The organism is Lentzea jiangxiensis (assembly GCF_900104175.1).
Taxonomy (GTDB): domain Bacteria; phylum Actinomycetota; class Actinomycetes; order Mycobacteriales; family Pseudonocardiaceae; genus Lentzea; species Lentzea jiangxiensis.
The window spans coordinates 57,672-115,342 of sequence record NZ_FNIX01000008.1 but is presented as its reverse complement, the minus strand read 5'-3'; the positions used below and the strand labels follow the sequence as shown (position 1 = coordinate 115,342).

The 57,671-nt window shown below is 71.0% G+C and carries 50 protein-coding genes (1 of these 50 only partly in view); 24 read left to right on the top strand and 26 right to left on the bottom strand.

The features are described from left to right. Positions 1–533 precede the first annotated feature (533 nt). Positions 534–692, top strand: a complete 159-nt coding sequence (locus BLQ91_RS41545; protein ID WP_176959895.1) for a hypothetical protein — start codon at positions 534–536, stop codon at positions 690–692. 358 nt (positions 693–1,050) lie between these two features. Further along, positions 1,051–2,751 (top strand): peptidase dimerization domain-containing protein, encoded by a 1,701-nt coding sequence (locus BLQ91_RS22240; protein WP_218130367.1) that lies wholly within the window; start codon positions 1,051–1,053, stop codon positions 2,749–2,751. 129 nt (positions 2,752–2,880) lie between these two features. Here the strand turns inward: BLQ91_RS22240 and BLQ91_RS22235 are convergent, their stop codons facing one another. Next, a complete protein-coding gene (locus BLQ91_RS22235) occupies positions 2,881–5,970 on the bottom strand; it encodes an AfsR/SARP family transcriptional regulator (RefSeq protein ID WP_090099381.1) in 3,090 nt (1,029 codons plus the stop codon). 85 nt (positions 5,971–6,055) lie between these two features. Beyond that, positions 6,056–6,268, bottom strand: a complete 213-nt coding sequence (locus BLQ91_RS22230) for a hypothetical protein (RefSeq protein WP_176959894.1) — start codon at positions 6,266–6,268, stop codon at positions 6,056–6,058. A gap of 464 nt (positions 6,269–6,732) precedes the next feature. Here BLQ91_RS22230 and BLQ91_RS22225 point away from each other — a divergent pair, with 464 nt between their 5' ends. The 3 genes from BLQ91_RS22225 (at position 6,733) to BLQ91_RS42160 (ending at position 8,406) form a co-directional block, all read left to right on the top strand. After that, on the top strand, positions 6,733–7,530 hold the full coding sequence (locus BLQ91_RS22225; RefSeq protein ID WP_245733735.1) for an ion transporter: 798 nt from the start codon (positions 6,733–6,735) through the stop codon (positions 7,528–7,530). Positions 7,531–7,603: 73 nt separating this feature from the next. Then, positions 7,604–8,140: a tetratricopeptide repeat protein gene (locus BLQ91_RS22220; protein ID WP_090099375.1), complete on the top strand. Its 537-nt coding sequence runs from the start codon at positions 7,604–7,606 to the stop codon at positions 8,138–8,140. Positions 8,141–8,253: 113 nt separating this feature from the next. Beyond that, on the top strand, positions 8,254–8,406 hold the full coding sequence (locus BLQ91_RS42160; protein WP_218130366.1) for a hypothetical protein: 153 nt from the start codon (positions 8,254–8,256) through the stop codon (positions 8,404–8,406). A gap of 133 nt (positions 8,407–8,539) precedes the next feature. Here BLQ91_RS42160 and BLQ91_RS22215 read toward each other — a convergent pair whose 3' ends face one another. Genes BLQ91_RS22215 through BLQ91_RS22205 form a run of 3 tightly spaced genes read right to left on the bottom strand, consistent with a single transcriptional unit; the run spans position 8,540 to position 10,650 of the window. Continuing rightward, the gene (locus BLQ91_RS22215; RefSeq protein WP_090099373.1) at positions 8,540–9,001 is read right to left on the bottom strand and encodes a nitroreductase/quinone reductase family protein; all 462 of its coding nucleotides are present in this window, start codon (positions 8,999–9,001) and stop codon (positions 8,540–8,542) included. 46 nt (positions 9,002–9,047) lie between these two features. Further along, the gene (locus BLQ91_RS22210; RefSeq protein WP_090099370.1) at positions 9,048–10,049 is read right to left on the bottom strand and encodes a zinc-binding alcohol dehydrogenase family protein; all 1,002 of its coding nucleotides are present in this window, start codon (positions 10,047–10,049) and stop codon (positions 9,048–9,050) included. Positions 10,050–10,053: 4 nt separating this feature from the next. Next, complete coding sequence (locus BLQ91_RS22205; RefSeq protein ID WP_090099368.1) at positions 10,054–10,650, bottom strand: NADPH-dependent F420 reductase; 597 nt, start codon at positions 10,648–10,650, stop codon at positions 10,054–10,056. Between the two features lie 146 nt (positions 10,651–10,796). Here BLQ91_RS22205 and BLQ91_RS22200 point away from each other — a divergent pair, with 146 nt between their 5' ends. After that, a complete protein-coding gene (locus tag BLQ91_RS22200) occupies positions 10,797–11,408 on the top strand; it encodes a TetR/AcrR family transcriptional regulator (protein WP_245733734.1) in 612 nt (203 codons plus the stop codon). A 403-nt stretch (positions 11,409–11,811) separates the two neighbouring features. On the opposite strand, the gene BLQ91_RS22195 is transcribed toward BLQ91_RS22200, so the two are convergent. Continuing rightward, complete coding sequence (locus BLQ91_RS22195; RefSeq protein WP_090099364.1) at positions 11,812–12,468, bottom strand: response regulator; 657 nt, start codon at positions 12,466–12,468, stop codon at positions 11,812–11,814. Next, the gene (locus BLQ91_RS22190) at positions 12,456–12,974 is read right to left on the bottom strand and encodes a sensor histidine kinase (protein WP_245733733.1); all 519 of its coding nucleotides are present in this window, start codon (positions 12,972–12,974) and stop codon (positions 12,456–12,458) included. The genes BLQ91_RS22195 and BLQ91_RS22190 overlap by 13 nt, the downstream gene beginning before the upstream one ends. 128 nt (positions 12,975–13,102) lie before the next feature. On the opposite strand from BLQ91_RS22190, the gene BLQ91_RS22185 reads away from it, so the two are divergent. Continuing rightward, positions 13,103–14,131 carry a serine hydrolase domain-containing protein gene (locus BLQ91_RS22185; RefSeq protein ID WP_090099586.1) on the top strand — a complete coding sequence of 343 codons (1,029 nt, stop codon included), beginning with the start codon at positions 13,103–13,105 and terminating at the stop codon, positions 14,129–14,131. Between the two features lie 197 nt (positions 14,132–14,328). Beyond that, a complete protein-coding gene (locus tag BLQ91_RS22180; RefSeq protein WP_218130365.1) occupies positions 14,329–15,480 on the top strand; it encodes a serine hydrolase domain-containing protein in 1,152 nt (383 codons plus the stop codon). A 21-nt stretch (positions 15,481–15,501) separates the two neighbouring features. Here BLQ91_RS22180 and BLQ91_RS22175 read toward each other — a convergent pair whose 3' ends face one another. Then, positions 15,502–15,849: a hypothetical protein gene (locus tag BLQ91_RS22175; protein WP_176959893.1), complete on the bottom strand. Its 348-nt coding sequence runs from the start codon at positions 15,847–15,849 to the stop codon at positions 15,502–15,504. A 42-nt stretch (positions 15,850–15,891) separates the two neighbouring features. Continuing rightward, the gene (locus BLQ91_RS22170; RefSeq protein ID WP_090099356.1) at positions 15,892–17,004 is read right to left on the bottom strand and encodes a quinone oxidoreductase family protein; all 1,113 of its coding nucleotides are present in this window, start codon (positions 17,002–17,004) and stop codon (positions 15,892–15,894) included. Between BLQ91_RS22170 and BLQ91_RS22165 the strand changes: the two genes are divergently transcribed. The 9 genes from BLQ91_RS22165 to BLQ91_RS22125 all read left to right on the top strand — a co-directional run bounded on the left by BLQ91_RS22165 (position 16,973) and on the right by BLQ91_RS22125 (position 28,141). After that, positions 16,973–17,899, top strand: a complete 927-nt coding sequence (locus BLQ91_RS22165; protein WP_090099354.1) for an AraC family transcriptional regulator — start codon at positions 16,973–16,975, stop codon at positions 17,897–17,899. The two genes, BLQ91_RS22170 and BLQ91_RS22165, sit on opposite strands and share 32 nt — an antisense overlap. Before the next feature lie 551 nt (positions 17,900–18,450). Continuing rightward, the gene (locus BLQ91_RS22160; RefSeq protein WP_143022757.1) at positions 18,451–21,234 is read left to right on the top strand and encodes an AIR synthase-related protein; all 2,784 of its coding nucleotides are present in this window, start codon (positions 18,451–18,453) and stop codon (positions 21,232–21,234) included. After that, complete coding sequence (locus tag BLQ91_RS22155) at positions 21,231–21,899, top strand: phosphoribosylformylglycinamidine synthase subunit PurQ (RefSeq protein WP_090099349.1); 669 nt, start codon at positions 21,231–21,233, stop codon at positions 21,897–21,899. Before BLQ91_RS22160 ends, BLQ91_RS22155 begins: the two co-directional genes overlap by 4 nt. An 81-nt stretch (positions 21,900–21,980) precedes the next feature. After that, positions 21,981–23,081, top strand: coding sequence for a serine hydrolase domain-containing protein (locus BLQ91_RS22150; protein WP_090099584.1), 1,101 nt, complete (start codon positions 21,981–21,983; stop codon positions 23,079–23,081). A gap of 106 nt (positions 23,082–23,187) precedes the next feature. Then, complete coding sequence (locus tag BLQ91_RS43800; RefSeq protein ID WP_176959892.1) at positions 23,188–23,331, top strand: hypothetical protein; 144 nt, start codon at positions 23,188–23,190, stop codon at positions 23,329–23,331. A gap of 1,005 nt (positions 23,332–24,336) precedes the next feature. Next, entirely contained in the window at positions 24,337–26,727 is a 2,391-nt protein-coding gene (locus BLQ91_RS22140; protein ID WP_245733732.1) for a sensor histidine kinase, read from the top strand. 25 nt (positions 26,728–26,752) lie between these two features. After that, the gene (locus BLQ91_RS22135) at positions 26,753–27,190 is read left to right on the top strand and encodes a roadblock/LC7 domain-containing protein (RefSeq protein WP_090099343.1); all 438 of its coding nucleotides are present in this window, start codon (positions 26,753–26,755) and stop codon (positions 27,188–27,190) included. Then, a complete protein-coding gene (locus tag BLQ91_RS22130; protein WP_090099341.1) occupies positions 27,187–27,567 on the top strand; it encodes a DUF742 domain-containing protein in 381 nt (126 codons plus the stop codon). Before BLQ91_RS22135 ends, BLQ91_RS22130 begins: the two co-directional genes overlap by 4 nt. Then, positions 27,548–28,141 (top strand): GTP-binding protein, encoded by a 594-nt coding sequence (locus tag BLQ91_RS22125; protein WP_090099339.1) that lies wholly within the window; start codon positions 27,548–27,550, stop codon positions 28,139–28,141. The genes BLQ91_RS22130 and BLQ91_RS22125 overlap by 20 nt, the downstream gene beginning before the upstream one ends. Positions 28,142–28,199: 58 nt before the next feature. On the opposite strand, the gene BLQ91_RS22120 is transcribed toward BLQ91_RS22125, so the two are convergent. The 5 genes from BLQ91_RS22120 to BLQ91_RS22100 all read right to left on the bottom strand — a co-directional run bounded on the left by BLQ91_RS22120 (position 28,200) and on the right by BLQ91_RS22100 (position 34,134). Continuing rightward, the gene (locus tag BLQ91_RS22120) at positions 28,200–29,561 is read right to left on the bottom strand and encodes a tryptophanase (protein WP_090099336.1); all 1,362 of its coding nucleotides are present in this window, start codon (positions 29,559–29,561) and stop codon (positions 28,200–28,202) included. Positions 29,562–29,572: 11 nt separating this feature from the next. Next, on the bottom strand, positions 29,573–30,550 hold the full coding sequence (locus BLQ91_RS22115) for a tryptophan dimethylallyltransferase family protein (protein ID WP_245733731.1): 978 nt from the start codon (positions 30,548–30,550) through the stop codon (positions 29,573–29,575). 490 nt (positions 30,551–31,040) lie between these two features. After that, positions 31,041–32,000, bottom strand: coding sequence for a lysyl oxidase family protein (locus tag BLQ91_RS22110; RefSeq protein WP_090099334.1), 960 nt, complete (start codon positions 31,998–32,000; stop codon positions 31,041–31,043). Next, complete coding sequence (locus tag BLQ91_RS22105; protein WP_090099332.1) at positions 31,976–33,310, bottom strand: NAD(P)/FAD-dependent oxidoreductase; 1,335 nt, start codon at positions 33,308–33,310, stop codon at positions 31,976–31,978. Before BLQ91_RS22105 ends, BLQ91_RS22110 begins: the two co-directional genes overlap by 25 nt. Beyond that, complete coding sequence (locus BLQ91_RS22100) at positions 33,310–34,134, bottom strand: glycosyltransferase (protein ID WP_245733730.1); 825 nt, start codon at positions 34,132–34,134, stop codon at positions 33,310–33,312. Before BLQ91_RS22100 ends, BLQ91_RS22105 begins: the two co-directional genes overlap by 1 nt. 360 nt (positions 34,135–34,494) lie before the next feature. Between BLQ91_RS22100 and BLQ91_RS22095 the strand changes: the two genes are divergently transcribed. Beyond that, complete coding sequence (locus BLQ91_RS22095) at positions 34,495–35,814, top strand: sugar transferase (protein WP_245733729.1); 1,320 nt, start codon at positions 34,495–34,497, stop codon at positions 35,812–35,814. A 47-nt stretch (positions 35,815–35,861) separates the two neighbouring features. Next, positions 35,862–37,034, top strand: coding sequence for a putative glycoside hydrolase family 15 protein (locus BLQ91_RS22090; protein ID WP_090099327.1), 1,173 nt, complete (start codon positions 35,862–35,864; stop codon positions 37,032–37,034). Here the strand turns inward: BLQ91_RS22090 and BLQ91_RS22085 are convergent. The 10 genes from BLQ91_RS22085 to BLQ91_RS22040 are packed head-to-tail and all read right to left on the bottom strand — an operon-like array spanning position 37,012 to position 47,247. Beyond that, positions 37,012–38,112, bottom strand: coding sequence for a glycosyltransferase family 4 protein (locus tag BLQ91_RS22085; RefSeq protein ID WP_090099326.1), 1,101 nt, complete (start codon positions 38,110–38,112; stop codon positions 37,012–37,014). The genes BLQ91_RS22090 and BLQ91_RS22085 overlap by 23 nt on opposite strands. Further along, complete coding sequence (locus BLQ91_RS22080) at positions 38,109–39,170, bottom strand: glycosyltransferase family 4 protein (RefSeq protein WP_090099325.1); 1,062 nt, start codon at positions 39,168–39,170, stop codon at positions 38,109–38,111. Before BLQ91_RS22080 ends, BLQ91_RS22085 begins: the two co-directional genes overlap by 4 nt. Then, positions 39,167–40,567 (bottom strand): oligosaccharide flippase family protein, encoded by a 1,401-nt coding sequence (locus BLQ91_RS22075; protein WP_090099324.1) that lies wholly within the window; start codon positions 40,565–40,567, stop codon positions 39,167–39,169. Before BLQ91_RS22075 ends, BLQ91_RS22080 begins: the two co-directional genes overlap by 4 nt. Next, positions 40,564–41,814 (bottom strand): glycosyltransferase family 87 protein, encoded by a 1,251-nt coding sequence (locus BLQ91_RS22070; RefSeq protein ID WP_090099323.1) that lies wholly within the window; start codon positions 41,812–41,814, stop codon positions 40,564–40,566. The genes BLQ91_RS22075 and BLQ91_RS22070 overlap by 4 nt, the downstream gene beginning before the upstream one ends. Continuing rightward, on the bottom strand, positions 41,811–42,449 hold the full coding sequence (locus BLQ91_RS22065) for a hypothetical protein (RefSeq protein WP_090099322.1): 639 nt from the start codon (positions 42,447–42,449) through the stop codon (positions 41,811–41,813). Before BLQ91_RS22065 ends, BLQ91_RS22070 begins: the two co-directional genes overlap by 4 nt. Next, complete coding sequence (locus BLQ91_RS22060) at positions 42,446–43,300, bottom strand: hypothetical protein (RefSeq protein WP_143022756.1); 855 nt, start codon at positions 43,298–43,300, stop codon at positions 42,446–42,448. Before BLQ91_RS22060 ends, BLQ91_RS22065 begins: the two co-directional genes overlap by 4 nt. Then, the gene (locus BLQ91_RS22055; RefSeq protein WP_090099580.1) at positions 43,297–44,331 is read right to left on the bottom strand and encodes a glycosyltransferase; all 1,035 of its coding nucleotides are present in this window, start codon (positions 44,329–44,331) and stop codon (positions 43,297–43,299) included. Before BLQ91_RS22055 ends, BLQ91_RS22060 begins: the two co-directional genes overlap by 4 nt. Then, positions 44,313–45,488 (bottom strand): O-antigen ligase family protein, encoded by a 1,176-nt coding sequence (locus BLQ91_RS22050; protein ID WP_245733728.1) that lies wholly within the window; start codon positions 45,486–45,488, stop codon positions 44,313–44,315. Before BLQ91_RS22050 ends, BLQ91_RS22055 begins: the two co-directional genes overlap by 19 nt. Continuing rightward, positions 45,479–46,423 (bottom strand): polysaccharide deacetylase family protein, encoded by a 945-nt coding sequence (locus BLQ91_RS22045; RefSeq protein WP_090099320.1) that lies wholly within the window; start codon positions 46,421–46,423, stop codon positions 45,479–45,481. The genes BLQ91_RS22050 and BLQ91_RS22045 overlap by 10 nt, the downstream gene beginning before the upstream one ends. Then, positions 46,420–47,247: a hypothetical protein gene (locus BLQ91_RS22040; protein WP_090099319.1), complete on the bottom strand. Its 828-nt coding sequence runs from the start codon at positions 47,245–47,247 to the stop codon at positions 46,420–46,422. Before BLQ91_RS22040 ends, BLQ91_RS22045 begins: the two co-directional genes overlap by 4 nt. Before the next feature lie 175 nt (positions 47,248–47,422). Here BLQ91_RS22040 and wecB point away from each other — a divergent pair, with 175 nt between their 5' ends. Next, positions 47,423–48,544, top strand: coding sequence for a non-hydrolyzing UDP-N-acetylglucosamine 2-epimerase (gene wecB / locus BLQ91_RS22035; protein ID WP_245733727.1), 1,122 nt, complete (start codon positions 47,423–47,425; stop codon positions 48,542–48,544). A gap of 79 nt (positions 48,545–48,623) precedes the next feature. Here the strand turns inward: wecB and BLQ91_RS22030 are convergent, their stop codons facing one another. After that, positions 48,624–49,508, bottom strand: a complete 885-nt coding sequence (locus BLQ91_RS22030; RefSeq protein ID WP_090099316.1) for a sporulation-delaying protein SdpB family protein — start codon at positions 49,506–49,508, stop codon at positions 48,624–48,626. Further along, complete coding sequence (locus BLQ91_RS22025) at positions 49,493–50,053, bottom strand: hypothetical protein (protein ID WP_090099314.1); 561 nt, start codon at positions 50,051–50,053, stop codon at positions 49,493–49,495. The genes BLQ91_RS22030 and BLQ91_RS22025 overlap by 16 nt, the downstream gene beginning before the upstream one ends. Positions 50,054–50,501: 448 nt before the next feature. Here BLQ91_RS22025 and BLQ91_RS22020 point away from each other — a divergent pair, with 448 nt between their 5' ends. The 4 genes from BLQ91_RS22020 to BLQ91_RS22005 form a co-directional block, all read left to right on the top strand. Then, positions 50,502–53,531: an AfsR/SARP family transcriptional regulator gene (locus BLQ91_RS22020; protein ID WP_090099312.1), complete on the top strand. Its 3,030-nt coding sequence runs from the start codon at positions 50,502–50,504 to the stop codon at positions 53,529–53,531. A 101-nt stretch (positions 53,532–53,632) separates the two neighbouring features. Then, a complete protein-coding gene (locus tag BLQ91_RS43375) occupies positions 53,633–56,629 on the top strand; it encodes a BTAD domain-containing putative transcriptional regulator (protein ID WP_090099310.1) in 2,997 nt (998 codons plus the stop codon). Positions 56,630–56,776: 147 nt separating this feature from the next. Next, positions 56,777–57,520, top strand: coding sequence for a thioesterase II family protein (locus BLQ91_RS22010; RefSeq protein WP_090099308.1), 744 nt, complete (start codon positions 56,777–56,779; stop codon positions 57,518–57,520). Further along, positions 57,517–57,671, top strand: partial view of a non-ribosomal peptide synthetase gene (locus BLQ91_RS22005; RefSeq protein ID WP_176959891.1) — the start only. It continues 3,004 nt past the right edge of the window; only the first 155 of its 3,159 coding nucleotides appear in the window; it begins with the start codon at positions 57,517–57,519; its stop codon lies beyond the right edge, outside the window. Before BLQ91_RS22010 ends, BLQ91_RS22005 begins: the two co-directional genes overlap by 4 nt.

The window sequence follows — 57,671 nt, the reverse complement described above, 5'->3', positions numbered from 1 at the left end:
CCGCGGCCGTCTCGCCGGGAAGAGGCCCGAAGTCGTGCCCGCGCGGCCACCGCGAAGCTGCTGTCCGGAAAGGACGATGTTCTGGTCTCCGTGCTCGTGGGGTGAGACGAACGCACTTCGGTGTCAGATGTCGGGGTACCAGGAGCAGGTGCGATGACAGCCGAGGAGCGATCGGGCTCGTATGGTCGGTGTGGGTGACATCGCAACCGGACCATGCGCATCCGCGGCCGGAATTCCTTGTCATCGGTCCGGTGTGGCGTCGGCTGGAATGAATCCCTGCGCTGATCCGTGTATCCGGCCGTTCACGAGGAGCGCGACAAACCGCGGGCCGGCATGTTCGCGTCCGCGGATGTCATTCCAGGACAGCAAGCTTGCCTCGGGGCGGACGTCTGTCAACCCGGCCTTGTCGAAGAGTGTCTCCGAAGGCAAGAGGTATGGCACTTGCGGGCATCCACCGGTTCGAAGCAGTCGATCTTCGAACCGTTCGGCGCGGGGGATCGTGTGTCGCCAGAAGCAAATCAGGGGAGGATTCCATGGAGTACATGCATGCCGTGACGCAACGTGGCACGGCCTCTTCGGTCTCGGCGGTCGACTCCGAAGAACTGACCATTCAGGACGTGTTGAACGGGAGGGCGACCTTTGACGAATACCACTCCTCGAAGGATGAACACCTCTCCCCGGAGGAGAGGTGAGGTCCGGGTTGCCGGGTGCGTCGTCCGACGACCGTGCCGGATCGCGATGCGTTGATCGTCCTGCCGGGCAGCAAGGCGTGGACGATCCGTTGCCGGTGGTGGGGAAAGAGGTGATCGACGAGCCTGGGGCGACTGGGAGGTGGCTGCTCGTTCGGAGCGCGCTGACGTGCGGGCGGTGCACACCGCCCAGCGTGGAAATCCACAGTGGATGTGGAACATCGCCACTGCCGGCGTCCGAGAACCGTGTGCCACCGAGTCGGCACCCGCTGCGGGCAGAGGTGCAGACTATCCGGTCAAAAGGTGCCCACAGGTCATGAAGCCGTGTCGTACCCGTGCCGACGACAGGTAGTCGTTCCTTGTGACGAACGAACAAGGGATCGGCCGCAGGCGCCTGCTCAAGATGTTCGGCCTGGGTGCGACGGCCACCACGGCGGACGTGCTGATGGCGGACCCCGTCCTCGCGGCGACTCTGGGGTATGACGAGCGCGCCGGCGTCTCGGCCTCGTCCTACCAGCCGCCGCGCGGTCTGGCCAAGAGCAGTCCGGCCAAGGACACGGCACTGGCCTGGATCAACGCGAACCGCTCGGTGGTCACCGGTCTGAACGACCGGGTCTGGCAGCTGGCGGAGCTGTCGCTGCGCGAGTGGAACTCCGCCCTGGCCACCGCGGACCTGCTGCGTGCCAACGGGTTCACCATCGAGTGGGGATCCGCCGGGTTCCCCGCGGCGTTCGTGGCCACGTACGGGTCAGGTGGGCCGGTGGTCGGGTTCAACGCCGAGTACGACGCTCTGCCCAACCTGTCCCAGAAGACGGGCGTCGCCCGGCATGACCCGCTGGTCTACAACTACGACGCTTACGGTCCTACCTACGGCCCAGGCCACGGCGACGCCCACAACGCTTTGGGAGCGGGTTCCACCGCGGCCGCGATCGCGGTGGCGCAGGCGATCCGATCGCATCGCCTGAAGGCGACCGTGAAGTTGTTCGGGTCGACGGGGGAGGAGCAGCTCGTAGGCAAGGCGTACGCGGTGAAGGCCGGTGTTTACGACGGCCTGGACGCCTTCCTCGACTGGCACCCCTTCACCACGACCACGCCCTTCTGGAACACGACGAGCGCACTGATGTCCGCCACCTTCACGTTCCTCGGTGCCTCAGGGCATGGTGGCGTGCCGTTGGGCAACCGCAGCGGTCTCGACGGCGCACTGCTGATGGCGACGATGTCGGAGTACCTGCGGGAGAAGAACGTCGCCCCTTCCGGGCGTTTCCACTACTCGATCATCAACGGAGGAGGCGCGCCCAACGTCACCCCGGACATGTGCTCCATCTGGTACTTCGTCCGCGAAGGCAGCCCTGAGCGCGCGAAGGTGCTGTACGACAAGATCGTGGAGTGCGCGAAGGCCGCCGCACAGGCCAGCCAAACCCGCCTGGTGCACCGCTTCCACTCCGGCACGTGGAACCTCCTCGCCAACAAGCGGGGCGCGGAACTGTTGTACGACAACATGCTCACGATCGGTCCGCCGGTGTTCACCGCCGAGGACCAGGCGCTGGCCAAAGCACTGCAGAAGTCGCTGGGCAGACCGGAAAGCGGTTTGCCGAGTGCGATCGCACCGCTGACGCCGCCCGCCGCCGGCTACACGGGCGGACTCGCCACCGACACCGCCGACGTCAGCTGGCAGACGCCGACAGCGGTGCTGCTGGCGACCACGTTCCCGCCGAACCTCCCCAACCACAACTGGAGCGTCACGGCGACCGCGGCGACGAACATCGCTCATGAGGGCCTGCTCGCCGCCGCTCGCTACCTGGCGGCGGGAGCGGTCGACCTGATCACGCAGCCCGCGCTGCTCGACGGGATGAAGCAGGAGTTCTTGGAGCGCAAGGAAGGCGTGACCTGGGCGAGCCTGATCCCGGACGGCCTCCAGCCGCCCCTGTACCAGCCGCCTGCCGACTTCCTGGCCAAGACGGGCCAGCACTGGCCACCTGCCGGTGTCACCTGGCCCGTGCCTCAGATCGTGGCAGCGGAGCAGCTCGGCACCACCGGACCGCCGATGCCGCCGGTGACGTGATTCGGATTTCGAGCGAGCAACTCGGCAGGCCCTCCGCCTCTGTCCCTCGAGGACAGCTGTCAGATCACGTCTCGGCGTGCCAACCTCCCGCACTGTGGAAGAAGCGGTCCGAGTCCAAGTCGTCAGTGATCACATGGTGTTCGTCCCGGCGGCGCGAGCCCCCGCCGCGGCGATGAGGTCGAGGTTTCCGCTGCGCAACTCCACGATCAACCGAAGACTTCCCCGGTACGTCATCGCGGCGGCCACCTCGTCAACGGCCCGAACGCTGTCCGCGAACCACTGGTGATCGAGTCGATCTTCCGCGAGAACGCTCTCGAACTTCGCGAACGCACTTCTCGCCAGTGCCTCGTTGGGGCGTTCGGGCAGCGTGGAGATGTGGTGTCTGAGAAGCAGTGAGTGAAAGCCGTTGAGTGCTTCTCGCTGTACCGTCAGTGCTCGATCGGTCTCGTCGGCCAGGTACAGCAAGCGGGCCAGCAGGAAGCTGTCCTGGACGAACTGCTCTTCGAGGTAGTAGGGGAACTGCGCCCAGTCGGCACCGGTCTTCTCCAGAGCCAGCTTCAGCGACAGCTCGCGCATTTCGGCTGCCTTGCGGTAGTCGGCCAGACCTTCGTGAGCCACCGCCAGGTGGTCGATGGTGTTGAACATCCTCATCGTCGAGCCGGATTCGTAGTCCGACTCCAGCGCTCCGCGGAGGGTCTCGACCACCTCGCTGTACCGCCCGGTCCTGCTGTACGCGTAGGCGATGAGGTCCCGCAGTTCGCCTTTCTGCGTCTGAGAAGCCGTGCCTCGGAACAGCTCGCGCGCTTGTTCGGCTTGTTCGAGTGCTGCGTCGACCCGATCGGTGTGGACGAGCCACTTGGCGATCTGCACGCGTGTGTAGCCCTCGGCTTGGCGGTCACCACATGTCCTGAAGGCTTGGACGGCGGTTTCGAGATGTGCTTCGGCCGTCTTCGTGTCGCCGAGCATCGCCGCGGCGCGAGCCAGGCAGCGGTGCGTGTAGCCGACCCCCAGGTGGTCGCCGGCCCGCGTCGCCCCGGCCAAGGCCACCTCGTTGATCGCTGTCATCTCTTTCCACAGAAGCGCTTCGTCGATGTAGTAGCGCATGTACCAGGCGAGTTGCCAGGAGCTCGACTCGACGCCCCACGTGTCGGCGAGGTCGAAGAGGGAGAGCAACGTGCTGTGCTCCGTCGCGAACATCCTGGAGGCGGACGGGAGATCGCCGACGGTGTGCGCGGTCACCCCTGGCGCGATCTGGGGGAGCTCCGGCAGGTCGTCAGTCGGCACCAGTTGCAGCGACGCGCTTCGCGTGAGGATGAGGTAGTGGTGCAGCAGGCGGTGGCATGCTGCACGCTGTTCGTCGGTGTCGACGGTTTCTGCCAGAACCTCCGCCGCGTACTCCCTCAGCAGGTCGTGCCAGCTGAAGCGGTGGGGCTGGTCCTCGTTGATCAGGCACAGCGTGCTCAGCTCGCGCAGCACCGCCCTGGCACGGGGCACTGGGACTCCGGTCAAGCTCGCCACCGCGGGAGTGGTCGTCCAGCTCAGCGGCACCAGCGCGAGCAGCGCGAACGTCCGCGCGGCTGCCGGGCTCAGCGCGCGGTAGGACCACGACAGCACCGAGCGCACATCGCTGTGCGGATCATCCGTGGCCAGGAAGTCCAGGCCGGGTTGGACGTCGTCGGTGAGCTGGGACGCGATGTCGGACAGCCTGAACTCGGGGTTGCTCGCGATCCGGGCGCTCGCGACGGCCAGAGCGAGCGGAAGGCGCGCGCACGCGCCGGCGATCGCCCGCACTGCCGAGGGTTCTCGTTGTACGCGCTGCCGGCCGAGACGGTGCGTCATCAACGCCACGGCTTCGTCCATGTCGAGCAGTCCGATCCTGACGGAGTGCGCTCCGGTCGATGCGACCAGCGAGGTCAGCTCCCTCCTGGTGGTGATCACCACCAGGCAACCGGGTGCCGCTGGGAGCAGGGGTGTCACCTGCTGGCTGTCCCTCGCGTTGTCCAGCACCAGGAGCGCGCGTCGTCCTGCCAGGACGCCGCGGTACATCGCGATCAGGCCATCGAGGTCGGAGGGCCTGTTCGCGGTGGACGGATCCAGTGCGTCGAGCAGCTTTCGCAGCACCTCGGCCGGTTCGCGGGCGGCGCCTTCGCCCTCGAAGCCGCGCAGGTTCACGAAGAACTGACCGTCCGGGAACGATGACGCGACCTGGTTGGCCCACTGGACCACGAACGTGGTCTTGCCGACCCCCGCGGTTCCGTGCACCACGACCGTCCTCGGGGCCGTCGCGTCGCCCAGAACCGAGCTCAGCTCGTCCAGCTCGGCTTCCCGCCCGGTGAACACCGCCAGCGACGCCGGCATCAGCGCTGGACGCGCCGACGGCACAGCGTGGTCGGCCGAAGCACCGGTATCGGATGACAGCGCCGGATCCGCGCGCAGCACCCTCGTGTGCAACTCGCGGAGCGCGGGACTCGGATCGACGCCGAGCTCCTCGCGCAACGTGGTGCGCAGCCTCTCGTACACGGTGAGTGCCTCGCTCGGCCTTCCCCCGTGGCACAACGCGCGCATCAGCAGTTCGTGCACGCGCTCCCGCAAGGGTTCCGCTTCCGCGACCGCCATCAGCTGGTCCAGGACGTCGACCCGTCCGCCCAACGCCAGCTGTTGCTCGGACATCAGCTCTACAGTCCGCACAGCGAGCTGACCGAGCCGACGGCGCTCCGTCTCAGCCCACTCGCCGGAGACCCCCCGCAGCGGTTCGTCCTTCAACTCGTCCATGGCCGCGTGCAACAGCACGACCGCTTGCCGGATGTCGTGGGTGGACACAGCCGTCTCCGCGGCGCGGACCGAACCGAGAAACCGGCTGAGGTCCAGCTGGTTGTCCGCGAGCACCAGCTGGTAACCGCTTCCGTCCGATCGAAGCACGGTCCGATCCGGGCGTGTGTCGTCGTCCAGGAGCTTGCGCAGCCGGTAGACGTACGTGCGCACGGTTCCCCTGGCCGTGGGGGGAGCGTCATCACCCCAGATCGCGCGGATGATCTCGGAAGCCTGGACCGGCCTTCCCTCCGCCAGCAGGAGGACGGCCAGGGTGAGCCGTTGCTGCGGCGACCCGAGGTCCAGCTCGGCGTCGTCTCGCCAGGCGCGGACCACCCCGAACACGGTGAACACCAGACCTGGCCGGAAAGCAGTGACCTCATCGGTGGAACGTCGGGCAAGGGGCCACATGCGTGCGATCGTAATGTGCGCGAAAAGCGTCGGCGAGGCGGAGCCGTCAACGGAAGAGGCCCAGGTGCGCCAGGCCGGTGCCTCGTCATTCCGACGGGAGAACCTCCTCCCTGACCTTGCGCTGGACGTAGTCGTCCATCGTCTTGCCGCCTGCTTTCCAGGTCGTCTCGGAGACGCCGCCGGACGGGTAGGCGAGGTTCCGCGCCGAGGAGTTGACGAGTCCACGGGCCGCGCCGGTGGCACCGCCCTGCAGAGCACGCTTCCAGATGGAGTCCGGTGACCCCTTGCCTTCACCCACGTCCACGGCTGCCTTTCCCGCGCCGCCCGCCGTTCCCTTTGGCGATTTCAACAGCGTCGCCGCTTCGACTTTCCCTCAGGCCGGACCTCCTCGCTGACGCACACGCTTCCGCCACGCAGCGGAAGCGGCCGCCTGGGAGTCAGACCCGGACGAGCTGGGCCAATGCGGTCTGACCCTGCTGTGCGGGACTCGCAATGGGGCGCTGCGCCCGGAAGTCAACACCCTGGTCCCTTCCAGGGGCGGGAAGTGCCCTGAACACGGCGCGTCCGCACATCGTGGTTCGTGTCGAACCGGGACCTCGGCAGAATGATCGACGTTGAGTCGTCGGATCCGGCGTTGACGCGGTGGGAGCGAACGACCTGGGACCGTTCGGTCACCTGGGCGTGGCGCTGATCCCTCTCGCGAACACGAAGAAGTAGTGGTAGCGGCACGACAAGATGTTGCCGCAGGCAAGGAGCGGGTCGGTGTTCCCCAATGCGAGGCTTCGCGCCCTGGTCACCGATCCGTGGTTCACCAAGGTGATCACCGCGCTGATCGTGGTCAACGCGCTCGTGCTCGGAGCGGAGACGTCACCGGAGCTGGTCGCTTCGTTCGGCCCTGTGCTGCACGTGGTCGACCGCGTGGCGCTGGTGGTGTTCGTCGTGGAGTTGATCCTCCGGTTCTGGGCGTACGGCACGAGCTTCTTCCGCGATCCGTGGAACTGGTTCGACACCGTGGTCGTCGCCATCACCCTGGTGCCCGCGGGGTCGGGTGCGTTCTCGGTGATGCGAGCGCTGAGGGTCATCCGGGTGCTGCGGCTCGTGTCCGTGGTGCCCAGCATGCGGCGCGTCGTGGCGGCGTTGCTGAGCGCGTTGCCCGGCATGGCTTCCATCACCGCGCTGCTCACGCTGGTGCTGTACGTGTCGGGGATCATCGCCACGAAGCTCTTCAGCGAGGTGGCGCCGAAGCACTTCGGGGACCTCGGCGACTCGCTGTTCACGCTGTTCCAGGTGATGACGGGTGACGCCTGGTCCGACGTCTCGCGCGCGGTGATGGAGCAACAGCCCTACGCGTGGGTGTTCTTCATCGGGTTCCTCGTCGTCACGTCCTTCACGGTGCTGAACCTGTTCATCGCCGTCGCGGTGAGTGCGATGGAGAACCAGGTGAGCGAAGAGCGCGAGGAGCGCGACCGCGAGGAGATGGAAGTGTCGATGGACGTCCTCGCCGAGATCCGCGTCCTCCGGGCGGAGTTGCAGGCCATGCGCGAGACGGCGGTCCGCTGAGGCCGCACAGGCCGCGCGTGCGCGTGCGATCTTCCAGGAGGTAGGTCCGCGCGCAGCCGAAGGCACGGTCCTGATGAACATCGCCCACGCGAAGATGAGGTCGGGGCGGTACCGGGAGGCGATCAGCGTCATCAAGAGCATCTCCGGCTTCGAGGACGCCGACACCCCGGTCTCCCAGATCGCCTTCCAGCTGGACGTGCTGAGCGACGCTCACGAGCGCCTCGGCGAGTACGACGAGTCAGTCGCCGTTCACGAGCGGGAGATCACGGTCCTGCGCGAGCAGGAGATCTTCGGTGGTGCCCACGCCGCCTTCCTCGACGAGACGATCAGCCTGTCGATGTTCACCCTCGCGCGGTCTCTCTTCCTCGCCGGTCGGCACGATCGCGCGGCTTCGGTTCAGCGGGACGCCTTCCTGCGGTTGCGTTCCTTCCTCGCGGCGCCGAAGTCCGGAAGCGACTTCTGGGCGCTGGAGAGCGGTCGTCTGGACCAGCTCCTGTGTTCCATCGACGTCCTGCTGGCCGACGGCCTGCCGGACGCGACGTGGTTCATGGAGGGCATCAGGGTCTTCGACGCCGTCACCACGGCGGCGCGCAGTCTTGACCACACGTAGGAACTCCGATGCGTACAGGTGTCCGCCGAGTGCGGGGGCTGCGGGGTCGGGGATCCTGCCGGGCGCGTCGATCGCCGTGGTGGGTCACCAACTGCACAGCAGGAGACGTGCCGTTGGTCATCATGTTGGTGGTGACGGTGATCTGGATCAGGCCCGGCTGCGCGTGGCCGCCGTACCGGTCCCGCCCGGCGGCGAAGAGCTTCGCGGCACCGATGCGGACGACGAGACGTGAGCTGGCCGCGGTGCTGGCGGGTGGGTGCTGGTGATCAACCTCGGTGGGCAGCTCGGCGTGGAGTTGCCGGGTGACGCCCCCTTGGCTCGGACGCACCGGATGGTCGTGCGGCGGCGGCCCCGTGGTGGGCGCCGGGGTGTGAGGCCAGGCGCCCGTGGCGGGTCCGGTCAGCTCTCGGTGGGTTCCAGCACGATCAGCGGCACCTCGCGGTTGCCGGCTTCGGCGGCGCGGGCGCGGAAGTCGGCGAAGAACGGGTAGAGCTCGTCGGTGTAGGCCAGCCAGCTCTCGCGCTCCGCGCCTTCGGTCACCCTGGCGGTCATCAGCCGGCGATCGGGACCGTCCTGCAGCTGCACCGTCGGGTGCGCCACGAGGTTGTGGAACCAGCCCGGGTTGCGGGCCTGGCCGCCGGCGGCCGCGCCGATGGCGTAGACGCCGTCGCGCTCGATGCGCATCAGGGCGACCTTGCGCAGCTTGCCCGAACGGGCGCCACGCATGGTCACCACGACCACCGGGCCACCTCCCATCGTCGCGCCTTCGCGGCCGTCGGTGCGCTCGTACAGCTCGACCTGGTCGCGGGTCGTCGCGTCGGCGCTGGGGACGTACTCGCCGTCGAGCAGATCCTTCGTCATCGCGGAGAACTTCCTTTCGTTGAGGCGTTGTCAAGCGTCGCCGGTCTCAGCCGGTCACCCGGATCACGGTCTTCCCGATGGTCCGGCCGCTCTCGGCGAGGGTGTGCGCCGTCTTCATGGTCTCGGCGGTCAGGCCGTCCAGCGTGGTGGTGACGATCGGGCGCAGCCGGCCCGCCGCGACGTCGTCCGCCGCCCTGGCGAGGATCCGGCCCTGGCTGGCGACGTCGCCGCCGGCCACGATCTTGCTGAACACCATTTCGCTGTGCAGGGACAACGACTTGTCCGTGAGCGCGCCCAGGTCGAGGGGACCGGCGAGGTCGATGGGGGCCAGGTGGCCGAAGGGGCGCAGCACCTCGACGATCGCCGCCAGGTGGCTGCTGGTGCCCGAGGTCGAGAACACCAGGTCGACGTGATCGACCCCCGCCGCGCGCAGCTGTCCGGCCAGGTCGCCGCGGTGGTCGACGACCAGGTCGGCGCCCATCGCCGTCGCCCACTTCCGCGACTCGGGCCGCGAGGCCGTGCTGATCACGAAGGCCGGTGTCCTGGCCTTGAGCAGTTGCGTGGCCATCGACCCGACGCCGCCCGCTCCGCCGAGGACGAGCACGCGGCCGACACCGGGCGGCAGGACGTCCTGGTCGCGGAACAGTGATTCCCAGGCCGTGAGGACACCGATGGGCAGCGAGGCGGCGTCGGTGAACGCGAGCCGGTCCGGGATCTTGGCCACCACCCGGTGGTCGACCGCGACGCGCTCGGCCCAGCTGCCGTCGCGGGTGAAGTCGCCGGTGCCCATCACCCGGTCCCCGGCCGCGAACCCGGTGGCGGCGGGCCCGGCCGCGGCGACGACCCCGGCGAACTCCCAGCCGAGCACGAGCCGTCCGCCGGGTTCGGCGCTGCGCGTTCGCCGGATCGCGGTCTCGCCCGGGTTGATGCCGATCGCACGGACTTCGACCAGCAGGTCACCGTCGCGTAGCCGAGGTTCGGCGACCTCGGTCAGGGTGATGGCGAACGCGTCGAGCTCGTGCGCTTTCTCGTAGGTGAGCGCTTTCACGGCTTCAGTCCTGCCTCAGGGCGTGCAACGCCGAGAGCGGGCCGCCGATCTGCATCAGGCGGCCGCCGTCGCGCAGCGTCCCGGCGTCGACCGGCGCGAATCCGATGGTGTCGGCGACGGCGTGGAAATCCGCCTTGGCGGCCTCGTCGTCACCGGCGTAGAACAGCAGCTGCCGCCCTTGCGCATGCCGGGGGTCTGCGGCGATGTACCGGGCGTGGAGGGTGTTGAAGGCCTTGACCACGCGCGCGCCCGGCGCACGACCGGCCACGAACTCGCTCGCCGTCTCCACCCCGAGGCCGGTGACGACCGGCTGCGCCGGCTCCAGGTTGTTGGTGGTGTCGACCAGGATGCGGCCGTCCCACTCGGGCAGTCCGGCCAGCGCGTCACCGACCTGCGGCCACCTCACGGCGAGGAAGACCATGTCGGTGGCGGCCGCTTCGGCGGTTGTTCCCGCGCTCGCGAGCGGCCCCAGCCAGGTCACGACGTCGAGCAGGGTGTCCGGGCCGCGGCTGTTGCTGAGCGTCACCTCGTGGCCGGCCGCCACGAGGTGACCGGCGATCGCCTGCGCGACCGTCCCGGCGCCGATGGTTCCGAAGTGCATGACCGTCCCTCCAGTCTTCGATGACGTCCGTCATCATAAATTATGATGGTAGGCGTCATCATTGACTGTCAAGCCGGACTCTTCCGTGGACGCCCGGTTTGATGATGGCTATCATCGGAAGTGATCTCGCCAGGAAGGTGGTCGGCGTGCCCCGCATCACGCAGGAGCAGAAGCGGCTCAATCGCGAGAAGATCGTCAACGCGGCCGGCGCGGGATTCCGGCTGCGCGGCATCGACGGCATCGGCATCGAGGAGCTGATGAAGTCGGCCGGCATGACGCACGGCGGTTTCTACAACCACTTCGCCTCGAAGGACGACCTCGCTCTCGAAGTCCTCCACCAGGGCTTCACCGACTCGCTCACGGCGCTCGGCGCCATCCGCGAAGCGCATCCCCGCTCGGCGCGCGCGGCCCTGCACGACATGGTCGACGAGTACGTCAACGCCGAGCACCGCGACCGTCCCGAGATCGGGTGCGCCTCGGCTGCCTTCGTCACCGACGCCAGCCGTCACGGCGCCGCCGCCCAGACCGAGTACCGGCGCGGACTCGACGGCTACTTCGCCGCCATCACGGACATGCTGCTCGACCGCGCACGCCAGTCCGGCACCGAACTCGGTCCCGCCGAGGCCCGCGAGCGCGCGGTGGCGATGTTCAGCCAGATGGTCGGCGCGCTGGTCCTCTCCCGGGCGGTCGCCGACGCCGCCCCCGACCTGTCGGACGAGGTGCTGGCAGTCAACCGGCGGCGGCTCAAGAAGCTGTGACCGCCCGGCGGCCGATGGGTCCCGCGACGTCTCGGTGAGGCAGGAGTCGACGAGAAGCTTCGCGGCGTCCGGCAGTGGACCGTCACGGCACAGGACCACAACCTGGAGTTGTTGCTCCGCGCGCCTCTTCCCGTCTCGTCGGCAAGGCTGCGGGTGAGCGGGTTCATGACGAAGGAGTTGGTCGCGTTCGCCGGCGTCGCCGATACCGCAGGCTTCCGAGTGGCAGGTACAGCAGGCCGCACCTCGAGGCCGGTGGTGCTCTCCGCCGCACGACGGCGCATTCCACATCCGGTCGGGAAGTCGTGAACGCCCGCCCAGGTCGCGACGGCACATGTGGACTGCCGAGCCGGTCACACCCACAGGTACCGCGTTGTGACCATCCGGCCCTTCGCACGCGGTCGCCCTACCGCGATCCGGTGCCCTCGAGGTAGCGCAGGACCGCGGTGACGCGCCGGTCGGTGCGGTTGTCGGGTGCGAGGTCGAGTTTGGCGAAGATGCTGCGGATGTGCTTGTGCACTCCGCCTTCGGTGACGGTGAGCCGTTCGGCGATGGCGGTGTTGCCGAGGCCTTCGGCCATGAGCGCGAGCACGTCCCGCTCCCGGGGGCTCAGCCGGCTGAGCGCATTGGTGTGCGGGTTGCGGGCCAGCAACTGGCCGACCACGTCGGGGTCCACGGCGGTGCCACCGCTCGCCACGCGGTGAAGGGCGCCCAGGAACTCGTCGACCCGCCCCACCCGCTCCTTCAACAGGTAGCCGAGCCGGTTGGCGCCGCCGGAGAGCAGTTCGGTGGCGAAGGTCTGTTCCACGTAGGCCGACAGCACGAGCACCGCGAGTCCTGGCCGCCGGCGGCGTGCCTCGACGGCGGCCAGAATTCCCTCGTCGGTGTGGGTGGGTGGCATCCGGACGTCGACGATGGCGACGTCCGGCTCGTGCTCGGCCACCGCTGCCAGGAACGATCCCGGGGTGTCCGCGGTGGCCACCACGTCGAGCGACTCGGCGCGCAGCAGCAACGCCAGACCCTCGCGCAGCAGCGGGTCGTCCTCGGCGATCACGATCCGCACGGCAGCCCCACTCGCATCGTCGTCGGCCCACCGGCCGGGCTGTCCAGGGTGAATCGCCCGTCGTACGCCTCGATCCGCCGGCGGATGCCGGTCAGCCCCGACCCGCGGCGCTCGTCCGCGCCACCCCGGCCGTCGTCGGCGATCCGCAGCAGCAGCCTGTCGTCCTTCCTGGACACCTCCACCACGGCGCTCGCGGCGCCGCTGTGCTTGGTCACGTTGGACAGGCCCTCGGCCACCACGAAGTACGCGGTGGCCTCGACGGAGGCGGCGCACCGGCCGGGGACGTCCACCGTCATCTCGCACGGCACTCCGCAGCTGCTCGCGAGGCCGGCCAGCGCGCCGGCGAGCCCGCGGTCGGCCAGCACCGGGGGCAGGATGCCGCGTGCCACGGCACGCAGCTCGGAGAGCGCCTGTTCGGCGGCGTCCTGCGCTCGGTCCAGTGCGGCGTGGGCCGCGGCGGGATTCCGGTCCACGGCCCGCCGCACGGCACCAAGCAGCACGTTCACCGCTACCAGCCGGTTCTGCGTGCCGTCGTGCAGTGACCGCTCGATGCGGCGCAGCTCTCACTCTCGTGTTCGTCGGCGCTGTCCCGGCTTCCCCCGCGGAGCCGCGCCGCGATGCGTTCCAGCAGGGCATGGACAAGCTCGTAGGTGTCGACCGGCACCCCGGAGCGCTGGGTGCTGTCCGGGACCGGAGTGGCCGGACCCGCCACTACACGGCCGGGGTCGGTGACTCGCGCACCGGCGACGAGGTGCCGGCGAACGGCAGGATCCGGATCGGCAGCGCGAGCAAGATGTTCGCCTCCGTGGTCGTGCTGCAGCTCGCCGGAGAGGGCAAGGTCGACCTCGACGCGTCGATCGAGAAGTACCTGCCGGGTCTGGTGCGGGCCAAGGGCGTGGACGCCACCAGGATCACGGTCCGCCAGCTGCTCCGGCACGACAGCGGCCTGCCCGACTACACCCGCCCGATGTTCGAGCCCTCGCGCGACTTCTTCCCGTACCGGCACGTCTACCTCGAACCCCGAGAACTGCTCGACCTGGCGAACGGCCAGAAGGACGGCGGGCCCGCCGGCGGCGGGTGGTCCTACAGCAACACGAACTACGTCCTGGCGGGACTGATTGCCCAACGGGTCACCGGACGCCCGTTCAACGAACTCGTGACCTCCGGGGTCATCGAGCGGATCGGTCTGCGCGACACGTATGCGCCCGAGGTCGGCGAACAGGACATCCGCGGCCGGCACCCCAAGGGCTACCAGCGCAACCACGCGACCGGCGAGCTGGTCGACTTCACGCGAATGGACCCGAGCTGGGGCTGGGCGGCCGGCCAGCTGATCTCCACGCCCCACGACCTCAACACCTTCCTGAGTGCGCTGCTGGGCGGAAAACTGCTCGATCCGGCGCATCTGGCCCAGATGCGCACCACCATCCCGACGCGTCCGGGATCGCGGACCGGCTACGGACTCGGTGTGTTCAGCCTGCCGCTGAGCTGCGGAGGAGTCGCATGGGGTCACGGCGGCGACATCCCGGGCTACTCGACCGTCAGCGCGGCCACCGACGACGGCCGCGCGGTGACCTTCACGGTCACCTCGCTCAACGGGTCGGTCAAGGACGAGTCCGTCGGCGAGGACCGCGACGCGCTCTTCGACGCCGCGCTGTGCTCGTAGTGACCGCCGAGGTAGTGCTGGCTGTACCGGAAGTCTTGCAGCAGAAGGGATCGCGCGGGCACCCCGGCGGCGGCGAAACTGTGCGTGTCAGTGCAAAAGTCCACTTTGGAGAGTGTGTTTTGTCGAGAGGTCTGAATCGTCCGGCCGGAAGCACCACGGGCACAGCGCGTCGGCGCCGTGGTGTGGTCGCCGCGGCCTTGGCGGCGGTAGCGGTTGCCGGTCTCGCGGCGACCACGGTCGCTTCGGCGGGGGAGTCGGCGGAGAGGTCGAGGCCGCATCACGACAAGGCGCTGCAGGCCGGCCTGGAAGCCCTGGTGAAGGACGGATCGCTGCCGGGCGCGCTGATGTCGGTGCGCAGCCCGGACGGGCGGGTGACGAACTACACCGCCGGGGTGGGGGACATCCGGACCAGGTCGAAGGTGCCGACGGACGGCTACGTCCGGATCGCCAGCAGCACCAAGATGTTCACCGCGGTGGCGGTCCTGCAGCTGGCCGGCGACGGCAAGCTCTCCCTGGACGACACGGTGGAGAAGCACCTGCCCGGTGTGGTGCGGGGTACCGGTGCCGGTGCGGGCATCGACGGCCGGAACATCACGATCAGGCAGCTGCTGAACCACACCAGCGGCATGACCCGCGAAATGCCCCTCATGCCCCAGGGAATCCTGCCGATCAGGGACAGGTACTTCGAGGCCAGGGAGCTGCTGGACGCCGCGTTGACCCAGGCCCCCACGTTCGCCCCCGGTCAGGACCGGGTGTGGGAGTACAGCAACGCCGGGTACGTCCTGCTCGGCCTGGTGGCGCAGAAGGTCGCGGGACGTCCGTTCGCCGAGGTGGTCACGGACCGGATCATCAACCGCGCCGGGCTGGAGGAGACGTACTACCCGGGGCCGGGCGACCGCGACGTCCGCTCGCCGCACGCGCGGGGCTACCTGCCGGCCAGGAACGACAAGGGCGAGGTGATCCCCGGTGAGATGGTCGACATCACCCGGTTCGACCCGTCCATCGCCGGTGCCGCGGGCCAGATGATCGCCACCCCGAGCGACCTCAACAAGTTCCTGGTCGCCCTGCAGGACGGCCGGCTGCTCCAGCCCCGTCAGCTGGCGGAGATGCGCCAGGCGATCGAGGCACCCGGCTTCCCCGCGGGATGGCGCTACGGCCTGGGCACCATCGAGATGAAGCTGAGCTGTGGAGTCACGGCGTACGGCCATGGCGGCGACACCGACGGCTACCAGACCCGCGCCGCGATCACCCCGGACGGCAGGGCGGTCACCGTCGCCGTGACCAACGACGAAGCCGGCCGTGCCGAGGTCCTCGACTTCTTCGACAAGGCGCTGTGCGCCAAGAAGTAGAAGTCGTCCCACGTGAACATCCTACCGGCCGGTGCACTGGACAGCCACCACACCGGCCGGTGGGACTTCGCCGGAGCGCGAACCGGTGTCGACGCGGATCCCCGTGCTCACCGGCTCGAGCCGGCGATGGTCCGATCCGCCCTGCCAGTCGTCACCCGGCCCGGACGCGAGTGGGCGGACGCGGGCGAACATCTCCACGTCGCACCTCCGCCCACCGAGCACCTGCCAGCCGCGCAGCCCGGTCAGGGCCTCGCGGGCCACTCCTCGGCCCGCGGCCTCCGCCAGCACACCGAGGTCGTTCTCCCGCCACGGCCGCAGTACGAACCGTTCGGTCGTCACCTCGAGGTGTGCCAAGTCGACAGCCTGCACCTTGCCCGCCTCCCCACCGCCTCGCGGGCGGTGTGCCGCGGTTCAGGGAACGAGCACGATCTTGCCGAAGGCGGCACCGGACTCGAGCCTGTCATGCGCGTGCGCCGCGGCCGCGAGAGGGAACGTTCCGTCGACCGGACTGGCGATGGTTTTGCCGGCGACGAGTTCCAGGAGCTTTTCCATGCGTGCGCGGAGCTCTGCACGGCTGATCGAGGAGAGGCTGAGCATGAGCAGGGTCGGGGATGCCGTGAACCGGCCGAGCAGGGTCGAGCCGAAGTCCGGCGTGGGGAAACCCGCCGCTCCTCCGCACAGCACGTACCGGCCGTTGGGAGCCAGCTTCTCCAGGAAGCGGTCGAACTCCGGGCCGCCGACCGGGTCGATGATGATGTCGTGTTCCTCATACGCCTGAGCGACGGCAAGACGGTTCACGACAGTCGGCACCCCCAGCGCTGCCAGCCGTTCACCGCGAGAAGCGGAGCTGGTCACCGCCGTCACGGTGGCGCCGAGGTGGATGCCCAGCAGGACCGCCATGAGCCCGACTCCGCCACCGGCACCACGAACCAGAGCCTTGTCCGCCGCGCGCACCCCGGCACGTTCGAGCGACGTCCAAGCGGTCAGCGCGTTGAACCCGAGCGCGACCGCTTCCGCTGCACCGACCTGGTCGGGAAGAGCGACGACAGCCTCGACGTCTGCCGCGACCAGTTCGGCGTAGCCACCACCGGTCCTGTCCAGCATCGCGTGGACGCGCCGGCCGACCCACGCGTCGTCGACGTCCTCACCGGTCCCGACGACGACACCGGCCACCTCGATGCCCGGCACGAGGCCCGGGGAGGGGGAACCGCCGAACTCACCTCGACGCGACATGACGTCGACGTGTCCCACCCCGGCCGCCTGGACTTCGACCAGCACCTCTCCCGGTCGCGGCCGGGGATCGGGGAGATCGGTGAGGACGAGGTTCTCAGCGCCTCCGAACGCTTTCAGGACAACGGCCTTCATGATCGGTGTTTCTCCTCGGTAAGGCTGGGTCCGAATGGATCGCGACTTCACCGTATGAGGCTTCAGCTGGCACACACCATGCGTGTACGCGCCGAATTCATGCGCGATCGTGCCTATGCTTTCCGGCGTGGACGTCTTCAGTGATGTGATCGGCAGCATCCGGGCCGGGCGGCCGGCGTTCTGCCGCACTTCCGGCAGCGGCGCCTGGGGACGGAGCTTCGACGACTTCACCGGCGCCGGCTTCCACGTGCTGCTGCGCGGAGCGTGCTGGCTCCTGCTGCCCGGCCGCACACCGTTGGCGCTCAGTCCGGGCGACGTGGTGCTCCTCCCGCACGGCACCCGGCACGGGTTGAGCGAGCGACCGGATCGGCCACTGGCGGATCTGCCCCGCGAGACAAGCCTCCCCTCGGGAGCCGTCTTGCGGCCGGAAGTGCCGATCGACCCCGCGGTGGCGCACGCGGACATGGTGTGCGGTGCTTATGAGCTGGTACTTCGACCGCTGCACCCGTTCCTGCGGGCGCTGCCGGACGTCGTCCACGTACCTGCGCGGGCAGGACGGCACCCGGCGTTGCGTGCTGCGGTCGACCTCCTGGCCGCCGACGTGGCGGACGCGCTCCCCGGCGCTGACGCGGCGGTGCCCGCGCTCATCGACCTGGTGGTGATCTACGCGCTCCGCGCGTGGTTGCAGGACGAGGCCGAACGCGCGGCCGGCGCCGCCGGCTGGTGGGCCGCCCTGGCCGATCCCGCGATCGCCGAGGCACTCCAGCACGTGCACCGGGAATTCAGTCGCAAGTGGACAGTGCAGGAGCTCGGTGAGGCGGTCGGCCTCTCCCGGACCGCGTTCACCCGCAGGTTCACCTCCATGGTCGGACAGCCCCCGCTGGTCTACCTGACGAACTGGAGGCTGGGCAGGGCCGCCCAGCTGTTGCGGGAGACCGATGATCCCCTCGCCCTCGTCGCGCGTCAGGTCGGTTACGGGTCCGAGTTCGCCTTCGCCAACGCCTTTCGCAGAGCGTTCGGCGTGTCCCCCGGACGGTTCCGGCGTGTTCCATGATCGAGCCGCGAGGCGCGGCGCGGTCCGTGGACGCGGGCAACCCGGTCGCACCGCAGTTCGGCCGGGCGTTGCAGCCGCCCCGCACAGCTGACCGCGGCAGGCCCGGTCCGCGGCCGCGAGGGCGTGCAGCAGGTGCCGTGGCGGTGGCCGGCGGTGTGTTCCTCGTCGGTCATCCGGCTCCGGGCGTGGTTCAGCGACCAGCCGGCCCGCCGCGACAGCGCCGACCACTCGCGGACGTGCCGGCGACGATCTCGGCAACGGGGCGGTGAGCTGGCCGAACGTGGGGAGGACGCCGGTGAGCAGCCCCGCCGGCCGCGGTGAGCGGGTGATGGGCTCGTCGTAGCGGTCGTCGGAGTCGACGTCCTCGTTGTCGTGGCCCCCGGACCGGTGAGTGACGCTCGTCGCTCGCCGTGAATTCGAGTCGTGCTGTGGTCAACGCCTAGGGTGCTGCATGTGTCGTAGCGCGGCCTCGCCTGGATGCACGGGTGCTTCCAGGGGCGCGGTCGCCGCCCAGGACAATTGCTCCCGACCGTTCAGCTCCAGGAGGATTGTTGATCCACAAGTTCTCGGTTCGCTCCGCGGGTGTCGCGGAGCCCGACATCCGCGAGCTCGGCCGATCGTGGGAGCTCGACGACCTAGAGGTGTGGCGCGACTACTACGTCGAGTTCGAGGGCGCGCCGGAGCCCGCCGCGCTGACCGCCGTGGCGCAGGTGCTCGGTGACCAGCTCGACGTCGAGGTCTCGGTGGACCAGCCGCTCGAGCCCGGCGCCGTGCAGGTCGCCTACAAGCGCGGCGTCGTCGACAACGAGAGCGACTCGATCATCACCGTGTGCGCCCTGCTCGGTGTCAGGGCGCGCGCGGGCAAGGTCGCGACCAGCTACAGGTCCGCTTCGCCGCGGCTGCGCGACCTCGTCGTCGCCACCCGGTTCAACGCGACGATCGAAGAGCTGCACGACGAGGAACCGCACTACGACACCCTCGTGCCGCAGGGGCACTACGAGTCGGCCGCGAAGTTCGACCTGCGCGGTCTCGACGACGCGGCGCTCGCCGAGCTCGGCACCGCCGGTGGCCGCAACCTCTCGCTCGCCCAGATGAAGCACGTGCAGCACGTCCAGGTGACGCTCGGCGACGAGCACGTCACCGACGTCCTGCTGGAGGCCCTGGACGCGCGCTGGAGCGACCACTGCGCCCACACGACCTGGAAGTCGCTGGGCAGCCTGCTCGGCAGGCTGGTGCAGGCCGCGAAGGACGTCGACAACCCGAACGTGCTGAGCATGTTCCACGACAACGCGGGCGTCTGGGACTTCTACGAGGGCCACGCCATCGCGATCAAGGCCGAGACGCACAACGGCCCGTCGGCGATCTCCGGCTACTTCGGCCAGCTCACGAAGCTCGGCGGCGTGCTGCGCGACATCCTCGGCACGGGTCTGTCCGCCGACCCGATCGGCAGCTTCGAGTACACGGCGGTCGGCGAGCCCGAGGCGCCCGCGCCGATCAAGGGCCGTCCGGACGCGCGCAGGCTCGCCGGCGAGACGATCCGCGCGATCAAGGAGTACGGCAACACCTTCGGCGTGCCGATGATGTCGTCGCGCATGACGTTCCACCCGGCGTACCGCGCCAAGCCGTTCGCGCTCGGCGGCAGCATCGGCCTGCTGCCGGTGTCGGCGGCGCAGCGCGGCACCCCGAAGCCCGGCGACTTCGTCGTGCTCATCGGCGGCCTGACCGGCAACGAGGGCATCCACGGCGCGTCCGCGAGCTCCGCCGGCGCCACGATGGACACCGCGGCCGTGCAGATCGGCGCGCCGCTGGAGCAGGTCAAGTTCCGCAAGGCGCTGATCGAGCTGCGCGAGGAGGGCTGCCTGAGCGCGCTGACCGACGTCGGTGGCGCGGGCCTGAACAGCGCCGTCGGTGAGATCGGCGAGGCGTGCGGCGTGTGGATCAACACCGCGCTGGTGCCGCTGAAGACCGCGGCCCTGCCGATGTGGCGGATCCTGCTGTCGGAGTCGCAGGAACGGATGCTGCTCGCCGTGCCGCCGGAGCACCAGGAGCGGGCGAAGAAGATCCTCGACAAGCACATGGTGCGCTCGACGGTCATCGGCCGGTTCGCGGACACGGGTCGCTACCACGTGTTCCACGCCCCGGACCTGACCGAGGAGGCCCTCATCGCCTCCGCGCCGGACGCCGTTCCCGCCCACCGGGGCGAGACCGGCTTCGACGTGGCCTACGACCTGCTCGACCTCGAGGTCGAACGGGTCGAGGTCGGCCCGCCGCCGCGCCCGGCGGGCGTTCCCGAGTGGCCGGAACTCGCGCCCACGCAGCTCGCCGGGCTGCTGGAGGAGGTCGTCGCCGACGCCGAGGTGGCCTCGCAGCACTACGCCGACTCGCAGTACGACTCCACGGTCCAGGGCAACACCTGGTACGGCCCGCACTACGGCACCGTGCACTCGGTGCGGACGGCCTACTGGGCGGGCACGCCGGTCGCGGGATCGCCCGCCGCCGCCGTGCTGAACACCGCGTTCAACCCGTGGATGTTCGACGCCGACCCGGTCGCCGCCACGCGCCAGATGTTCTGCTCGGCCATCGCGGGCCAGGTGCTCGCGGGTGTCGAGGTGAAGGACATCTGCATGTGCGACAACTTCTACACCCCGCACCTGTCGCCGCACTGGCGCGAGTGGCTCGTCGGCATGGTCGACGAGCTGGCCGGCCTGGTCCGCCACTTCGGCGTGCCGCTGATCTCGGGCAAGGACTCCTCGGCCGGCTCGGTGCAGACCGACGAGGGCCTGGTCAGCGTTCCGCCCGCGGTGTTCCTGTCCGCTCTCGGCAAGGTCCCGCACACCGACCGGCTGCTGCGCGAGCAGTGGACCACGCCGGGCAACGTGCTCGTGCGCGTCGGCCTGGAGACCCCGTCCCCGGTCGGCACGGTCGCCGCGCGCAAGCTCAGCCTGCCCGCCGGCGCCCTCGACGACCTCGACCTCCCCGCCGTCGACAGCTACCTGACCGCGCTCGCCGCGAGCAGGAACCTGCTGCGCAGCGGTGCCCGCATCGGCGCCGGCGGCGTCGCGGCCACGCTCGCCCAGGGCGTGCTGGCCAGCGGCATCGGCGTGAAGCTGGAGTCGGGGACCACCGAGTCGCTCTTCGCCGAGCACCGCGTCGGTGCCGTCGTCGAGGTCGCCCCCGACGACGTCGCCGCCCTGCCCGCCGAGCTCTCGCCGGTCGTCCTCGGCACGCTCGACGGCACGCTGGAGGGCACCGGGATCGTGCTCGAAGGCATCGACCTGTTCGCCCCGGCCGCGCGCGACGGCTGGCTCAACTCGTTCACGGCGAGGATCGCATGAAGCCGACCGTCAACGTCCTGTACCTGCCCGGCACCAACTGCCAGGAGGAGACCGTCCGAGCGTTCGCCGAGGTGGGTGCGGAGCCGCGGCTGCGGTTCGCGGCCGACCTGCTGGCGGGCACCGAGCGGCTCGACGACGCCGACATCCTCTGCATCCCCGGAGGGTTCTCGTTCGGCGACCACCTGGGCGGTGGCGCCGTCGCGTCGGTGCTGCTGCGCAGCCACCTCGCGGACCAGTTCGAGGCGTGCCGCACGCGTCCGCTGATCGGCATCTGCAACGGGTTCCAGATCGCGGTGCGCGGCGGCTGCTTCGGCAAGGTGGGCCTGAAGGTCAACAGCGCCGGCACGTTCCGCAACGAGGAGAACCAGCGGCACGTCGTCGACGGCGACAACGACAGCCCGTGGCTCACCGGCCTCGGCGGTCAGACGCTGACCTTCCCGTGCGCGCACGGTGAGGGCCGGTTCGACCCGGGCAGCGAGACCTCCGGCTACCGCGTCGCGCTGCGGTACGAGAAGGACTCGAACCCCGACGGGTCGTTCGAGGACATCGCGGGGGTCACGAGCGCCGACGGGCTCGCGTTCGGGCTCATGGACCACCCCGAGCGGGCGGTCGGCCGCGAGGTGCGCCTGGCGTTCTTCGAGAACGGCGTGCGCGCGGTCAAGTAGTGGTCGCTGGTGCCGGCCCCACCGCGCAAGCGGGGGCCGGCACCCTGGCCGCGACCCGGCGGCCACGGCAAGTTCGTGATCATGAAATCACTCCTGGTCGCGGCCGTGGTCGCGCTCTCGCCCCTACCGCCGCCGCAGCCGGAGCTGTTGCAGGCGGCCATCTCCGACCTGGAGAACCCGGCGGCCACGTCGGCTCAGCTGCGGGTGTCCGGCAGCGCGGGCGAGTGGTACGGCACCGCGGGGGTCGCGGACCGGCGGACGCGGTGCGCGGTCCGGCCGGACGACCGGTTCCGGATCGGCAGCGTCACCAAGGTGTTCGTCGCGACGGTGGCCCTGCAGCTGGTCGCCGAGGGAAGGCTCGACCTGGGGACTTCCGTCCGGCAGCACCTGCCCGCCCTGCCGGAGACGTTGCGGGACGTGCGGGTCGGTCACCTGCTCGACCACACCAGCGGCATCCCGTACGAGGTCGGCTTCCCCGACCTCGGCACGCCGGAGAAGGTGCTCGAGCACCGCTGGGACCGGTACGCGCCCGACCGGCGGCTGAAGATGATCCCCGCCGTCGAGCCGATGTTCACCCCCGGCACGAAGCAGCAGTACCGGGGCATCAACTACGTGCTCGCCGCGATGGTCGTCGAGGAGGTCACCGGCCACGGCTACGGCCACGAGGTCGAGAAGCGCATCGCCCGTCCGCTGGGGCTCACCAAGACCTACGTGCCGGGCCGGTACGAGACCGGGATCCGCGGCGCCCACGTCCACGGGTACCTGGACGTGCCGGGCAGGGGGCTGGTCGACGTGAGCGAGTTCAACACGTCGAAGTCCTACGGCGAGGGCGACATGATCTCCACCACCGGCGACCTCACCCGGTTCGCCGAGGGGCTCTTCGGCGGCGAACTGCTGCCTGCGCCGTTGCTGGACAAGATGTTCACGCTGCCGGACGTGTCCATGGTGGACGGTGGAGAAGCCGCGTACAGCACAGGGCTCCAGACGTTCACCGTCAACGGCGTCGAGGTGTGGGGCAAGACCGGGGAGCAGTTCGGCTACAACGCGGGCCTGTTCTCGACGCGGGGCCAGCAGCGGCGGATCGCGTACTCGTTCACGCCGGTGGCGCGGGACGCCACGCAGCAGCAGATGACCCTGCGGATCGCGAACGCGGCGACCAGCCCGGCGGTGGACCGGCCTTGATCCGGTGCTGCGCCGTCCTGTGCGAGCTCACGCCGTGATGATTCGCCGGGCGCACAAGTCACCCCTTCGTGCGCTCGGCGAGTTGCCCAGGATCTTCGGACAGCACGTGGGATGCGTTCCGGGGCGAGTCGTCGACCTGCCCGCGCCGTTCGGGCCGGGGAAGGCCGTGACGGTGCCGGGCCGGCGCTCGAAGCCCACCTGGTCGACGATGGTGCGGCTCCCGCAGACCTTGGTCAGCCCCGCGTTGTGAGCACCTACTCACCGTAGCGGCACTGACCGCCTCCGGTGAGTCGAATCGCCGTGCCGGGTACCGCGATTTCCACTGTGGACCGTCGAAAAAGCACTGTTCAACTGTGGAAACACGGTTGCCAGGCTTGATTCACCCCGTTGTGCGAACAGCTGGCGGCCGCCCGCTCCGGTGGATTACCGCGATCACTCGGGGTGAGAACGAGTGCGGTGTGGATCGGCGTCCCCGGAAAGGTGGCCGCGACACGACGGATTCTGTCTCGAAGCGGACAATCGGCGAAATCGATCGTCAATGGACGAATCAGCTACCGGTTCGAGGATGCGACAGGTTGATCGGCGCCCGGTCAATGACACGAGCGGACGAAAACCAGACCGAAACGGCGAAATCCGGGCCGTTCTGTGGCGGAGGCCACTACGGCCTTCTCCGGTGGCATAGCGGACTCCAGGCGGCGCACCGGTGTTCGTGCGTACGCCGAGTGGCGCCACGGCCATCCGGAGCCACCGCCGGCAGGCCGGTCCACCTCATCGCGACCGGGCGAATGAACTGCGGCGATCACGCTGAGTCGCGGCGATCGGCGGCGAATTCACCAAAAGGACGCAGTGACGGAAAGCGACGCCCGGACACGCTGCGTCCCGCTGGAACGTCCGGGTATGTCGTTGTCAAGTTGCCGGTGATTAGCTGCCGCGTTTCCGGGGGCCGGTTCGGGAAAGGCCAGTTCGACAGCGCTTTCGCCCGCCCGGTCAGAGCGCCCCTGACCAGCGGGAGCGCGTTCCTTCGCGACGACGGCGGTTCCCCCGGACCGAGCGAACCTCGGCACGGGGGGGTGTTGCGATGGTCAGGGGACTGAGTAGTCTGCACACACCCCTCAAGATCATCGCTGTTGATCATGCTGATCTTGCAGTGCTATCTTTCCGTCGCCAATTCGGGTGGTCGTGGAGCGTTGTGAAGCGTAAGAACGTGCCGGACACGAATTACAAGACAATTCGTTCCCGGCTCACTGGTGTCGTGGTGGTTCCCAGCATCGTCCTCTTGGCCATGTGGGCGCTGTTCTCGTCCTACACGGTGTTCGAGGGGCTGTACCTCCAGCTCGTCGCCTCCGGTGTGAAGGACGCGTCGATCCCGGCCGTCCAGTCCTTCGCGTCGCTGCAGAAGGAACGCGAGCTCAGCATGACGAGCCTGAGCCGTCCCGGCACGGGCACGACGGCGCTCGCGAAGCAGCAGTCGGAGACCGACGCCGACCTCGCGAAGATGAAGACGGCGTTCACCGATCTCGCCTCCCAGGCGCCGCAGGAGGTCGTCGACGGGATCGGCAAGCTCAACGGCCTGCTGGACCAGCTCCCCGACGTGCGGGCGCGCCTCGAGTCGGGCGCCGCGTCCAAGGACGAGGTCTACCGCTACTACAACAGCCTGCTGGACTCCGGCGCCTCGCTGTTCACGACGCAGGCCCGCATCGTGCCGGACGCCGAGACCGTGACGGCCGCGCTGCTCGCGCCCCAGTCGTTCCAGGCCGTCGACTCGATGTCGCGGTCCGGTTCGGTGGCGGCCGCCGCGCTGGCGGCCGGCAGGTTCACGCCCGAGGAGCACCGCGAGTTCGCCCAGCTGATCGGGTCCTACCGGTCCGCGCTGACCGGCATGGAGCCGTTCGTGCTGCCCGAGGTGCGCGACCACTACAAGCGGATCGTCGCGAGCCCGCAGTGGCAGCAGCTGGCGACCATGGAGAACCGCCTGCTGCAGGTCGCGGAACGGCCCATCGGCAACCAGGTCACGCTGGCCGACTGGGAGAACGCGAGCCGGGCGGTGTCCACCGAGCTCACCACCATGGTCGAGGAGCAGTCCAACGGCGCCGTGAACCTCGCCATGGCGAACGGCAAGTCCAAGTTCACCTCGGTGCTGATCGGCAGCCTCGTCGCCCTGATCGCCGTCATCATCGGCATCCTCGTCGCCGTCCGCGTGTCGAACCGCCTGGTCAACAAGGCGTTGATCGTCCGCCTGACAAGCCTGAAGAGCGACTCGCTCAAGCTCGCCCACGAGCGGCTGCCCGACATCGTCGAACGGCTGCGCGACGGCAAGCACGTCGACGTCGCGGCCGAGGTCCCCGCGCTCGACTACGGCAACGACGAGATCGGCCAGGTGGCCGACGCGTTCAACGCCGCGCAGTACACCGCCGTCGCCGCGGCGGTGAAGGAGAGCCAGACGCGTGAGGGCGTGAACCGGGTCTTCCTCGACATCGCGCGCCGCAACCAGGGGCTGGTGCACCGCCAGCTCAAGATCCTCGACAAGCTGGAGCGCGAGGAGGAGAACCCCGACCACCTCGACGCGTTCTTCCAGCTCGACCACCTGGCGACCCGCGCCCGCCGCAACGCCGAGAACCTGATCATCCTGACCGGTGAGCAGCCGGGCCGGCAGTGGCGCAAGCCCGTGCGCATGCTCGACGTCGTGCGCGCCGCCGTCGCGGAGACCGAGCAGTACGCCCGCGTGAAGGTGAACCCGGTGCCCGAGGTGGCGCTGGTCGGCGCCGCGGTCGCGGACATCATCCACCTGATCGCCGAGCTCGTGGACAACGCGACCTCGTTCTCCTCGCCGCGCTCGCAGGTCGAGATCCACAGCAGTGAGGTCCCGCAGGGCCTCGTGATCGAGATCGAGGACCACGGTCTCGGCATCAAGAGCGAGGACCGCGAGCAGCACAACAAGATGCTGGCCGCGCCGCCCGACTTCGAGGCGATGCGCCTGCGCGGCGAGTCCCGCCTGGGCCTGTTCGTCGTCGCGCGCCTCGCCGCGCGCCGCCACGTCCGGGTCGAGCTGCGGGACTGCCCGTCCGGCGGCACGATCGCGCTGGTGCTCATCCCGTCCGAGCTGGTCGTCGGCGAGGCGGGCGTGGTGGAACCGGTCGACGCGGCCCAGATGCCCAAGCCCTCGTTCCGGCAGCAGGCGCTCCAGCAGGCCGTCGCGCCGGCGGAGACCGTCCCCGCGGTGGAGCCCTCGGTTCCGATGCAGGGCGACCTCACGCAGGACTCCCGTCCCACCGAGGCCTTCCAGCTCAACGAGTTCTGGGCCGGGAGGGCAGTGGGAAACGGCGGAGACCCGGGCCCGGAAGGAGACCTGGACAGCAGCAGCGGTCACATCGAGCTGCCCCGGGAAGACCGCCTGGCCGGTGCGTGGCCGACCGACGACCCGGCGGAAGGTGAGAAGACGACGCGACAGGACACCAGGCCGGAGCTGCCGCGCCGCAGGCGGCAGCAGCACCTCGTGCCCCAGCTGGCCAACGACGACCTCCGGCCGATGCCCGACCTCGCCGAGTTCAACCCCGAGGAACGGGCGGAACGAACCCGCAACGGCATGACCGCCTTCCAGCGTGGCACGCGTGACGCCCGCCAGGCGGACGACGTCGTGGAACCGTGATTACGACACTGAAAGGGCTATTTCCGTGGACGACCTGACCGGCGGGCACCCCGAGCTCAACTGGCTGCTGGAAGACCTCGTCGCGAGAGTGGTCGGCGCCCGGCACGCGGTGGTGCTCTCCGCGGACGGCCTGCTGCTCGCCCGATCGCCCGAGCTGTCCAAGGACGACTCGGACCACCTCTCGGCGATGGCCTCGGCGTTCCAGAGCCTCGCCAGGGGCACCGGACGGCACTTCGGGGGTGGGCAGGTCCGGCAGACCATCGTGGAGATGGAGCGCGCGCACCTGTTCGTCACCGCGGCGGGCCAGGGCGCCTGCCTCGCGGTCGTCGGTGACGAGGACGCGGACATGGGCATGATCGCCTACGAGATGAACATGCTCGTGAAGCGCGTGGGCGCCTACCTGTCGTCGGCGCCCCGAACACTGGCGTCGCCGCGGATGCCCAACCCGCTTGGCCTGTCATGAGCCAGCACTCCGGCGACTGGTGGTACGACGAGGCGGCGGGCCCCATGGTCCGCCCCTACGCCATGGTGAGCGGTCGCACGAGGCCCAAGCCCGCGGGCGAGGACCTGACCCTCACGACCCAGGTCAGGGCGCTCCGCACGAACTCCGAGCAGGGCACGCTCTCGGTCGAGCACCTGGAGATCATCAAGCTCTGCCGGAAACCGCTCTCCGTCGCGGAGGTCGCCGCCTACCTGCACGCGCCGCTCGTGGTCGTGAAGGTGCTGCTGAGCGACCTCATCCAGCGCGGTGACGTCATCACCCGCGACCCGTCCAGAACGGCGGTCCCGGTGGACATGAACCTACTCCAGAAGGTGCTCGATGGTGTCCGTGCAATCTGAGCAGGTGCGGGAGGACCTCTCCGTCCCCTCCTCCGTCAAGATCGTCATCGCCGGTGGGTTCGGCGTCGGCAAGACCACGATGGTCGGCGCCGTCAGCGAGATCACCCCGCTGCGGACCGAGGAGCTGCTCACCGAGGCGGGTGAGGAGATCGACGACCTCGCGGGCGTCGAGGGCAAGAACACGACCACCGTCGCGCTGGACTTCGGCCGCATCACGATCAGCTCCGAGCTCGTGCTGTACCTCTTCGGCACGCCCGGCCAGGACCGCTTCTGGTTCATGTGGGACGAGCTCGCGGTCGGCTCGATCGGCGCGGTCGTCCTCGTCGACACCCGCAGGCTCGAGGCGGGTTTCGGCGCCATCGACTTCTTCGAGCGCAGGAGGATCCCGTTCATCGTGGCGGTGAACTGCTTCGAGGGCAGCCACTCCTACACGGCGCAGGAGATGCGCGTGGCGCTCGACGTCTCGGACAACGTGCCGCTGGTGCTGTGCGACGCCCGCGACCGCGAGTCGTGCAAGAAGGTCCTCGTCAGCGTGATCGAGCACGCCATGAACCGGCTCGACGTCATGGCCTGACCTCCGCGACGGCTGAAGCCCTCGGTGACGTCCACCGAGGGCTTCAGCCGTTCCCGGGCTACGGCCTGACCTGCTCCAGCCGGCACCGGAACGGCCTGAGCATCGCCGGTGCCTCGACGAGCCGGTAGCCGGGAACCTCCTCGGCGTTCCCGGCGATGCCCGCGAGCGTCTCGGCCACGTACTCCAGGTGGCTGCGGGTGTAGACACGGCGGGGGATCGCGAGCCGCACCAGCTCGAACGGCGCCGGCGTGACCAGCTCACCGGACGCGTCGATCTCACCCAGGTAGAGCGAACCCAGCTCGGCGCACCGGATCCCGCCCGCGAGGTACAGCTCCGAGGCGAGCGCGTGGCCGGTGAACCTGCTCGGCGGGATGTGCGGCAGCAGCCTGCCCGCGTTGAGGTACACCGCGTGCACGCCGGCCGGGCGCACGCTGTCGACGCCGGCCTGCCGCGCGCACTCCGCCAGGTAAGCGGTCGCGTCAGCCCGCTCGCGCAGGTACAGCGGGTCGGTCACCTCGATCATGCCCTGCGCGCACATGTCCAGGTCACGTCCGGAAAGCCCGCCGTACGTGCGGAACCCCTCGGTGGCCATGAGCATGAGCTCGCACTGCTTGGCGAGGTCCGCGTCCTGCAGCGCCAGCATCCCTCCGATGTGGACGATGCCGTCCTTCTTCAGGCTCGCCACGCAGCCGTCGGCCAGCCGGAACGCCAGCTTCGCGACGTCGCGCGGGCTGTGGCCGCGGTACCCCTCCTCCCGCTGCGTCACGAGCCACGCGTTCTCGGCGAACCTGGCCGCGTCGAGGATGAACGGCACGCCGTGCTTGCGGCACAACGCGCTCGCGGCCTTGAGGTTCGCCATCGACACCGGCTGCCCGCCGCCGCCGTTGTTGGTGATCGTCATGAGCACCAGGCCGACGTCCTCCGGCCCCGACAGCGTCCGCTCCAGTGCCACGAGGTCGATGTCGCCCTTGAACGGCGCCTCGCTGTCGAGGTTCGCGGCCTCCGGGCAGGGCAGGTCGCGCACGACGCCGCCCGCCAGCTCCACGTTCGCGCGGGTGGTGTCGAAGTGCGTGTTGCCGACCGAGAGCTGCCCCGGCTTCAGCAGCGCGCCGAACAGGATCCGTTCCGCCGCACGGCCCTGGTGCACCGGGAAGATGTGCGTGTACCCGGTCAGCTCCTCGGCGACCTCGCGGAACCGGAACCACGACCGGGCGCCCGCGTACGTCTCGTCGCCGCGCATGCCGGCGGCCTGCTGCTCCGCCGACAGCGCGCCGGTGCCCGAGTCGCTCAGCAGGTCGATCGTCACGTCCTCGGCGGTGAGGTTGAACTGGTTGTACCCGCCCTCGGCGTATCGGCGTTCCCGGTACTCGCGGGTCGTGATGGGAATGGGCTCGACGACCTTGATGCGGTACGGCTCCACGTGCTGCCTTTCTAAGCGGACAGTGCTCTGGTACGGGGTGGCGTCACGGCGTACGCCTCGGAGGACAGGTAGACCGTGACTCCCGGCCTGGGCCTGCCGAGCCGCAGCGAGATGTGGGCGATCAGGCCGACGCCTTCACCGAGCGGCCGCCGGACGAGGCTCGCCAGCGCCATGAAGAACGGCGAGGGGTCGAAGCCGCACCTCACCATGATCGCCAGCACGCGTTCGCACGCCTCGAGGTCGTCCTGCACGTAGTCGCGCACCGGGATGTAGAGCGAGTAGCCGCTCGGCCGGTCGGTGTCGCCGGACAGGAACGTGTAGCTCGACATCAGCGGGCGGCGGGAGAAGGGACCGTCGCCGCCGCAGGCGATCTCGCAGACGTCGGTCAGCAGCGCCGGGTCCACGTCCGGCACGGCCTGCGCCGCGCGCACCACGTCGGCGATCACGGCGTCCTCGTGCGAGACGTAGGTCTTCACCCTGGCCCGGCTCTCGTCGGTGAGGTCGAGGGCGAAGAAGGAGAACCGGTCGAGGCCGTCGCGCCGCAGGGCGTTGCGGGAGACGGACGGCAGCGCCGCGTCGAGCCCCAGCCGGGACAACGCCTCGGCCACCAGGGGGGTCGCGCTCTCCCGGCCGCGCACGTCGGGGTTGAGGTAGACCTTCACGCCGGGAGCCGCCTCGCGTCCGACGATCAGCGAGAACCAGAACGCGAACTCGCCCTGCGGGTCCTCGGGCAGGAACAGGTCGCGCACCCGGTCGAGCAGTCCGAGCCGCACCTGGTGACGCGCCGCCATCCCGTCGAGGACGCCGAGCGCGGCGCCCAGATTTGCCCGCTTGCCCGGTTGCCCGGCGAGCGGCTCGACGATCATTCGCACGACCGGGTGCTCGTTTCGGGCCAAAGCCACGGAGAATTCGACGGGAGTGTGGTCGTCGGCCACGGAAGAGGGCCAATGGGGGACCGCGGAGAGGGGCAGTCCGCCACCGGGTCCCAATGCCTCACCCAGCAGTTTTGTCGCGCTTTCGGCTGACTCCGCTAAACCTGCGGCGCGCAGGAGGTCATGTAGTTGTCCAATGGCGAAATCGCGCAAAGACGGGGCTGGCGCGCTCAAGATGGGGCACTCCTGATCGGCCGGGAATCAGTCGGGTGCAATCCCTGACGGGGTGGAATCGCGAACTGAATTCTCTCAACCAGCCACATGCCCAGGTCAAGGGCCAACGGGGTTGCGTGCAACACTCTCTCCTGTGATCAAGGTTGCACCGCTCGGGGTATTGACTTGACTGCTTCCGGTGGTCGACGTGCGCAATTGTGTCTGCGGGTATGAGTGTGCTATGCGCTGAATCCTCCGGTTTCGCAGAGTGAGCGTTGTGCGATAAGCGACCGTCTGGTACCGAGTTCGTTTGGTGCCCGTTTGTTCCGGAACAAAGGAAAACGGGGGTGTTCGCGGGCGCGAACACCCCCGTTCGGGGCTTGTGCGAAACCGGTCAGGAACGCGACTTGGCGCACCGCTCCATGCCGGGACAACTGCGGATCATGCGGACCACGGGCGCGGCCTCGATCGTCCCGGGAGGCTCCACCGCCCCTCCCGGCCACTGCACGGAGATCGCGATCGCCGACGTGTTGTTGTCGTAGCTCTTCTCCAGCAACGCCCGGTCGGCGTTCACGACGTTGACGACGTCGTAGATCCCGGACTTCACGTTCGTGAGGTCGAGCCACTGGAAGTCGACGTCGTGCTTGTAGTCGTCGCCGGAACCGACCGAGATCCCGAAGATGACGTCCAGGGCGGACGGGTTGTGGTGCTCGCACATGTGTCCCTTGAGGCGTTGCGCGAGCTTGCCCGCCGGGCTCTCGGCGTCCGACGGTCTGTTCAGGAGGACGTCGCCGACCGTGTACCGGTCGCCGATGCAGAAACCGTTCTTGCGGTCGGTCACGACGATGCCGCCGTCGGGCGTGCGCAGCTGGAAGTACTCGAAGCTGAGCAGGTGCCAGTGCTCGTGCGTGGCGGCGGGCTCGTAGTACGCGCTCGCCGTCGTCTCCCGCCGCGCCTCGGTGAACGAGCCGGCGATCGAACCGTCCACACCGGACTGAACGGCCTGGCGCACCCGCATCGTCGGCGTCGAGGTGTCGGCGCGGTGCGCGTGCAGCAGCAGCGGGCCGTCGCCGACGTTGTCGATCGACGTCGTGAAGCGCAGGCGGACGGCCTTGGCCTGACCGCCGCCGCGGTGCGTGCACTGGCCGCGCGGTGCCGAGGCGTCCTCGACGAGGCACACGTCCCAGGCGCGGCACGACAGCGGCGAGCCGGAGAAACCTCCCGGGCAGCCGACGGGCGCCTGGCGGAGGTCGGGCAGCAGGGGAGCGGGGTCGGCCTGGACCTGCTGCGAGGAAACGAGGTTGACTGCGGTGATCGTGAGTGCCGCGATCACCGCGCCGATTCTGCCGGCCATGCGGTGTTCTCCTGGTCGGGGGAGCTCCTGGCGTCGCGCAGGAGCGCGTCCGTCACCGTGCGGGAGAGCTCGACGCTCGAGTTCCAGCTCGTGACGTTGGGGTAGACGTGGGCCGTGGTGGCGAGCCTCAGCCGGGTGCCGGGAACCACGACGGCCGGGCGCCGGGTGAGGTAGCCCAGCGGGTACACCGGTTCGACGAACGGCGCCTTGAAGACGCGCACCTCGTCGACGTCGTCCACCGCAAGTCCACTGTGGATGCTCAGCAGCTGCTCGGTCCAGCGGCGCGCGATGCTGTCGGAGTCCTCGAGGTACAGCGCGGACTCCCGGCCGGTGTAGTGCATGACGTACACCAGGTGCCGGTCGTCGTAGCGCTCGGAACCGGTGAGCGGCGTCATCTCGATCACGCCGTCGAAGTCCGTGCCCGAACGCAGCACCGGCGCCCAGTAGTGGCCGGACAGCGGCTTGCGCAGGAAGAAGAGCGCGTTGACCACGCCCTGGTACGGCAGCTCCACCTCGGGCAGCAGCGGAGCGAGGCCGGCGTCGGCGATCGCCCGCAACGATGGCAGCGGCACGGTGGAGACCGCGTGGCCCGCCTCGATCGTCTCGCCGCCGGGCAGCGTCACGACCACCCGGTCCGGTCCGGCTTCGAGCCGCGCGACCGGCGCCGAGGTGCGGACCTCGCCGCCGTGCGCCTCGATCGAGGCCCTCAGCGCGTCGATCACGCTCCGGTAGCCGCCCGCCGGGTAGCCGCGGACCGACTCGTTGCTCTCGCGGCCCAGGCGCTGCCACAGGTACAGCGCGGGCACGTCGCCGAACGCGGCGCCGAACTTGGCGCCGAACATCGGGGCGAGCAGCACCTCCCAGATCCGGTCGCCGTACAGGCCGCGCAACCAGTCCTCGGTGCGCGTCAGGTCGAGGTCCCTGCTCCTGCCCAGCCTGCGCAGCAGCAACGAGACCACGCCGAACCGCAGCCGGTCCACGAGGCCCAGCGGCGTGAACCGCAGCAGGTCCAGCGCGGAGTTGAACGAGTGGCGGGTGCCGTCGACGACCATTCCCATGCTGGTCGGCCGCCACTCGACGCTCTCGCGCAGGCCGACCTCGTCCAGCAGCTCCAGCAGCGCCGTGTCGGTCGGCATCACGCAGTGGTAGAACCGCTCCACGGTCCGGCCGCGCGACGTGAAGAACGTGCCGAGACCGCCGAGCTGGTCGCTCGCCTCGAGCAGCGTCACCGCCATGCCCCCGCGGGCGAGCCGGTGCGCCGTGGCGAGACCGCAGATGCCCCCGCCGACCACCACCGCACGTGCGGCCATCAGAGCTTCCGGAACGGAACTGGCGCGAGGCGGTCACGCGTGAGCAGGAGCAGGTACTGCACCAGCGTGCGGCCGAGGCGGAGCTTGCTCGCGCCGGGCTTGCGGTCGTAGTGCAGCCGCATCGGGATCTCGCTGACGGCCGGGCCGCAGTGCCGCAGCTTGAGCAGGAGCTCGACCATGCAGGCGAAGCCGCGTTCCTCGACGAGCCGCTCGCCCCAGTGCGTGGTGGCGCGGCGCAGCAGGCTCACCCGGTACGCGCGGAAGCCGCTCGTGAAGTCCTGGACCCCGTCGAGGTGCAGCACCCTGCCGAACACGACGCGGGCGCCGCGGGAGAGCAGCCGGCGCCAGCGCGGCGCCGTCGAGTCGTCGCCGCCCGCGACGAACCGGGAGCAGATGACGACGTCCGCGCCGGCGTCGATCTCGGCCAGCAGCGCGGGGAACGCGTCGGGGTCGTGCGTGTCGTCGGCGTCCATGACGATCAGGACGTGGTCCGGCTCCGCCTCCGCGAGCGCCGCCCGCAGTCCCGATTGGACGGCCTGGCCGAGGCCGAGGTTCACCGGGTGGCGCACCAGGCGGACGTCGAGCCCGCGCACGTCGGCCACGCAGTCGCCGGTGCCGTCGGACGAGCCGTCGTCGACGACCCAGACCGTGATCCGGTCGGCGAGGTCGGTGCCGGCGATGCGGCGCAGCAGCGACGGCAGCGCCACGGCCTCGTTGTAGGCGGGCAGGACGACGTGGACGTCGCCACACGTGCGGATCGGCTTCTGCACGATGGCGACCGGCTCATCGGCCGAATGCCGGATGCCCTGTTCGTCGACTCTCACTCTGGCGCCCCCTCTTCGGTGGCTCGTGGTTGATGGCATCAATTATTGACAGGTCGTGCTAAAGCTTTGAGGCGGCCCTGGGTGAGTTCAGGGCGTGGCCCACGTCAAATGCTCACGACCTGCGTTCACGCGAAACACAGAAGAGGGACATTGATACCCGAAGAGATGATTTCTCAGCGTTCATACACCCTTTAGAGCAGTTTTGCGGCCACAACTCCTTCGATCGGATGATCTTCAATGAGGCGATTCTCGGCGGTTGCCGATCCCGCAGCACCCCACCCGGAGCAGGAGGCTGAGCACCGGAGCCCCGCGCAGCGCCCCCTCAAGCCGTCCTCGGTCCGTCGGGACCTGCTCAGCCGGGTGAACGCGGTCGCGGTCCTGCTGGTCCTGGCGGACTGCACGACGCTCGTGGCGGTCGGCGTCCACCGCGACCTCGGCTGGCTCTGGGGTGGCGCGACCGGGGTCGCGGTGCTCACGATCAGGGGCACCTGGCGGCTCTACCGCCGGCGGCTGTGGCTGTCGTGGCTCGAGGACCTGCCGCGGTCCGCGGCGAGCACCGCCCTCGCGTTCGCGCTGCTGTCCGGCGCCGGTCTGATCTGGGGCGCGCCCGCGGCGGACCTGGCGGCGGCGCAGCGGGCGATGATCGCGTTCGCGCTGGTCATCGAGCCGGTGAGGTGGTGCGTGTTCGCGTTCGGCCGGTGGTGCCGCCGGCGGTTCGACCGCTGCGACCGCACGATCATCGTCGGCGCGGGAGAGGTCGGCGTGAACCTCGCGAGGACGATGCTCGAGCACCCGCAGTTCGGCCTGCGGCCCGTCGCGTTCGCCGACTCCGGTCCCGACCCGGACCGGCAGCCGCCGGTGCTGGAGGTCGTCGACGACGACCTGGCCGACGCGATCGTGCGGCTGCGCGCGGGCACCGTGGTGCTCGCGTTCTCGCACACCCGCGAGTCCCCGCTGGTCGACGCGGCGATCACCGCGCACCGGCTCGGCTGCTGCACGCTCGTCGTGCCCCGGATGTACGAGCTGCACCCGGACGGCCCCGGCGTCGAACGGCTGCGCAGCTACCCGCTGATGCGCCTCGGCACCGCCCCGACCAGCAGGCCGACCTGGTGGGTCAAGCGCGCGGCCGACCTGGTGCTGGCGGCGGTCGCGCTGGTCGTGCTCTCGCCGGTGATCGGCCTGTGCGCGCTCGCGGTGCTGGTCGAGAGCGGTCGCCCGCTGTTCTTCCGGCAGGTCCGCGTCGGCATGGACGACCGCACGTTCACCCTCTACAAGATCCGCAGCGTCCGGCAGACCGGCGAGGACGACTCCCAGGTGAAGTGGTCCGTGGTGGGCGACTCGAGGGTCGGTCCCGTCGGCCGGTTCCTGCGCAGGACCTCGCTCGACGAGCTGCCGCAGCTGTGGAACGTGCTCAAAGGCGACATGTGCGTCGTGGGGCCGCGCCCGGAGCGTCCCGGTTTCGTTCGCGAGTTTTCCGCAATTCACGAGCTATATTGGGCTCGCCACCGCGTTCCGACCGGCTTGACCGGACTCGCTCAGGTCCACGGGCTGCGGGGTGACACTTCAATAGCCGACAGGTCTCGCTACGACAACTATTACATCGCGAACTGGTCGTTGTGGCTCGACCTGAGGATTCTACTCATGACGGCGGGTGAGTTGTGTTGTCGGAGAAATCGCTGATACGTCGATTCGCCGCTATCGCCCTCGTGCTCCTGTCCAGTGCGTGCATGGTGAGTGCCGCGGAGCCGGATCCGACCATCACCGGGCCGGCGCCGAAGCCGCTCGCGCCCTGCGCGTGGTGGTACGGCGTCGGCGACTCGCCGACGCAGTGGGAGATCAAGGCCGCCGCCAAGCACTACGACGTCGTCGTGCTCAACGCGTGGGAGACGGCGGCCATGCGCAAGCTCCACGAGCTCAACCCCGAGGTCAAGGTGCTGGTCTACAAGGACTTCTCCAGCACCCGCAACTACTTCGGGGCGGTCGAGGGCAACCGCGACGCCAAGTACCTGCCCACCGGCATCGGGTACTTCGCGGCCGAGCAGCGGCACCCGTCCTGGTTCGCCACGGACACGCTCGGGCAGCGCATCGAGTGGAAGGGCTACCCGAAGCACTGGCAGATGACGGTGTGGGACGCGGCCTACCAGAAGGCCTGGACCGACGCGGTCGTGAGCGAGGTGGTCAGCGAGGGCTGGGACGGCGTCCTGGCGGACAACGACTTCAGCTCGCTCAAGTACTACTCGTCCGCGGTGCTCGCGGGCACCCCCGACGCCGCGGGCTCGGACCGCCTGCTGCGCGAAGGGCTCGACGGCATGCTCCAGTTCGCCGGCGACGCGCTCGAGAAGGCCGGGAAGATGCTGGTCCCGAACGTGTCGGAGTCGCAGCTGACGCCGGGCCGGTGGTCGGCGCACTCGCGCTACTCGGGCGCGATGGAGGAGAACTTCGGCCTGCGGGGCGACGACGGCACCGGCGAGCTGATCACGTTCCAGGGCAACCAGTTCAAGGAGCAGCGCGCCCAGGCCGCGCTCGGCGAGTCGTGGCTGCTGCTGATCACGCACACGAGGTCCGACAAGGAGGAACGCGTCGGGTACGCCTCCGCCGCGCTCCTCGCGAGCCCCTACACGTGCTGGACGAGGGCACGGCCCGACTACAAGAGCCCGTACTGGTCGCTCTACCAGGACGCACGGCTCGGCGAGGCGGTCGAGACGGCCAACCGCCTGCCCAACGGGGTGTGGAACCGCCGCTTCTCGGGTGGCTGGGTGGCCGTGAACCCGACGAGGACCTCCGCGCTGCTCACCCCTCCGCCCGGCCTCATGACGCTCAAGGGCGAGGCCGTGCCGCTGCAGCTCGACCTGCCCGCCGCCGACGCCGTGGTGCTGGTCAACAGGCCGAGCCGGCAATGAGCTCGCCGTAGAGGTCGAGGTGCCGCCGCGCGCACACCTCGGCGGTGAACCGCTCCCGTGCCCTCATGGCGAGCAGCGCGCCCGTGCTCGCGGGGTCGGGGTCGGCGAACAGGGCGCGCAGCCGTGCCGCGAGCGCCTCCACGTCACCGGGCCGCGGGCACTCCTCGCCCGGCACGCCGAGCATGTCCGCGACGCCACCGGTGTCGGTCGCCACCACGGGCTTGCCCGCCGCCATGGCCTCCGCGACGACGAGCGGCTGCTGCTCCATCGTGGACGGCAGCACCAGCGCGTCGTGCTTCAGCAGCAGCTCCGGGACGTCGCTGCGGAACCCCAGGAACCGCACGCGGTCGCCGAGACCGCGCCGGGTCACCCTGCCCTCGGCCTGCGTCCTCAGCGGACCGTCGCCGACGACCGTCAGCGTCGCGTCCCGCGGCATCGTGGTCTCCAGGGCGTCGAGCAGGTCGAGCAGTCCCTTGCGTTCGACGAGCAGGCCCACGAACACCAGCTTGCGCACGGGGCCGGTGGGCGGGTTCGCGATACCGACGTCGACGCAGTTGTCGATGTGGGTCATGCGGTGCGGCGGCACGTAGAGCCGTTCGCGCAGGAACCTGCCCATCTCCCTGGCGGGGACGACGGTCCGGTGCACGACACGGGCCACCGCGGCGTCCGCGGCCAGAACGGCCCTGGTGTAGGCCGGGGGAGGGGTGGCGCCGCGGACGTTGCGGAACCACGGCTCGGCCACGTCGTCGGGCACGCCGTGGTAGGTGTGCACGATCTTGGTGCCGGTGGTCGCGAGACCCGCGCTCACCAGCCCCGCCCTGCGGTCCTGGGCGTGCACCACGTCCGGCCGCCACGCCCTGATCGCGGCGCGGGCCTGTCTCGCCGCAGCCATGTCGCCCTTGCGCGTCACCAGGGTCTCCTCGAAGAACGGGTCGACGAGCCCCGCGCCGCGCCGGGGTCGCGGACCGAACACCCGCACCTCGGCGGCGCCGGACTCGGCCAGCGCGCCCGCGAGGCGCACCGTCACGTCCACCGGGCCACCGCTGTCCTGGGTGAGCAGGTAGGCGATCCGTGTCATCGTCGTCCTTCCACGAGCTTCTCGGTGAGCGTCACGATGTGGTCGGTCATGCGGTCGCGGTCGAACAAGGTCTCGGCCCTGACCCGGCCGCGCTTTCCCTCCGCGGCGGCGAGCTCGGGGTCCGCGAGCCGCAGCGCAATCGCTTGCGCCAGGGCCTCCACGTCACCGGCGGGAACGACCTCACCCGCGTCGTCAACGCTCTGCCGCACGCCCTCGACGTCGAACGCGACGACGGAACGCCCGCAGGCCATGGCTTCCAGCGGCACGAGCGCCATGCCCTCGGCACGGGACGGCAGGACGACCACGTCGGCCTCGGCGTAGAAGCCGGCCACGGCGTCGCTGTACCCGTACCAGTAGACGTTGCGGTGTCCGGTCGCGCGGAGCTCCGCCGCCATCGGGCCGTCGCCGACGATCACGAGCTCGGCGTCCGGGACCTGGGCCAGCACGCGCGGCCAGGCTCGCAGCAGCAGGTCCTGGCCCTTCTGGTGGGCGAGCCTGCCGACGCAGACCGCCGTGGGGGTGTGGTTCTGCTTGGCGCGCGGGCTCAGGCGCCGGGTGTCGACGCCGTTGCAGACGACTTCCGCCGGTGCGCTGACGCCGGCGGCGCGGCCGACCTCTTCCTCGTCGTCGCTGACGCAGAGCAGGAGGTGGGTCCAGCGGGACGCCCAGGCCTCCCAGCGGGCGCAGGCGTGGCTCAGCGCCCCCGTGGCGACGCGGAACGACCAGAGGTGCGGCTGGAAGATCGTCGGGGTGCGGCCGCGCAGCACGAGTCTCGCCAGGCCGGCCTTCGAGCTGTGCAGGTGCACGACGTCGGGGCGGAGCGCGTCCAGCGTCCGGCGCAGTGCGCGGAGTTCGCCGGGGGTCCGCGGTCCGGGGGTGCGCGTCGCCGGCCAGGGGTGCACCGGGATCCCGGCCTGGCGCGCCTCCTCGGCGAGCCGGCCCCGGGGTGGGCAGGCGATGCTGACGTCCCAGCCCCGCCGTTGCTGGGCGCGGGCCAGGTCGAGGACCACGACGGCGACGCCGGCCTCGACCGGCTGCGTCACGTGGACGATCTTCACGCGCGCTCCTTCAGTCCGATGAGGACGGTGCGGCTCAGGGGCAGGGCGATGGCGCAGTAGGTGAGGAGGAGGACGAGGCCGGTGGCGATGACCGCCGCGACGCTGTGGTCGTCCGGCAGCACCGTGCTCAGCGCGAGGCACGCCGCGGCGCCTCCCAGGACCCCGGCCAGGCCTCGGAGCGGCAGCCGGAACGCGAGGCCGTTGCGGGCCAGGACGAACCACGCCGCCGGCACCAGCAGCCACACGACCGCCAACTGGGCGACCGCCACCGCGGCCACGCCGTGGCGCGTGGTGAAGGCGAGCGCGGTCAGCAGCGCGACGAGGTGGCCGGCTTCCAGGGCGAGGTACTGGCGGGTGTGCCCGGCGGCCCTGATCACCTGGTACCAGACGTGCAGCAGGCCGAGGCCGAGTCCGTAGCCGCACAGCAGGACGAGGAGTGGCGCGGCGTGCGCCCACTGCTCACCGAGGACGACGATCCCGTCGGCTGTCAGCGCGACGACGACGTACAGGCCGCCGGTGATCACGAGGGTGGCGGTGGTGAACCGCCCCGCGGTCCCCGCGAGCCGATCGCTCCGTCCACTCCGGACCAGTTCGGCGCAGAGCGGGAACAGCACGCCGCCCAGCACGACCGCGATCATGATGTACGGCACCCAGGCGATGCGGAACGCGAGCGAGTACCCGCCGACCGCCTCCGGGCCGAGCACGTGGCCGATGGCGAGGTAGTCGACGTTGATCAGCAGCACCGCGATCAGGGCGCCGGGGCCGACGACGGCCAGCCACCTCCCGGCCTCCGCCGCAGCCGCCTGGTCCCAGGTGGGCCGGATCCGCGCTCCCGCGACGGCCGCGAGGACCGGCTGGGCGACCGCGGTGCAGAGCAGGCCGATCACGAGCGACGTGGGACCGGTGCCGTTCGCCGCCAGCGTCACGGTGACCACCGCTCCGAGCAGCATGCCGCCCGCGTCGGGGAGCATGCGGCGCCGGAAGTCGAGGTCGCGGTGCATCAACGCCATCTGCACCCCGCCCGCCGCCGTGAACGGCAGGGTGAGCGCGGCCAGCCGCAGCATCCCGGCGGCGTCCGGCGCGCCCAGCGCCGCCACGACCGGGTGCGCGGCGGCGATGATCACCGCGGCGAGCACCGTTCCCGCCGCGACGCTCATCGTGAGCACGGTCCCCGCCGTCGTGAGCGGGTCGCGCGCCGTGCGGCTGACGATGTCGTAGACGCCCATCGCCTGCACGACCTGGCCGATGTTGACCACCGACACCACCAGCGCGACCGCGCCCAGGTCGGCCTCCGCGAGGAACAGGGCGAGCGCGAGGGTCACCACGATCTGGCTGCTCTTGCTCACCAGGTTGACCGCGAAGAGCCACAGCGACCCCCGCACCGCCACGTCCGTCATGCGACGCGCCGCCGTGTGTGCCGCACCGCGAAGACGACCAGCACCACCCAGGCCGCGACGAGCGCCGCCCCGTCCAGCGTGACGCTGGCCCTCGCTCCGAGCAGCGACCTGACCACCGTGTCGAGGAAGTACAGGTGCGCGAACGGGACCACGGCCAGCAGCGTCGCCACCGCGGCCCACCGCCAATGGCCGTCCCGGCGGTGCCGCCAGCAGAGCACCGCCATCGCCGTCATGGCCGGAACCGCGATCAGGACGTCGCCCGGCTGGTGCACCAGCGCCACCACGATGCCGAGGCAGATGAGCAGATCCGCGACCCGCGCCCCTGCCGCGGTCCGGTCGAGCCTGCGCGCCAGCGACGCGGTGACGGCGAGAACCCCGCACAGCGCCAGCAGTTCCGCGGCGGGAGGCAGCCAGCCGGTCGTGCGGAAGAACACCGCCGGCAGGTCGACGCGCTGGGCCGTCACGGAGTCAACCGCGCCGTACCCGGTGCTGCTGGCCCACGCCAGGTTGCGCTTGATGACGTCGAGGAACTCGCCGACGCCGCTCCTGCTGACCAGCAGCACCACGACGGGCACGCTGGCCAGCGCCGCCACGCCGGTGCCCTGCAGGGCGACCCTGCGATCGCCCCTGGCGCACAGGACGAGTGCCAGCGGAAGCCCGAACTGCGGCTTGAGCCAGGCGATCGCGAGGGCCGCGCTCGCCCAGCCGGGGTTGGTGGTGCGCAGCAGGAGCGCACCGGCCGTGGCGACCGCGATCAGCGGGTTGACCTGGCCGATGTACATCTGCGCCTTGCCCACCTGGCTCGTCACCAGCAACGTGCCGATGACGACGGTGCCCGCGACGAGCGGCAGCTTCGACGTCCGGGCCGCCATCACGGCGAGGACGACCAGCAGGACGAGGCACGCGAGCGCGAACGAGACCGCGCCGACGCGGTAGTCCGGCAGCGCGAACGGCAGGTGCAGGACCAGGTGGTACGGCTGGTAGAGGTTGAAGTTCTGCCGCACCGGCCAGTGGTCGAACATGACCGCCGGGTCGTAGGGGTTGCCGCCGCCGAGGAACTCCCGGATCGGGAAGTACAGCGCGTCGCGGAAGTCCTGCATGCGCTCTTCGGGGAGGTTCGCCTCGGTGGGGAGGGGCACCTCCCAGGACGGCTTGAGCGCGCGGAAGGCGCTGAGGGCGCCGGCCAGTGCCGTCAGGGCAACCAGGACGGCTTGGGCGAGACCCGCCCGGTTCGTGGTGGTGGTCATTCCGGCAGCACCGCCAGGGCGACCGAGATCGCCGCGATCGCGACGAGCACGGCCAGGGCGATCAGGCCGGCGAGGGCCGCCGTCGTGAGGACAGCCGTCATCGGGATCGATTCGGACTGGCGGGCCCCCTGGGGGGACTCGGCCCCCACTCCCATCGTCTCAGGCGGGTCTGACAGTTCTGCGGCATCGTCGGCGCGGTCGGTCGTTTCCGCTGCCGCGCCGGTAACGGGCTGTGCGGGTGTGGTGGAGGTGGGCTTCGGGTTCGGTGCCGCATCGTCGGTGGGCTGGGCGTCGGTTGCCGGACCGCTGACGGGCTGCACGTCGATGCCGGGCTGTGCAGTGGTGGCGGGCTGTGCGGTGGTGTCGCGCTGTGCGTCGGTGCCAGGCTGCGCATCAGTGCCGCGCCGTTCGTCTGTGCCGGGCTGTGCGTCCGCCTCACCGGCGCAGGGCGTCTCCTCGTCCGCCCCGCCGGTGCCGGACTTCGCGATCGCGGCCACACCGGCGCCGAACCCGGCCGTCGCCGTACGCGCTCCGGCCCGCGCGGCGACGGTGGTCCGGAGACCCGCCAACGCCGCCACACCGGCACGCAGCCTCTCCCCGGCGTTGAAACCCGCCGCGGCCTTCGTCGTGTTCACGCCAGCACCACCGCCACCAGCACAGCCGACTCGGGCAGCACCGCCAGGGCCGTCGCGAGGTCGTGGCGGCGGCTCCGGTCCTGTGGAACGACGGCGATCACCGCGGACCCCTCCGCGGGCTCCGAGGCCTTGTCCGGCAACGCCCGTGCGAGCTGCTCGGCCCGGTCCGCCAGCTCCGGCCCGACCGGCAGCACCCGCACGGGCCGTGCGGCCGCCACGCAGAGCGCGCTGAGCCGCGAGGTCAGGTTCGGATCGTCGTCGGAAGCCACCACCACCGGGTGGGTGATGCCGGCGGACGCCAGGGCGGGGCTCACCGCGTCGGCACGCAGCCGCCGGAACGCCGTCACGGCGGCACCGGCGATCACCGCGGCGACCAGGGCGAGGCCGGTGGCGAGGCGCCAGTCCGGCGTCACCTGCTTCGCCTCGGGACGCGGGTCGACCAGGCGGAAGCGGGCCGCGGGGGCGAGCAGGTCGGCCTCGATCACGGCCCGCGCGACCGCGGTGACGGCGGCCGAGGCGTGCTCGGCCGAGTCGGCGCGGACCGAGATCCTGGCGACGCCGGAGGCCGGGACCAGCTCCACGGCGATGGCGCCGGCCAGCGCGGCCGGCGTGGTGCCCGCGGCCTTGGCGGCCGCGTCCAGCACGGACGGGCTGCGGACCAGCTGTACGACGGCCGGTGCGGCGAGGGAGGTCACCTCGCCGAACTGGACGCTGTCCGCTGTGGACGGTGTGGCGAGCAGGGTCAGCCTGCCCTCGGTCACGCCGTCGCGCAGCGCGATGGCGAGCAGTACGGCGACGCCGACGAGGACGGCGGCCAGCACGCCCTCCAGCACGACTCGGGGAGCGTTCATCGTCCCTCCAGGACGGTACGGAGCAGTTCGTCGTAGGACTTCATCAGGGTGTGCGCGCCGGCCGGGCCGTCGTGCGAGGCCGCCACCGAACGCGCGGCGGGGGAGTTCAGCAGGGCGCGCAACGCCTTCGCGGTCTGCTCCGGGTTCCGGCGGGGCACGAGGACCCCGCCACCACCGGCCAGTACCTCACGCACACCGTCCACATCGGACGCGACGATCGGGCGGTGCGCCGCCAGCGACTCGAGCAGCGCGATCGGCATGCCCTCCCAGTCGCTGGTGAGAACGGTGACGTCCGCCGCCTCGAGCAGGTCGCGGACGTCGGTGCGGGTGCCCAGGAACCGGACCCGCGGCGGGGCGCCCGCCTCCAGCGCCGCCCGCAGGCTGCCGTCCCCGGCCAGCCACAGCTCGGCGTCGCCCGGCACCTGCTCCCACGCGTCGAGCAGCACGTCGTGCCGCTTCTGCGGTTCCAGCCGCGCCGGGCACAACGCCACCGGCACGTCGGGCGGCGTTCCGATCCGCGCCCGCACGGTCGCGCGGTCGGTGGTCGGCGGCGACGGGAACACGGCGTTCGGGATCACCACGACGGAGCGGAGCCCGGCGTCGCGCAGCCGTCGCGCGGCGGCCTCGGCGACGGTGACGACGACGGTCGAGACCCGGCGCAGGACCCGGACGGCACCGGCCACGTCCGCGTCGGCCACACCGTGGAACACCGTCACCACGGGCCGGCGCGGCGCCGCGATCCGGGCCACGAGCGACGCGGAGACGTTGTGCGCCACCACGACGTCCGGAGCGAACCGGCGCACAGCGGCACGAGTCGCCCACGCCGCGCGCGCCACACCGAGCGGCGAACGGCGCGCGACAGGCACGTCGAACACCGGCAGCCCCGCCCGGCTCACCTCGTCCGCGCGGAACCCGCCGCCGCTGGCCACCGCCGACTCCCAGCCGACGTCACCGCCCGCGAGCGCCATCCCGGCCACGAGCGCCTCCGCGCCACCGGCGCCCATCTCGCTGATCACGTGCAGGACGCGCATCGCCCACTCCCTTCCCGCGCACGGCGTTCGACCGCCACCGCGAGGGCGACGAGCGACCACAGCGGCAGGTAGTACTGCTCGGACAGGAAGATCGAGGCGACCAGCACGGCGATCAGCGCCGCCTGCAGGGCCAGCGCCTCACGGCGGTCCGCCACGACGCGCAACGCCCGTTCGCTCGCGACGAAGCCGACCACGACCAGCGCGGCCAGCAGCGCGAACCCGGCCACGCCGAGCTCGGCGGCGACCTCGAGGAACAGGTTGTGCGCCACCGGGGTCTGCTCGTCGATCTCCGCGTTGTGGCCCGCCGCCGCGTACTGCCGGCGGAACCCCCCGGGCCCCACGCCGAGCACCGGGTCGTCGGCGAGCATCCGCGCCGCCGCCTGCCAGCGCAGCATCCTGGTGTCGGCGTTGGTGCCCGCGATGTGGCTCTTCTCCTGCAACGCCCGCGCCAGCCCGGCCTGGGCCGCCGGGGCGAGGACCAGTGCCGCCAGACCCGTGACCGCCGCCGTGACGACCACCGCGCGGACCGGCAGGCCGCGCCGGGCGATCAGCCACAGCAGCGCGCACGCCAGGGCGAGTCCGCCGCCGCGGGAGAACGTCGCCGCCGCGCCGGCCACCAGCACGGCGCCCAGCAGCAGCAACACGATCCGCGACCGGCGCCCGGTGGGGAGCGCCACCAGCAACGGCAACGCCGCCACGAGGACGAACGCGAGGTCGTTCGGGTCCTCCAGCGGCCCCGCGGCCCGCGGTTCGCCGCCGACGAGGCTGAGCAGCCCACCGGCCGCCGCCACGACCGCACCGGCGACCGTCGCGGCGAGCAGCGCGCGGACCGGCACCTCCCGCGCGGCCACGTCGGCCAGCACCACCGTGACCACCAGGAACGGCGCCCACCGGACCAGGTACTCCAGCGTGAACGGCTCGGCCAGGTGCACCGCGGAGGTCGCGAGCAGCACCACCGCCAGCGACGCGACCACCAGGTGCAGCGGGTGCGGGGCGGGCAGACGCCGTCGCTTGACCAGCGAGAACACCCACACGGCGAGCAGCGCGGCGGGCACGACCTTCGCCGACTGCCCGTGCACCCGCAGCAGGTAGCCCTCCAGCGGCGCCAAGGCCACCGTCGCGCAGGCGAGGACGCGCAGCAGGACCGTCAGCCCCATGCGACCGGGTCCCGTTCACGCAGACCGGCCGCCGCCACGCGCTCGACGTGCCCACCGGTGCCGACGACCTCGAAGTCCTTGCGCAGCAACGACAACACCCAGCCGAGCAGCGCGACCTTCTCGCGTCCGGGGACGGCCATGCCGGGGAAGAACTCCATGCCGGGCGCCTCGGCGCCGGAGAGCACGTCCGTCGGGTGCAGCAGCAGTGACGGGGACACGTTGCGGGCACGGCACAACCGCAGCGCCGTGCGGAAGTACCCGCGGGCGAGCTTGGGGGAGATCTGGTGAAGTTGCAGCAGGTACGCGCCGTGGACCGGCACCCTGAGCAACGGCATGGTCGTCACCGGCAGCTCGACGATCCCGCCGCCCCGCCAGCGGAACGGCGTGTTGGGCGCCTTCACCCTGCCGAACCCGCCGAACAGGTCCTCGCCGCCGTCGGTCGAGCCCGCCGACCGGTTGTGGTACGCACGGGCGAGCGGCCCGATCCACGTGGGCAGAACGCTGGCGTCGTAACGGTATCCGCGCCTGCCGAGCACGTCGAGCAGCCGCGGCGTGACGCTGAAACCGGGGCCGCGGAACCCGACGGGCTTCGGCGCACCGGCGGCCATGATCGCCTCCTCGGCGCGCAGGACCTCCTTCTCGACCTCCTCGTCGGTGAGGCGGTGCAGCCACGGCTGGTGCCAGAACGAGTGGTTCGCGACCTCGTGCCCGGCGGCGACGACGCGTGCGACCGCCTCGGCGCCGTCGTCGCGTTCCGCGTCGGCACCGACGACGAAGACCGTGGTGGTCAGCCCGTGCTCACCGAAGACGTCGAGCAGGCGCGGCACCGCGGACGGCAGGAAGCTCGGCCTGCCCTCCCACCGCGGATCGCCGTGCGTCCGCAGGTACGCCCACAGGTTGTCGAGGTCCAGCGAGACGCTGGCGACGGGCTTCACCGCTCACCGCCGGTGGGGACGAGCTCCCGCGCGGGCTTGGCGGCGGCGCCGAGCACCAGCACCCCGGACACCACCAGCAGCACGCCCAGCACGACCCACCACTCGCGCCCGGCCGCGATCCGGTCGCCCATCACCGCGAGCCCGGCGGCCGAGGCGATCACGACCGTGGTCGCGTCCATCGAGGCCACCGCGGACGTCGCCGACCCGCGCTGCAACGCCGTCGCGAGGCACGCCTGCCCGACGAACGCGGCGACCACCATCACCCACGTCAGCGGGTGCAGGAGGAGCTCGGGCACCGGCTTGCCGGCGACGTTGCGCGCGGCCACCGCGACCACCGCGAACGCGATGCCGGCGAGCACCGGCGTGGCGGCCTTCCACGTCCGCGCCAGCGGGAGCACCGCTGCCGTGGCGAGTCCCAGCACGACCAGCGCGGGCACCAGGGGCAGTTCCTCGGCCGTGGACGGCGCCGCGGCCCCCGTCAGCAGCAGCAGACCGCACGCCATCGCCACCAGCACCGCGATCTCGACGCGCCGGATGCGCCAGCCGAGCAGCAGCACCCCGACCACCGTGGCCAGCCCGACCGCGCACGACGACCCGGCCTGCACCAGGTAGAGCGGCAGGTCCTCGCGGGCCAGGAACGCGAACGCGAACCCGCCGACCTGCCCCGCGAACCCCAGCAGGTACAACCGGTCCCCGGCCAGCCGCGCGAGCAGCCCCACGCCCGTGCCGGGACGTTCGTCGGCCCTGCGGGCGGCGACGGTCTGCGCGACTATCCCCAGCCCGTAGAGCACAGTGGACACCGCAAGAGCCAGATGACCGGACACGAAGGACTCTCCGTTGGTTCGGGCGGGAACACGCGATGGCGCGCCTTCAGGTGACGGTCGCACAGTACGACACTCTTGTGCCGCAACACTTTCGAGCGATGTTCCGGACAACACCTTCGGGTGAACGGCGGCGGGATCGGCCGAATTCGCCGAGATCGCTCAGTACCTTCCCGCCGTGCGGGAAACGAACACCGTGACGATCGTCTGCGGAACCAGGCCGGAACTGATCAAGCTCGCTCCGCTCGTCGAACACTTCGGCAGCGCGTGCACGATGATCTACACCGGCCAGCACTACGACCGTTCGATGTACTCACTCATCCGCCGCGATGTGCCGGAGCCGGGCGGTTTCCACGAACTGCGCCTCGGTGGCCTGCGCCGCGGCGAGGGCCTGGGCCGTGCCGTGGCCGCCGTCGACGAGGTGTTCGCCTCCGAACGCCCGTCCGTCGTGATCGTGCAGGGCGACACCACCTCCGCCCTGGCCGGCGCACTGGCCGCGAACGCCTGCGACGTGCCCCTGGTGCACGTGGAGGCGGGGCTGCGCAGCTACGACCGCGCGATGCCCGAGGAGCACAACCGGGTGCTCATCGACCACCTCTCCGACCTGTGCTGCGCGCCCACCTCGCTGAACCGCTCCAACCTCCTCGGCGAGGGGATCGCGCACAACCGGATCGCGGTCACGGGCAACACCGTCGTCGAGGCCCTGGCCCACGCGCTGCCTTCTCCCGAGGAGGAGGCAGCGGTGCTGGGTGGGCTGGGGCTGAAGCGCGATCGCTACGTGCTGGCCACGATCCACCGGCCGGAGAACGTGGACGACCCCGCCGCGCTGGAGACCATCCTGCGGTCGCTCGGTGATCTGCCCCTGCCGGTCGTGCTGCCCCTGCACCCCCGGACCGCCACCCGTGTCGAGGCCTTCGGCTTCGGCTGGTTGCTGCACGGCCTGCGGGTGGTGCAGCCGCAGCCGTACCGGCCGTTCCTGGCGCTGGCGCACGGGTCCGCGGTGGTCGTGTCCGACTCCGGGGGCATCCAGGAGGAGGTGAGCGTGCTGAAGCGGCCCGTGGTCGTCGTCCGGCGGAGCACGGAACGGCCGGAGATCGAGGGGACGTTCGGCACGCTCGTCCCGCCCGGCCCGCTGGTCGTCGGCGCGGTGCTGGCCTGGCTGGACGACGTGCCGGCGCACCGGGAGGCGTTGCGCCGGGTCCCTTCGCCGTACGGGACGGGTTCGCCCTCCGAGCTGATCGCCGCAGCGGTGCGCCGGATGCGGCGCCCGGTCGCCGCCTCGGTTCCGGCCGCCGTCTAGGACACCACGTCCGAGCGCGGGCAGGGCTGCGGGTGGGGGCTACCGCTTTCCCCCCGCAGCCGGGGAAACCGGCGGCCGGTCAAGGCGTCGTGCACCGTGCCGCGGGCGCACCCGGTGCGTCGCTGTGCGCCGGACGGCCGCAACTCGCCGCCGCCACAAGGCTGATCATCACCAGCCCGAAACTCACCAGGCCGAGTGCGAGAACGATGCCGCCGTGCAGCACAACGGCGAGCCCGAGTGCGATGCGGCGCAGACCGGGATTTCCGCACACGCACACCACGATCGCCGTTTCGAGCAAGATCGTCCCCCATGTGATCGCGGAGGAGAGAATGCTCCATTCGAGCAACGGCAGGAGGTCTGCGGTCACCCCGAAATACGCGTCCTGCATCACATGGTGCATCGCGCTGCCGTTGCGCCATTCGTGTTCGGCGAGTTTGATCCAGACCGCCTGCCCGTACACGAGTACGACCTGGAGCCGGATCACCAGATGCGTGATGTGCGCACTGCCCCGCCACCACGCCGGCAACGGTGTCGCGGCCCGTCTCCAATGCCACGCCCGATCATCGGCGAGGCACAGGGGGATCAGCAGGAGTGTGAGGAAACGGGCGACGTTCTCGCCGCCGTTGGGCACGTGCATCACAGCCGCCAGACTGAACGTGGCGTACCAATGCGGAATGCACGTCCAGCGTGGCCGATAACCCGATGCGGCGATCAGCAGCACGGCGGTGGTGACGAGACGGAAAACGGTCTGGGAGCCGGGAGACGAACTCGCGCACCAGAGCGAAAGGGCGCGAAGACCGTCACAGCGCGGCCCTTCCGGACCATTCGGCACGACCGGGAAGAGGTCGGTGTCCGAGGTGAAGACGAGCACCGTCAGCTCGGCCAGCGCGACCAGTGAGCGGGCGAGGCCGAAGGCGCGCGTGCGGTGGTCGAACGCCAGCGCGCGGACTACCGGGGTGCGCACGCGACGTCCACGACGGCGACGCGGACGACGTGCCGGACAAAGGCCTCACGGCTGGGTCGCTCGGTCGCGAACACGGTGCGTCCGCACGGCTTCTCCGCACTGAAGCGGCTGTTCAGGGCCAGTTTCGGTGCTGTGGCGATGACGTCGGCGCAGCCGGGGACGGTTGCCGCCGCGCAGTCCCGCCAGTGGCCGGCGGGCAGCTCCCGCACGGCCGCCAGCAGGCGCACCAGGTCCGCGTAGGACCCGCGGTCGAGGCCCGCCAGGTAGTCCCGGTCACCCGCGGTCCGGGTGATCGGGACGAACGTGCCCGCGGCCTCGTCGTGGTGGTACGCGACGGTGAACTCACGTCCCGCCGCATTGGTGAACAGCTGCATTCCCTGCGGCCAGAACAACCGGAAACTCTCCCGCTGGGCGGTCAGCCGAGACCCGACGACGTCGGCGGGCAGCTGCGCGACCGTGGTCGCCAGGAGAAACACCCCGAGTGCGGCGCCGGTGAAGGCCATGCCTTTCGCCGCACGCGTCTGAGCGTCCATTTCCTCGGACATGGGACCGGTTGTTCCTGTCGGTCAGCACTCGCCGGTCGTGCAGGGCCCGATGATGAGCGCTGTGTCGTTGTTCGAATCGGTGGGTTCCACGTCGGAAGCGGAACTCGCAATGGTCACGGCGACAAGTGCGGCAGCCGCCAGCAGCGCGCCAAAGAAACCGGACCGTCTCATCTTTTTCTTTCCCCTCCTGAGGCGACGAGGAACCTCCCTCCCTCGTCGCTGCGGAGGGGAATATTGCAGCGTTCGCCCACCACGTCAACTGGTGACGGGCCGTGTACGAGCGGTTTCTCTGCGTGATTCCACCTCAGGCTGAATCGGTACAGGCAAATCCCTGTATCTTTCCGCCTCTTGGGTCCTCTTAAAGGTGATATCTCATGTTCTCGTCGCGGTGCCACTGGTGTCCCCGCCGGCTCCACCCGTCGTACTCCGGAAGGAAGCGTGCGGCTGAATGGAATATCGGATTCTGGGCCCTCTGGAACTGCGGTCCGCCGGGCGTCCCGTGGCACTCGGGGGAGAGCGCCAGCAGAAGCTGCTGGCGCTTCTGCTGCTCGGCACGGGCGAGGTGGTCGGGTTCGACAGGCTGATCGACGAGTTGTGGGACGACCCGCCCCAGACCGCGCGCCGCCAGGTGTGCAACGCGGCCGCCGCGGTGCGCCGCGTCGTCACGCGGGGCGGCGGCCGGCTGACCACCAGCACGCACGGCTACCGCCTCGACCTGCCGGACGGCGCCCTCGACGCCGACGTGTTCCGCTCGCTCGCCGAAGCCGCGGAGACCGCTGCCGCGCAGGGCGTGCCCGAGCAGGCGGTGGGGTTGTTGCAGAAGGGGCTCGACCTGTGGCGCGGTCCGGTGCTGACCGGACTGGCCTCCCCCTCGATCGACGCGGCCGCCCAGGGCCTGCGCGAGCAGCGGCTGCAGGCCGTCGAACGGCTGGCCGGGCTGCGTCTCGAGCTGGGTGAGGTCACCTCGCTGCTCGGCGAGCTGACGGGTCTGGTGGCGGAGCACCCGCTGCGGGAGTCGTTGCGCGCCACCTTGATCCGGGCGCTGGACAGGGCCGGTCGGCGGGGCGACGCGCTGGCGGTGTTCGAGCGGGGGCGGCAGGTGCTCGCCGAGGAGCTCGGCACCGATCCCGGTCCGGAGCTGCGCGGGCTGCACGCCGAGCTCCTGCGCGCCGAACCGGTGCCGGCCGCGTCCGGCCGGTCCTGCCTGCCGTTCGACATCGCCGACTTCACCGGTCGGGGGTCCGAAGTGGACAGGGTGGTCCGCGCGGTCGGCGCGCGGGACAACGCGGTCGTCACCGTCGAGGGCATGGGGGGCATCGGCAAGACCGCGCTCGCCGTGCACGTGGCACACCGGCTGGCGGACCGCTTCCCGGACGGGCGCTGCTACGTCGACCTGCGGGGGTTCACCGCGGACACCACGCCGATGACCTCGGGGACCGCGCTCGAGCTGCTCCTGCGCCAGATCGGCGTGCCGGCGGAGCGGATCCCGGCCGACCCCGCCGCGCGCCGGGACCTCTGGCTGGCCGAGGTCTCCGGGCGCCGGGTGCTGGTGGTGCTCGACAACGCGGCCGACGCGGCCCAGGTCCGGCCGTTGCTGCCCGGAGCTCCCGGAACCGTGGCGCTGGTGGTGAGCCGCTGCCACCTCATGGCGCTCGAGGGCGCAGTCCCCGTGTCGCTCGACTTGCTGCCCGCCGGCGACGCCATCGCGTTGTTCCGCCGCATCGCCGGGGAGTCGCGCACGGACGCCGAACCGGAGGCGGTCGCGGACGTGGTCGCGCTGTGCGGCCGGCTGCCGCTGGCGATCAGGATCGCCGCCTCGCGCTTCTGCCGCAGGCCGTGGACCGTCGCCCACCTCGCCGAGCAGCTGCGCGACCGGCAGCGCCGCGCCCGCGCGTTCACCGCCGACGACCTGAGCGTGGCCGGCGTGCTCGCGCTGTCGTACCACCACCTGGACTCCGACCGGCAGGAGCTGTTCCGGCTGCTGGCGCTGGTCCCCGGCGCCGACCTCGACGCGCACGCCGCGGCGGCGCTCGCGGGCGTGCCCGTGCCCGACGCCCAGGACGTGCTGGAGGAACTGGTCGAGTGCAACCTGCTCATGCAGCGCAGGCCCGACCGCTACTGCCTGCACGACCTGGTGCGCGACTGCGCCCGCGACCTCGCCGACGCGGCGCACACACCGTCCGAACTGGACAGTGCGCGGCGGCGGTTGTTCGACTACTACCTGCACCTCGCCGACGTGCGGGGCCGCCGCAGCCTGCCGGGCCGCCGCGGCTTCGAGCCGGACCTGGCGTGGGAGCCGGAGCTGCCGCCGTCACGGTCCGAAGAGGACGACGTCCGCCAGCTCCGCGCCGAGTACAAGAACATGGTCGCGGTGGCCGAGTACGCGAGCGCGCACGGCTGGCACGTCCACGCGTGGCAGCTGCCGTGCCTGCTCATGCCCTACCTGACGCGGGTGGGCCAGCGCTCCGGTGTGCTCGAACTGTCCCGCAACGCTTTGAAGGCGGCGCAGGCGCTGGGCGACCGGTGCGGCGAGTCGATGGCGCTGACGACGATCGCGTTCGCGCTGCGCGAGGCCGGCCGTCACGGCGAGGTGCTGGAGTTCCTCGACCGCGCCATCACGATCAGCCGCGAGCTGGGTGACCTGCCCGCGGCCGTGGGGGGTCTGCGCGACCTCGGGTCCGCCTTGGTGCAGGCGGGCATGCTCGGCGACGCGGCCCGCAGCTTCACCGAGGCGGTGGCGCTCGCACGGTCGATCGGCGACCAGCGCGCCGAGGTGAACTCGACCATCGACCTGGGGTTCGTCGACTGCAACCTCGGCCGCTACGCCGAGGCCGACGCGCGGTTCCGCGAGGCGCTGGCGATGCACCAGCTCGACGGCTACGTGGGCGGCGAGGTCGTCGTGCTGATCAACCTGGGCTGGCTCGCGCAGCTGCGCGGCCGCGACGCCGAGGCGGTCGTCGCGCTGGAACGGGCGGTGCGGCTCAGCCGCGAGATCGGCATGAGCCGCGGCGAGGGGATCGCCCTGGCGTGGCTCGGGGTCACCTACCGCAGGCAGGGCCGGATCGCCGACGCTCTCGCAGCCGGGCGCGAAGCCCTGGAGTCCGCGCGCCGCATGGACTTGCGCGAACCCGAGGGCGACGCGCTGAACGGCCTGGCGGAGACCTGCCTCGCCGCCGGCCGGATCGGCGAGGCCGAGGCGTTGTCGTGGGAGGCCGAGGAACTGGCGATGACCGGTGCGCTGCCGATGGTGCGGGCACGGGCCCACGAGGGCCTCGCGCACGCCGCCGCCCGGCGGGGTGACCACGCCTCGGCGCGCCTGCACTGGGAACGGGCCGTCGAGCTGTACCCGGACGGCGCGGTGGACGCGGAGAACCCGCGCGCCCACCTGGATCGTCCCGGCGCGCTGTGCATGCGGTGCGTCCGCGGCGTGGGGAGCGCGCGGCCGGCGGTCGTGCGCGAGATCGCCTCGGTCGGATGACCAGGCACGACATCCGTGCATCGGTCACCGATGCGGCACGGATGCACGGTACTGGTGCACTGCTCGCGTCAGGTCGAACGGCGAGGAAGTGGTGTTCGAAGATGCTGCAGCCCGCGTTGCCCGCAAGGCTGGTGGATCGGCCCGCGCTGACCGCGGCGCTCGACGCGGCGGCCGACCACGAGGTGGTCGTCGTGAAGGCGGGGCACGGTTGGGGGAAGACGACCTCGGTGGCCGCGTGGGCGGCGACGCGACGAGCCTGCTGGCTCGCCGTCGACCGGGCGGACACCTCCCTCGAACGCCTGTCGCGCGGGCTGTTGCGCGCGTTGCGGCAGCGGTTGCCGCACCTGCCCGCCGAACTGGTCACGACCACCGCGCAGGGCGCCGGCACCGTCGCCGCGCTGGTCTGCGGGCTGCTGGACGCGCACCTCGACGAGCCTCTCGTGCTGGTGGTGGACGACGCCGGACTGCTCGGCGGGGACAGCGAGTGCGCGCGGCTGCTCGAGGCGTTGTGCCGCCGCGGCCCCGACCTGCTGCGGCTGGTGCTCGTCACCGGTGACGAGCTCGCGTTCGACCCCGGACCGGCCGCGGAGATCGGCTCGCGGGAGCTCGCCTTCACCGAGCGGGAGATCGCCGCGCTCGTCGACGACGACCCCGCCGAGGTGCTGGCGCGCACCGGGGGCTGGCCCGCGGCGGTCGTGCTGGGCGGCGGCGAACCGGCCGAGCTGGTGTCGGCCGTGCTGGCGGCGGAACCCGAGCAGAACCGGGACGTGTTGCGGGCCATCGCCTGTCTCGGAACCGCGAGCACGGCGCTGTGCCTGGCGCTCGGGTTCACCGACGTCCGCGACCGGTTGCCCGGACTGGCCCGCCGCGGGCTGGTCAGCGGACCGGAGTGGAGCGTCCTCGAACCCGTCGCCGAGGTGCTCCGGCGTGACACCGAGGACGAGGAGCTCCGGGTCAAGGCCGCGGTGTTCTGCGAACGCACGGGCGCGCACGCCGAGGCGTTGCGGCACCTGGTCGCCGTGCGGAGGTGGGACCTGGTGGCGCGGTTGTTGTTGCGCAGGGACGAGCAGATCGTCGCCGGCGGTGACGCCGACGCGGTGCTGGCCGCGCTGGAACAGCTGGACGTCGACGACTCCCGCCTGCACCTCGTGTGGGGCTTCGCCCTGCAACACAGGGGTGACTGGCTCGGGGCGCTGCACTCCTACGAGCAGGCGGGCGAGACAGGCGTGCGCCTGTCGTGGCGGATGGGGCAGCTGCACGCGCTCGCCGGGCAGACCGGTGCAGCCGTGGAGCTGTTCGAACGCACGGTGTTCGACGACGTCGCCTCGCTCGACGAGGTGCGGCTGCTGTCGCTGGCCGTGGGCTGGTTCCGCGAGACCGGCCGGCACGACAGGGCGCGCGAGCTGGCGGAGAGGTGCGCGGAGGCGGCGCGCAGGTGCACGGGCCACGCCGCGTTCGCCTGGAGCAGCAGGGCGTTCGGGTTGCTCGCCGGGTTCGACGGCGAGCGGGCGTCGTTCGAGATGCACTACGAGCAGGCCGTGGACCGGGCACGGCGGGCGGGCTGCCGCGTGCTGGAGCTGACGATCCGCTGTGAACGGGCGTCGTTCCTCGTGGAGACCGGTCCGGCGCGGGCGGTGGCCGAGATCGACGAGGTGCTGGTGCTCGGCAGGCAGGCGGGGCTCACCGGGCACGAGGCCGGGTGCCGGGGCGTCCGGGCGCGGGCGAACGTCCGGCTCGGCAGGTTCGACGACGCGCTGCGGGACGCCGGGCAGTGCGCGAAGGACCTCGTGACCAAGGCGGAGGTGCACCGCCGGCGGGGCGAACCCGGTCAGGCGCAGGCGTTCCTCGACGAGGCCCTGGCGCTGCCGGGCACCGACCCCCTCGTGCCGGCGACGCTCGCGAGGGTCGTGGCGGGCGAGGACGTCCGCCGGGCGCGGGAGCTCGCGGAGCACGCCGTCGCCACCAGCCAGGTCCTGCGGTTCCGGGAGGTGCCCGCACTGCTCGCCCGGGGCTGGGTCGCCGTGCTGGCAGGCGACCGGGACACCGCGCGGGCGGACGCCGCCTCGGCCAGGGCACTCGCGGGACGCCGGGGCGACAGGGCGGGGCTCGCGGACGCGTTGCAGCTGGCGGCGGCGACCTCGGCGGACCGCGAGGCCCTGCTGGCCGAGGCCGTGATGGTGTGGCGGGCGGCGGGGGACCCGGTGGGCGAGGCGGTCGCGGAACTGGCGGCGGCACGGCTGACCGGGGTGGACGTGCCGCGGTGGGAGAACACCCTGCGGGCACAGGGGGTTCGCACCGACGTGCGGATGGCCGACGTGCTCGGAGCCTGCGCCCCGAGGAGCGCGCGGATCGTCGTGCGGACGCTCGGCGGGTTCCAGGTGCTGCGCGACGGCGCTCCCGTGCCGTCCGCGTCGTGGCAGTCGAAGAAGGCACGTGACCTGCTGAAGATCCTGGCGGCCAACCGGGGACGGCCGGTGCCGCGGCCGCAGCTGGTGGAGCTGCTGTGGCCGGACGACCTGTCGGACCGCACCGCGAACCGGCTCTCCGTGCTGCTGTCGACGTTGCGGGCCGTGCTGTCCGCGCCGGGTCTGCCCGCCGACGCCGAGCCGCTCGTCGCCGACCGCGACACGGTGTCGCTCGACCTGTCCCTCGTGGACCTCGACGTGGCGGAGTTCCTCGACGCGGCGAACGCGGCGCTGGTGGCACATCGGCGGGCGGACCCGGCCGCGTTGTCGTTGCTGACCGACGCGGACGAGCTGCACGTAGGCGAGTTCCTGGCCGAGGAACCCTATGAGCAGTGGGCGGTCCAGGCCCGCGAGGAGGTCCGCGGGCGGTACACGGCCGTGCTGCGGGCGTTGGTGCAGCTGGTGCGCGATCCCGACCAGCAGGTCGGCTACCTGGTCCGGATGCTCGAGCTCGACCCCTACGACGAAAGCGCGCACGTGCGGCTGGTCAAGGCGCTGCGGGCGGCCGGACGGCACGGCGAGGCACGCCGGCGGTACCAGGTCTACCTGGAGCAGATGCATGAGATCGGTGTCCGGCCGGTCGAGCCGGACCTGTTCGGCACCAGGGGTTCGGAAGTTCTTCGGGCAGGCTGAGACCGGATCTCCCGGTACCGGGGCCACCTCCGCGGACGAGAGTCCGCCGGGGTGGCCCCACGTGTGTTTTCCCTGGTGGCACCAGGGATAAGAGCACCATCAGGTTTCCTGAAGGGTGTGCTAAGGGCCGGTTCGTAGCTTCGTCGCGTGAAGGAACAAGGGACAAGCGGCTGGCTGGTCCGCCCTCGGCCACGGCCGGAGGCGGCGCTGCGGGTGGTGTGCGTTCCGTACGCGGGCGGTGGCGCGTCGGCCTTCTGGGACTGGGCGGAGCTGCTCGGGGAGTCCGTCGAACTGTGGTGCGCGGTGCTGCCGGGCAGGGAACGGCGGTTCGCCGAGCCCGCGGTCACCGAGGCCGCGCGGGTCTCGGCGCCGCTGGCCGAGGCGATCCGGGCCGAGATCGCGGCACCGGTGGTGCTGTTCGGCCACAGCATGGGCGGCCTGATCGCGTTCGACGTCGCCCGCAGGCTCGGCGGCCAGGTCGAGCACCTGGTCGTGTCCGCGGCCAAGGCGCCGCACCTGCCGTTCGGCGGCGAACCGCACCTGCTCGACGACGACGGCCTGCTCGGCTGGATGACCACGCTCGGCGGCGTTCCCGCGGACCTGCTGGCGCACAGGGACGTGCTCGGCCTGCTCCTGCCGACGTTGCGCGCCGACCTCACCGTGTGCGCCGGGTTCCACGGCACCCGTGACGTGCTGGACGTGCCGATCACCGCGTTCTGCGGCACCGACGACCCGCTCGCGACCGCGGCCGACGTCGCCGCGTGGCGGCACCACACCGTCGCCGGCTTCGACCTGGTGGTCCGGCCCGGCGGCCACTTCTACCTCAAGGACGACCCGGCGGCGGTGACGAGCGTCGTGCGTTCGGTGACCGCCAAGGAAGGTGTGCAGTGACCCAGCAGCGACCAGCGGCCACCCGTGGCCAGCAGCAGATCTGGTTCTCCGACCAGCTCGCGCCGGACGCCACGTTCAACACCGTGCCGGTGCACGTGGAGATCACCGGTGACCTCGACCCCTACGCGCTCGCCACCGCCCTGACCGCCGT

Bases quoted from the DNA above. Each gene is read 5' to 3' on its own strand.
- BLQ91_RS41545 (WP_176959895.1), top strand. From the start codon at position 534: ATGGAGTACATGCATGCCGTGACGCAACGTGGCACGGCCTCTTCGGTC.
- BLQ91_RS22235 (WP_090099381.1), bottom strand. From the start codon at position 5,970: ATGTGGCCCCTTGCCCGACGTTCCACCGATGAGGTCACTGCTTTCCGG.
- BLQ91_RS22220 (WP_090099375.1), top strand. From the start codon at position 7,604: ATGAACATCGCCCACGCGAAGATGAGGTCGGGGCGGTACCGGGAGGCG.
- BLQ91_RS22215 (WP_090099373.1), bottom strand. From the start codon at position 9,001: ATGACGAAGGATCTGCTCGACGGCGAGTACGTCCCCAGCGCCGACGCG.
- BLQ91_RS22205 (WP_090099368.1), bottom strand. From the start codon at position 10,650: ATGCACTTCGGAACCATCGGCGCCGGGACGGTCGCGCAGGCGATCGCC.
- BLQ91_RS22185 (WP_090099586.1), top strand. From the start codon at position 13,103: ATGGACAAGCTCGTAGGTGTCGACCGGCACCCCGGAGCGCTGGGTGCT.
- BLQ91_RS22170 (WP_090099356.1), bottom strand. From the start codon at position 17,004: ATGCTGCCGATCACATCACTGAAGACGTCCACGCCGGAAAGCATAGGC.
- BLQ91_RS22155 (WP_090099349.1), top strand. From the start codon at position 21,231: ATGAAGCCGACCGTCAACGTCCTGTACCTGCCCGGCACCAACTGCCAG.
- BLQ91_RS22150 (WP_090099584.1), top strand. From the start codon at position 21,981: ATGAAATCACTCCTGGTCGCGGCCGTGGTCGCGCTCTCGCCCCTACCG.
- BLQ91_RS22130 (WP_090099341.1), top strand. From the start codon at position 27,187: ATGAGCCAGCACTCCGGCGACTGGTGGTACGACGAGGCGGCGGGCCCC.
- BLQ91_RS22125 (WP_090099339.1), top strand. From the start codon at position 27,548: ATGGTGTCCGTGCAATCTGAGCAGGTGCGGGAGGACCTCTCCGTCCCC.
- BLQ91_RS22110 (WP_090099334.1), bottom strand. From the start codon at position 32,000: ATGGCCGGCAGAATCGGCGCGGTGATCGCGGCACTCACGATCACCGCA.
- BLQ91_RS22105 (WP_090099332.1), bottom strand. From the start codon at position 33,310: ATGGCCGCACGTGCGGTGGTGGTCGGCGGGGGCATCTGCGGTCTCGCC.
- BLQ91_RS22090 (WP_090099327.1), top strand. From the start codon at position 35,862: ATGGTGAGTGCCGCGGAGCCGGATCCGACCATCACCGGGCCGGCGCCG.
- BLQ91_RS22085 (WP_090099326.1), bottom strand. From the start codon at position 38,112: ATGACACGGATCGCCTACCTGCTCACCCAGGACAGCGGTGGCCCGGTG.
- BLQ91_RS22075 (WP_090099324.1), bottom strand. From the start codon at position 40,567: ATGACGGACGTGGCGGTGCGGGGGTCGCTGTGGCTCTTCGCGGTCAAC.
- BLQ91_RS22070 (WP_090099323.1), bottom strand. From the start codon at position 41,814: ATGACCACCACCACGAACCGGGCGGGTCTCGCCCAAGCCGTCCTGGTT.
- BLQ91_RS22060 (WP_143022756.1), bottom strand. From the start codon at position 43,300: ATGAACGCTCCCCGAGTCGTGCTGGAGGGCGTGCTGGCCGCCGTCCTC.
- BLQ91_RS22055 (WP_090099580.1), bottom strand. From the start codon at position 44,331: ATGCGCGTCCTGCACGTGATCAGCGAGATGGGCGCCGGTGGCGCGGAG.
- BLQ91_RS22050 (WP_245733728.1), bottom strand. From the start codon at position 45,488: ATGGGGCTGACGGTCCTGCTGCGCGTCCTCGCCTGCGCGACGGTGGCC.
- BLQ91_RS22025 (WP_090099314.1), bottom strand. From the start codon at position 50,053: ATGTCCGAGGAAATGGACGCTCAGACGCGTGCGGCGAAAGGCATGGCC.
- BLQ91_RS22020 (WP_090099312.1), top strand. From the start codon at position 50,502: ATGGAATATCGGATTCTGGGCCCTCTGGAACTGCGGTCCGCCGGGCGT.
- BLQ91_RS43375 (WP_090099310.1), top strand. From the start codon at position 53,633: ATGCTGCAGCCCGCGTTGCCCGCAAGGCTGGTGGATCGGCCCGCGCTG.